The 56,068-nt window shown below is 71.3% G+C and carries 57 protein-coding genes (2 of these 57 only partly in view); 28 read left to right on the top strand and 29 right to left on the bottom strand.

Annotated features, from left to right (window positions below):
- Positions 1-977 carry the 5' portion of a sensor histidine kinase gene (locus ACTMTF_RS01245; RefSeq protein ID WP_441108822.1) on the bottom strand. The gene continues 229 nt to the left of window position 1, outside the view, so only the first 977 of its 1,206 coding nucleotides appear in the window; its start codon is at positions 975-977; the stop codon falls past the left edge of the window.
- A 110-nt stretch (positions 978-1,087) separates the two neighbouring features.
- Here ACTMTF_RS01245 and ACTMTF_RS01240 point away from each other — a divergent pair, with 110 nt between their 5' ends.
- Positions 1,088-1,636: a PH domain-containing protein gene (locus tag ACTMTF_RS01240; RefSeq protein ID WP_441108821.1), complete on the top strand. Its 549-nt coding sequence runs from the start codon at positions 1,088-1,090 to the stop codon at positions 1,634-1,636.
- The gene (locus ACTMTF_RS01235) at positions 1,633-3,156 is read left to right on the top strand and encodes a PH domain-containing protein (RefSeq protein ID WP_441108820.1); all 1,524 of its coding nucleotides are present in this window, start codon (positions 1,633-1,635) and stop codon (positions 3,154-3,156) included. The genes ACTMTF_RS01240 and ACTMTF_RS01235 overlap by 4 nt, the downstream gene beginning before the upstream one ends.
- Before the next feature lie 148 nt (positions 3,157-3,304).
- Here the strand turns inward: ACTMTF_RS01235 and ACTMTF_RS01230 are convergent, their stop codons facing one another.
- The 3 genes from ACTMTF_RS01230 to ACTMTF_RS01220 all read right to left on the bottom strand — a co-directional run bounded on the left by ACTMTF_RS01230 (position 3,305) and on the right by ACTMTF_RS01220 (position 7,853).
- A complete protein-coding gene (locus ACTMTF_RS01230; RefSeq protein ID WP_441108819.1) occupies positions 3,305-4,756 on the bottom strand; it encodes a hypothetical protein in 1,452 nt (483 codons plus the stop codon).
- A 162-nt stretch (positions 4,757-4,918) separates the two neighbouring features.
- The gene (locus tag ACTMTF_RS01225) at positions 4,919-6,358 is read right to left on the bottom strand and encodes a serine/threonine-protein kinase (protein WP_441108818.1); all 1,440 of its coding nucleotides are present in this window, start codon (positions 6,356-6,358) and stop codon (positions 4,919-4,921) included.
- Positions 6,348-7,853: a serine/threonine-protein kinase gene (locus ACTMTF_RS01220; RefSeq protein ID WP_441108817.1), complete on the bottom strand. Its 1,506-nt coding sequence runs from the start codon at positions 7,851-7,853 to the stop codon at positions 6,348-6,350. The genes ACTMTF_RS01225 and ACTMTF_RS01220 overlap by 11 nt, the downstream gene beginning before the upstream one ends.
- An 86-nt stretch (positions 7,854-7,939) precedes the next feature.
- Between ACTMTF_RS01220 and ACTMTF_RS01215 the strand changes: the two genes are divergently transcribed.
- Positions 7,940-9,664 carry a DEDD exonuclease domain-containing protein gene (locus tag ACTMTF_RS01215; RefSeq protein ID WP_441108816.1) on the top strand — a complete coding sequence of 575 codons (1,725 nt, stop codon included), beginning with the start codon at positions 7,940-7,942 and terminating at the stop codon, positions 9,662-9,664.
- A 114-nt stretch (positions 9,665-9,778) separates the two neighbouring features.
- Positions 9,779-10,066: an Lrp/AsnC family transcriptional regulator gene (locus ACTMTF_RS01210; RefSeq protein WP_397001166.1), complete on the top strand. Its 288-nt coding sequence runs from the start codon at positions 9,779-9,781 to the stop codon at positions 10,064-10,066.
- A gap of 577 nt (positions 10,067-10,643) precedes the next feature.
- Here the strand turns inward: ACTMTF_RS01210 and qcrB are convergent.
- From qcrB to ctaE, 4 genes are read right to left on the bottom strand one after another with little or no spacing between them, the layout of a single operon-like run.
- Positions 10,644-12,290 carry a cytochrome bc1 complex cytochrome b subunit gene (gene qcrB / locus ACTMTF_RS01205; RefSeq protein ID WP_441108815.1) on the bottom strand — a complete coding sequence of 549 codons (1,647 nt, stop codon included), beginning with the start codon at positions 12,288-12,290 and terminating at the stop codon, positions 10,644-10,646.
- A complete protein-coding gene (gene qcrA, locus ACTMTF_RS01200; RefSeq protein ID WP_397001170.1) occupies positions 12,287-13,414 on the bottom strand; it encodes a cytochrome bc1 complex Rieske iron-sulfur subunit in 1,128 nt (375 codons plus the stop codon). The genes qcrB and qcrA overlap by 4 nt, the downstream gene beginning before the upstream one ends.
- Positions 13,411-14,220: a cytochrome bc1 complex diheme cytochrome c subunit gene (gene qcrC, locus ACTMTF_RS01195; RefSeq protein WP_397001172.1), complete on the bottom strand. Its 810-nt coding sequence runs from the start codon at positions 14,218-14,220 to the stop codon at positions 13,411-13,413. The genes qcrA and qcrC overlap by 4 nt, the downstream gene beginning before the upstream one ends.
- Before the next feature lie 14 nt (positions 14,221-14,234).
- The gene (gene ctaE, locus ACTMTF_RS01190; protein ID WP_397001174.1) at positions 14,235-14,894 is read right to left on the bottom strand and encodes an aa3-type cytochrome oxidase subunit III; all 660 of its coding nucleotides are present in this window, start codon (positions 14,892-14,894) and stop codon (positions 14,235-14,237) included.
- Between the two features lie 196 nt (positions 14,895-15,090).
- On the opposite strand from ctaE, the gene ACTMTF_RS01185 reads away from it, so the two are divergent.
- Positions 15,091-15,489 (top strand): hypothetical protein, encoded by a 399-nt coding sequence (locus ACTMTF_RS01185; protein WP_441109809.1) that lies wholly within the window; start codon positions 15,091-15,093, stop codon positions 15,487-15,489.
- A 9-nt stretch (positions 15,490-15,498) separates the two neighbouring features.
- Complete coding sequence (trpD, locus tag ACTMTF_RS01180) at positions 15,499-16,545, top strand: anthranilate phosphoribosyltransferase (protein WP_441108814.1); 1,047 nt, start codon at positions 15,499-15,501, stop codon at positions 16,543-16,545.
- Positions 16,546-16,636: 91 nt separating this feature from the next.
- Here trpD and ACTMTF_RS01175 read toward each other — a convergent pair whose 3' ends face one another.
- The 4 genes from ACTMTF_RS01175 to ctaC all read right to left on the bottom strand — a co-directional run bounded on the left by ACTMTF_RS01175 (position 16,637) and on the right by ctaC (position 20,839).
- On the bottom strand, positions 16,637-17,836 hold the full coding sequence (locus ACTMTF_RS01175; protein ID WP_441108813.1) for a L,D-transpeptidase: 1,200 nt from the start codon (positions 17,834-17,836) through the stop codon (positions 16,637-16,639).
- A gap of 137 nt (positions 17,837-17,973) precedes the next feature.
- Positions 17,974-18,387: a cytochrome c oxidase subunit 4 gene (locus ACTMTF_RS01170; protein WP_397001180.1), complete on the bottom strand. Its 414-nt coding sequence runs from the start codon at positions 18,385-18,387 to the stop codon at positions 17,974-17,976.
- Complete coding sequence (gene ctaD / locus ACTMTF_RS01165; RefSeq protein ID WP_397001182.1) at positions 18,387-20,060, bottom strand: aa3-type cytochrome oxidase subunit I; 1,674 nt, start codon at positions 20,058-20,060, stop codon at positions 18,387-18,389. Before ctaD ends, ACTMTF_RS01170 begins: the two co-directional genes overlap by 1 nt.
- On the bottom strand, positions 20,057-20,839 hold the full coding sequence (gene ctaC / locus ACTMTF_RS01160; RefSeq protein ID WP_441108812.1) for an aa3-type cytochrome oxidase subunit II: 783 nt from the start codon (positions 20,837-20,839) through the stop codon (positions 20,057-20,059). Before ctaC ends, ctaD begins: the two co-directional genes overlap by 4 nt.
- Before the next feature lie 200 nt (positions 20,840-21,039).
- On the opposite strand from ctaC, the gene ACTMTF_RS01155 reads away from it, so the two are divergent.
- Genes ACTMTF_RS01155 through ACTMTF_RS01145 form a run of 3 tightly spaced genes read left to right on the top strand, consistent with a single transcriptional unit; the run spans position 21,040 to position 22,897 of the window.
- Positions 21,040-22,173, top strand: coding sequence for a cysteine desulfurase family protein (locus tag ACTMTF_RS01155; RefSeq protein WP_441108811.1), 1,134 nt, complete (start codon positions 21,040-21,042; stop codon positions 22,171-22,173).
- Positions 22,170-22,415, top strand: coding sequence for a sulfurtransferase TusA family protein (locus ACTMTF_RS01150; RefSeq protein ID WP_397001188.1), 246 nt, complete (start codon positions 22,170-22,172; stop codon positions 22,413-22,415). Before ACTMTF_RS01155 ends, ACTMTF_RS01150 begins: the two co-directional genes overlap by 4 nt.
- A gap of 50 nt (positions 22,416-22,465) precedes the next feature.
- Entirely contained in the window at positions 22,466-22,897 is a 432-nt protein-coding gene (locus ACTMTF_RS01145; protein WP_441108810.1) for a CBS domain-containing protein, read from the top strand.
- A 33-nt stretch (positions 22,898-22,930) separates the two neighbouring features.
- Here the strand turns inward: ACTMTF_RS01145 and ACTMTF_RS01140 are convergent, their stop codons facing one another.
- Both ACTMTF_RS01140 and erpA read right to left on the bottom strand, forming a co-directional pair.
- Positions 22,931-23,917: a carbohydrate kinase family protein gene (locus tag ACTMTF_RS01140; RefSeq protein WP_397001192.1), complete on the bottom strand. Its 987-nt coding sequence runs from the start codon at positions 23,915-23,917 to the stop codon at positions 22,931-22,933.
- Positions 23,918-24,042: 125 nt separating this feature from the next.
- Positions 24,043-24,396: an iron-sulfur cluster insertion protein ErpA gene (erpA, locus tag ACTMTF_RS01135; protein WP_189143288.1), complete on the bottom strand. Its 354-nt coding sequence runs from the start codon at positions 24,394-24,396 to the stop codon at positions 24,043-24,045.
- 163 nt (positions 24,397-24,559) lie between these two features.
- On the opposite strand from erpA, the gene nadA reads away from it, so the two are divergent.
- Positions 24,560-25,711, top strand: a complete 1,152-nt coding sequence (gene nadA / locus ACTMTF_RS01130) for a quinolinate synthase NadA (protein WP_441108809.1) — start codon at positions 24,560-24,562, stop codon at positions 25,709-25,711.
- 4 nt (positions 25,712-25,715) lie between these two features.
- Here nadA and ACTMTF_RS01125 read toward each other — a convergent pair whose 3' ends face one another.
- The 7 genes from ACTMTF_RS01125 to ACTMTF_RS01095 form a co-directional block, all read right to left on the bottom strand.
- The gene (locus ACTMTF_RS01125; RefSeq protein WP_441108808.1) at positions 25,716-26,348 is read right to left on the bottom strand and encodes an SIMPL domain-containing protein; all 633 of its coding nucleotides are present in this window, start codon (positions 26,346-26,348) and stop codon (positions 25,716-25,718) included.
- 41 nt (positions 26,349-26,389) lie between these two features.
- A complete protein-coding gene (locus ACTMTF_RS01120) occupies positions 26,390-28,840 on the bottom strand; it encodes a protein kinase domain-containing protein (protein ID WP_441108807.1) in 2,451 nt (816 codons plus the stop codon).
- 72 nt (positions 28,841-28,912) lie between these two features.
- Positions 28,913-30,268, bottom strand: a complete 1,356-nt coding sequence (locus ACTMTF_RS01115; protein WP_441108806.1) for an alpha/beta fold hydrolase — start codon at positions 30,266-30,268, stop codon at positions 28,913-28,915.
- Positions 30,269-30,293: 25 nt separating this feature from the next.
- Positions 30,294-30,851, bottom strand: a complete 558-nt coding sequence (gene pspAB, locus ACTMTF_RS01110) for a PspA-associated protein PspAB (protein WP_441108805.1) — start codon at positions 30,849-30,851, stop codon at positions 30,294-30,296.
- Positions 30,852-30,856: 5 nt separating this feature from the next.
- Positions 30,857-31,756 (bottom strand): zinc metalloprotease HtpX, encoded by a 900-nt coding sequence (htpX, locus tag ACTMTF_RS01105; RefSeq protein WP_397001206.1) that lies wholly within the window; start codon positions 31,754-31,756, stop codon positions 30,857-30,859.
- A gap of 4 nt (positions 31,757-31,760) precedes the next feature.
- Positions 31,761-32,039 (bottom strand): PspA-associated protein PspAA, encoded by a 279-nt coding sequence (gene pspAA, locus ACTMTF_RS01100; protein WP_397001208.1) that lies wholly within the window; start codon positions 32,037-32,039, stop codon positions 31,761-31,763.
- A complete protein-coding gene (locus ACTMTF_RS01095) occupies positions 32,036-32,848 on the bottom strand; it encodes a PspA/IM30 family protein (protein WP_397001210.1) in 813 nt (270 codons plus the stop codon). Before ACTMTF_RS01095 ends, pspAA begins: the two co-directional genes overlap by 4 nt.
- Before the next feature lie 126 nt (positions 32,849-32,974).
- On the opposite strand from ACTMTF_RS01095, the gene ACTMTF_RS01090 reads away from it, so the two are divergent.
- Positions 32,975-33,586, top strand: a complete 612-nt coding sequence (locus ACTMTF_RS01090) for a DUF3043 domain-containing protein (RefSeq protein ID WP_441108804.1) — start codon at positions 32,975-32,977, stop codon at positions 33,584-33,586.
- Positions 33,587-33,796: 210 nt separating this feature from the next.
- On the opposite strand, the gene ACTMTF_RS01085 is transcribed toward ACTMTF_RS01090, so the two are convergent.
- Positions 33,797-34,105, bottom strand: coding sequence for a hypothetical protein (locus tag ACTMTF_RS01085; RefSeq protein ID WP_441108803.1), 309 nt, complete (start codon positions 34,103-34,105; stop codon positions 33,797-33,799).
- A gap of 91 nt (positions 34,106-34,196) precedes the next feature.
- Here ACTMTF_RS01085 and ACTMTF_RS01080 point away from each other — a divergent pair, with 91 nt between their 5' ends.
- A complete protein-coding gene (locus ACTMTF_RS01080) occupies positions 34,197-35,198 on the top strand; it encodes an aldo/keto reductase family protein (RefSeq protein WP_441108802.1) in 1,002 nt (333 codons plus the stop codon).
- A 62-nt stretch (positions 35,199-35,260) separates the two neighbouring features.
- Here the strand turns inward: ACTMTF_RS01080 and ACTMTF_RS01075 are convergent, their stop codons facing one another.
- On the bottom strand, positions 35,261-35,467 hold the full coding sequence (locus tag ACTMTF_RS01075; protein WP_397001218.1) for a hypothetical protein: 207 nt from the start codon (positions 35,465-35,467) through the stop codon (positions 35,261-35,263).
- Between the two features lie 163 nt (positions 35,468-35,630).
- Between ACTMTF_RS01075 and ACTMTF_RS01070 the strand changes: the two genes are divergently transcribed.
- Positions 35,631-36,635 carry a bifunctional adenosylcobinamide kinase/adenosylcobinamide-phosphate guanylyltransferase gene (locus ACTMTF_RS01070; RefSeq protein ID WP_441108801.1) on the top strand — a complete coding sequence of 335 codons (1,005 nt, stop codon included), beginning with the start codon at positions 35,631-35,633 and terminating at the stop codon, positions 36,633-36,635.
- 103 nt (positions 36,636-36,738) lie between these two features.
- Here ACTMTF_RS01070 and ACTMTF_RS01065 read toward each other — a convergent pair whose 3' ends face one another.
- On the bottom strand, positions 36,739-37,539 hold the full coding sequence (locus tag ACTMTF_RS01065; RefSeq protein WP_441108800.1) for an ABC transporter ATP-binding protein: 801 nt from the start codon (positions 37,537-37,539) through the stop codon (positions 36,739-36,741).
- 85 nt (positions 37,540-37,624) lie between these two features.
- Between ACTMTF_RS01065 and ACTMTF_RS01060 the strand changes: the two genes are divergently transcribed.
- Positions 37,625-38,326, top strand: a complete 702-nt coding sequence (locus tag ACTMTF_RS01060; RefSeq protein WP_441108799.1) for an aminoglycoside 3'-phosphotransferase — start codon at positions 37,625-37,627, stop codon at positions 38,324-38,326.
- A 139-nt stretch (positions 38,327-38,465) separates the two neighbouring features.
- On the top strand, positions 38,466-39,263 hold the full coding sequence (locus ACTMTF_RS01055) for an adenosylcobinamide-GDP ribazoletransferase (RefSeq protein WP_441108798.1): 798 nt from the start codon (positions 38,466-38,468) through the stop codon (positions 39,261-39,263).
- A 22-nt stretch (positions 39,264-39,285) separates the two neighbouring features.
- On the opposite strand, the gene ACTMTF_RS01050 is transcribed toward ACTMTF_RS01055, so the two are convergent.
- The 3 genes from ACTMTF_RS01050 to ACTMTF_RS01040 are packed head-to-tail and all read right to left on the bottom strand — an operon-like array spanning position 39,286 to position 41,500.
- Complete coding sequence (locus ACTMTF_RS01050) at positions 39,286-40,170, bottom strand: lysostaphin resistance A-like protein (protein WP_441108797.1); 885 nt, start codon at positions 40,168-40,170, stop codon at positions 39,286-39,288.
- Complete coding sequence (locus tag ACTMTF_RS01045; protein WP_441108796.1) at positions 40,167-41,156, bottom strand: hypothetical protein; 990 nt, start codon at positions 41,154-41,156, stop codon at positions 40,167-40,169. Before ACTMTF_RS01045 ends, ACTMTF_RS01050 begins: the two co-directional genes overlap by 4 nt.
- Positions 41,153-41,500: a GntR family transcriptional regulator gene (locus ACTMTF_RS01040; RefSeq protein WP_397001230.1), complete on the bottom strand. Its 348-nt coding sequence runs from the start codon at positions 41,498-41,500 to the stop codon at positions 41,153-41,155. Before ACTMTF_RS01040 ends, ACTMTF_RS01045 begins: the two co-directional genes overlap by 4 nt.
- Positions 41,501-41,605: 105 nt before the next feature.
- On the opposite strand from ACTMTF_RS01040, the gene ACTMTF_RS01035 reads away from it, so the two are divergent.
- From ACTMTF_RS01035 to ACTMTF_RS00975, 13 genes are all read left to right on the top strand, one after another.
- Positions 41,606-43,087: a leucyl aminopeptidase gene (locus ACTMTF_RS01035; RefSeq protein ID WP_441108795.1), complete on the top strand. Its 1,482-nt coding sequence runs from the start codon at positions 41,606-41,608 to the stop codon at positions 43,085-43,087.
- Positions 43,088-43,138: 51 nt separating this feature from the next.
- The gene (gene lpdA, locus ACTMTF_RS01030; RefSeq protein ID WP_397001234.1) at positions 43,139-44,503 is read left to right on the top strand and encodes a dihydrolipoyl dehydrogenase; all 1,365 of its coding nucleotides are present in this window, start codon (positions 43,139-43,141) and stop codon (positions 44,501-44,503) included.
- Between the two features lie 37 nt (positions 44,504-44,540).
- A complete protein-coding gene (sucB, locus tag ACTMTF_RS01025) occupies positions 44,541-45,983 on the top strand; it encodes a 2-oxoglutarate dehydrogenase, E2 component, dihydrolipoamide succinyltransferase (RefSeq protein ID WP_441108794.1) in 1,443 nt (480 codons plus the stop codon).
- 139 nt (positions 45,984-46,122) lie between these two features.
- Entirely contained in the window at positions 46,123-47,013 is an 891-nt protein-coding gene (locus tag ACTMTF_RS01020; RefSeq protein ID WP_441108793.1) for a TIGR01777 family oxidoreductase, read from the top strand.
- Between the two features lie 46 nt (positions 47,014-47,059).
- Positions 47,060-47,797: a Type 1 glutamine amidotransferase-like domain-containing protein gene (locus ACTMTF_RS01015; protein ID WP_441108792.1), complete on the top strand. Its 738-nt coding sequence runs from the start codon at positions 47,060-47,062 to the stop codon at positions 47,795-47,797.
- Positions 47,798-47,835: 38 nt separating this feature from the next.
- Positions 47,836-48,528 (top strand): lipoyl(octanoyl) transferase LipB, encoded by a 693-nt coding sequence (lipB, locus tag ACTMTF_RS01010; RefSeq protein WP_397001242.1) that lies wholly within the window; start codon positions 47,836-47,838, stop codon positions 48,526-48,528.
- A 47-nt stretch (positions 48,529-48,575) separates the two neighbouring features.
- Positions 48,576-49,553 carry a M48 family metallopeptidase gene (locus tag ACTMTF_RS01005; protein WP_441108791.1) on the top strand — a complete coding sequence of 326 codons (978 nt, stop codon included), beginning with the start codon at positions 48,576-48,578 and terminating at the stop codon, positions 49,551-49,553.
- Between the two features lie 47 nt (positions 49,554-49,600).
- Positions 49,601-50,530, top strand: a complete 930-nt coding sequence (gene lipA / locus ACTMTF_RS01000) for a lipoyl synthase (RefSeq protein WP_441108790.1) — start codon at positions 49,601-49,603, stop codon at positions 50,528-50,530.
- A gap of 163 nt (positions 50,531-50,693) precedes the next feature.
- The gene (locus ACTMTF_RS00995) at positions 50,694-51,650 is read left to right on the top strand and encodes a helix-turn-helix domain-containing protein (protein ID WP_441108789.1); all 957 of its coding nucleotides are present in this window, start codon (positions 50,694-50,696) and stop codon (positions 51,648-51,650) included.
- Between the two features lie 140 nt (positions 51,651-51,790).
- Positions 51,791-52,177: a VOC family protein gene (locus ACTMTF_RS00990; protein WP_397001250.1), complete on the top strand. Its 387-nt coding sequence runs from the start codon at positions 51,791-51,793 to the stop codon at positions 52,175-52,177.
- A complete protein-coding gene (locus ACTMTF_RS00985) occupies positions 52,153-53,025 on the top strand; it encodes an alpha/beta fold hydrolase (RefSeq protein ID WP_441108788.1) in 873 nt (290 codons plus the stop codon). The genes ACTMTF_RS00990 and ACTMTF_RS00985 overlap by 25 nt, the downstream gene beginning before the upstream one ends.
- A gap of 169 nt (positions 53,026-53,194) precedes the next feature.
- Positions 53,195-53,875: a DUF4191 domain-containing protein gene (locus tag ACTMTF_RS00980; protein WP_441108787.1), complete on the top strand. Its 681-nt coding sequence runs from the start codon at positions 53,195-53,197 to the stop codon at positions 53,873-53,875.
- Positions 53,875-54,639 carry a class I SAM-dependent methyltransferase gene (locus ACTMTF_RS00975; protein ID WP_441108786.1) on the top strand — a complete coding sequence of 255 codons (765 nt, stop codon included), beginning with the start codon at positions 53,875-53,877 and terminating at the stop codon, positions 54,637-54,639. Before ACTMTF_RS00980 ends, ACTMTF_RS00975 begins: the two co-directional genes overlap by 1 nt.
- Here ACTMTF_RS00975 and ACTMTF_RS00970 read toward each other — a convergent pair.
- Both ACTMTF_RS00970 and ACTMTF_RS00965 read right to left on the bottom strand, forming a co-directional pair.
- Positions 54,620-55,561, bottom strand: coding sequence for a hypothetical protein (locus tag ACTMTF_RS00970; protein WP_441108785.1), 942 nt, complete (start codon positions 55,559-55,561; stop codon positions 54,620-54,622). The two genes, ACTMTF_RS00975 and ACTMTF_RS00970, sit on opposite strands and share 20 nt — an antisense overlap.
- A protein-coding gene (locus tag ACTMTF_RS00965) for a TetR/AcrR family transcriptional regulator (protein WP_441108784.1) crosses the window boundary here: on the bottom strand, positions 55,558-56,068 show its 3' portion. Its footprint extends 284 nt past the window's final position; 511 of the gene's 795 nt are visible here — the last part of the coding sequence; its start codon lies off the right edge, out of view; the stop codon is at positions 55,558-55,560. The genes ACTMTF_RS00970 and ACTMTF_RS00965 overlap by 4 nt, the downstream gene beginning before the upstream one ends.

Here is a 56,068-nt window from a genome sequence, read left to right as displayed (position 1 = left end):
GTGGCGGGAGCGCCGTCGGCGTGCTTGCGGGCGTTGGTCAGCGCCTCCTGCACGATGCGGTAGAGGGTGCGGCCCAGGCTTTCCGGCGCGTGCCCGACCGCCAGGTCGAGCCGGACGTCCATGCCCGCCTGTTTGCACTCCGCCACCAGGTCGGGCAGGTCGGCCAGGGTGGGCTGCGGCCGCTCGGGCACCGGCTCGTCGCCGGGCGAGCCCGGATGGCGCAGCACGCCGATCACCTCGCGCAGGTCCTGCAACGCCAGGTGGGCGCTGCTCCTGATCGCCCCGGCGGCCCTGGCGATCTCCTCGGCCGGGGCGTCCGGCCTGAACTCCAGCGCGCCCGCGTGCAGGCTCAGCATGGACAGGCGGTGGGCCAGCACGTCGTGCATCTCCCTGGCGATCCGCTCGCGCTCCAGCCGCTTGGCCTCCTCGGCGGCGATGTCGGCCCGCTGCCTGAGCGTCCAGACGAGCTGCCGCCTGGCCCGCACCACCACCCCCCAGGCGAAGACCGTCAGCATGATGGCGAGGCCCAGGACGAACGTGCCCAGCGGGCCGAGCTCGGGGTCCGGCCTGAGGAACACGTACGGCAGCAGGGTGACCACGCTGAGCAGGGCGATGGAGCCGGAGACCTTGAACGGCCGGTGCACGGCCACCGTGAACAGCCCGACGACGGCGGCTCCGCCGACCAGCTCCAGGTAGGTCGACAGGACGCTGGTCACCACGGCAAATCCGACCGGCCACCGGCGGCGCAGCCACACCGACAGGCATCCCAGGACGCCGGCCACCTGCTCCAGCGCGATCACCGGCTCGGGCTCGTCCGCCAGCTCCGGGATGGTCACCAGGGTGAGCACGCAGGCCAGCACGAACATGACGATGTCGACGAACCAGTCACGGGTCGAGCGCCGCACCGGCCGCCCCGCGCCGCCGTCGCCGAGCAGGACGGACGGCAGCGCCCACCGGTATTCATCCGAGCCCGTCACGTTCACCGAGGTTATGCCGTACGAAGGACATGGCGACAGCGACCAAAGTCGATACCGGGCCAGACCTCGGACCGACGCGGCGGGCCGGGCGGGCCGGAGACGCTGGGACCATGCGAGTCCTCCCCGAAACCGAAACCCGAACCGAGAACGAGCCCGGGACAGCCGGGCACGGCGCCACCATGCTGCGCCCGCCGCGTGAGTGGGCCGACCCGAGGGCGGTCGCGTGGTGGACGACCCAGTGGCTGCTCTTCCTGCTGCCGGTGGCGGCCGCCGGCCTGGCGGCCTTCTGGTTCCTCACCGAGCGCCCGCTCTGGCTCGGCGTGGCGGCGGGCGCGTTCGCCGTGGGCTGCGTCGTCCTGGCGCTGGTCGCGCCGCGCGCCTCCTACCGGGTACGCCGCTGGGAGGTGACCGGCGAGGCGGTCTACACCCGCGAAGGCTGGCTGACCCACACCTGGCGGGTGGCGCCGATGTCGCGCATCCAGACGGTCGACACCGCGCGGGGGCCGGTGCAGCGGCTGTTCGGGCTGGCCGACGTCACGGTGACCACCGCCTCGGCCGCCGGCGCCATCAAGATCGAGGCGCTGGACCACGAGCTGGCCGCCGACCTGGCCGCGCGGCTGACCGCGCTCACCCAGACCACGCCGGGTGATGCCACGTGACCGGCGAGACCTGGCGGGAGTTGTCCCGCCGCAACCTGGGGGCCGCGGGGGTCAAGTCACTGGCCGTCGCGGCGCCGGTGGTGATCGTGCTGGCGCGGGTGCTGGCCGGCGCTTCATGGCCGTGGCAGGCGATCGTCGCGGCCGGCGCCGGCGCGGGCGTGCTGGTCGTCGCCGCGGTGCTGGCGTACGAGACCGCGCGGCTGCGCGCGACCCGCTGGCGGCTGACCGCCGAGCGGCTGGAGGTGCGCACGGGAGTGGCCGTACGGCAGCATCGCTCGATCCCGCGCGACCGGGTGCGCAGCGTGGACGTGCGCGCGGACCCGGTACGGCGCGTGTTCGGCCTGACCCTGGTCAAGATCGGCACCGGCGAGCACGCGGACGCCGACTCCGAGCTCGCGCTGGACTCCCTGACCGTACGGGACGCCGAGGAGCTGCGTCGCGCCCTGCTCCCGCACGAGGCCGAGGACACGCGGGCGCCGCTGGCCGAGCTGCGGTGGGCCTGGGCGAGGTACGCGCCGCTGTCGGTGTGGACGTTCGCCGGGGCCGGGCTGGTGCTCGGCGTCCTGTTCAAAGGGGTCGACCTGCTGGGCGTGGACCGGTTCACGGCGGACACCGCGGCCGCCATCTGGGGCTGGGTGACCGGGCGGCCATGGATGGCGGTCCCGGTGATCCTGGCGGCGAACGTGGCCGCCGGCGTGGTGGGCGCGCTGCTGCTGTTCGCCGAGTCGTGGGGCCGCTACCGGCTGGACCGCGAGCCGGGCAGGCTCAGGCTGCGCCGCGGGCTGCTGACGAACCGCTCACTGACCCTGCAGGAGCGCCGGCTGCGCGGGGTGGAGATCAGCGAGCCGCTGCTGCTGAGGCTGGGCGGCGGCGCGCGGGTAAGGACGGTCGCCACGGGGCTCGGTAAGGCGGAGGAGGGCGAGAGCGAGCACGTGGCCGCGCTCACGCCGCCGCTGCCCCGCGAGCTGGCCGGCCAGGTGGCGGCGCGCGTCGCGGGGGCGGCGCCGGCCCCGCCCCGCCGCCATCCCCTGGCTGCAAGGCGCAGGCGGATCGGCTGGGCGCTGTCCACGGTGGTGTTCCTGACCGCGCTCGCGGCGGCGGCGGTCTGGTTCGCCGCCGCCGCAGACTGGCTGGAGCCGCTGGGCGTGCTGCCCGGACAGGCCGGCCGGCTCTGGGCGGTGCCGGCAGGCCTGGCGGCGCTGGCGCTGCCGATCGCGCTCTGGCTGGCCGCCGACGCCTACCGCGCGCTCGGCCACGCGCTGGGCGAACGCCACCTGGTCTCCAGGCGGGGTACGGTCAACCGGCGCACGGTGATGCTGGACCGGGGCGGCATCGTGGGCTGGACGATCACCGAGTCACCGTTCCAGCGGCGGTCGGGCCTGCTGACCGTCACCGCGACCACGGCCGCCGGCGACGGTCACTACGACGTGGCCGACATCGGGCGGGACGACGGGCTGGACCTGGCGGCGCGGGCCGTGCCCGGCCTGCTGGCGCCGTTCCTGGTCCGGGCGCGGCAGTGAGCCGCGCGTATCCCCCTCCGCCCGCCCAGGCCCCTGTACTGGGCGAACCAGACCACGCGGCCCACGTACCACTTGCTGAAAAAACACTATTTGTCCCACTTGCAGGGTGGTTGCAGGATCGTTAACAGCCGTGGTCAAGGTCGCCGGCTCAGCTCCCGATCGGCTTGTCGGCCAACTCCGGCAGGAACGCCCGTGCCACGGTCAGCGCGCCGGCACGGGCCTCCTTCTCGGCCAGCAGCCGGGCCTTGGGCGAGTTGGCGGGCTGGCCCTTGGGCCGCTCGGCGCCGGCGTAGTCGATCTCCACCACCGTGGCGCCCTGCAGCACGATCACCGCGCCGCTGCCCGCGGACACCTCGCCCCGCCTGGTCTTGATGTACTTGCCGTAGGCCTGCTCACCCAGGCCTTCGAGGTCGGCCACCTTGCCGGTCTCCATCCCGCCGAACGAGGACTGCGCCATGTTCCTGTCCCCGCCTCGCCGACCCGAGTAGAAGGACTTGGCGGCCGTCGCGTCGGCCACGCCGGCGCGGTTGGCGAAGGAGTGCACGGTGATCAGCACACTGCGGACCCGGGTCACCGCGTCGCCCGCGGGGGCGTCCAGGTTGAGCCAGCGGCACTCGGTCTGCGTGTCGTCGCCCGCCGCCAGGCCGCGCGCCCTGGTGGCCGGGCCGGGCACCAGCCCGGTGGCCACCTCGGTGATGGCCTGGCAGGCGGGCGGGAAGGCGGCGAGCTGGGTCGGCGTCGGCGTGGGGGCCACGCTCGGCGCGGCGGTGGCCGCCTTGTACGGCTGCGCGACCACGTCAGGGTTCTCGGCCTTCCAGGCGGCCACACCCTTGGCGATGTGCGTGATCACCTTGGTGGCCTCGCGGATCGCGTTGGCCTCGGTGACCGACTGGGTGGTCTCGTTGCTGAGGATCTGGGCGTCCTTGCGCTGCTGGCTCGCCTGGTACTTGACCTCGATGGTCATGTCCTGGACGCGGGCGCGAGCCGTGCCGAAGGAGTACCACAGCGTGGTGCCGGAGCGGCGCCAGGTGTACTGGGCGAAGGCCGCGTCACCGACGCCGGGGATCTCCTTGACCGCCGAGACGTAGTCCTTCTCGCCCTTCTCCTGGGTGGGCTTGGCCGTCTCGCCGAACTTGGCGCCGCCGTAGTCGATGTCGTAGGAGTTCTGGGCCATGGCCCGACCGGTCTTCGCGCCGCTGCCCCGATGCTGGTCCACTTTGACGTCGATCTCCCGGCTGCGCCAGAACTCGCCGAAGGAGATGCGGTGGTTCACCCAGTTGCAGGAGAAGTTGACCGTGTACTCGGAGTCTCTGGCGCCCTTGGCCACCGTGGCCTCGGGCACCAGCCGTTCGGCCTCCAGCTTCGGCAGCATCGCGCACACGTCCGGGCCGGTCACCGCGGCCGCCTTGACGGACTTCGACGGCGACGTCTGGCCCGGCCCGGCGACCGGGGTGCCGAACGTGCGCTGCACCTGGCCGTACAGCAGGTAGGCGCCGGCGCTGCCGCCGATGAGCGCCACGACGCAGACGGCGATCACCGGCAGGAGCCAGGGACGCCGCGCCGGCGGCCGGCCGGGGGGCATGGGGGGCATCGGGGGCATGGGGGGCATGGTCGGTGGCTCGAACTGCCCGCCGTGCGGCACCTGATAGGGCGGACGAGGCGGTGGGTACTCGCTACCGGGATTCACCAGGGACTCCAGGGGATTGCCATGACTTGCGGTGAAACATGCTAGTCATCCGGCTTGCGGGACGCTTGCGGTGACTCATTCCCGCAACGCGGTCGAGACCAGCCGGGCGGCGGACACCGCCGTCCGCTCGTCCGCCGTGCCCGGCTTGACGCTCGCGTTGTGCCAGATGACCTCGGCGAGCAGGTTGCTGGTGCGCAGCAGCACCGTGCTGTCGGAGCGGCCCTCGTCGGTGGCGCCCAGGGCGAACTGGAAGGTGCTCTGCACGAACGCGGCCTCTCCCACCTCCCCCACGTCGGTGACGGCCCCGACGTTCTTACGGAACACCTCGCCCTCGGCGCCGGCGCGCAGCGTGCGCTCGTTGGTGAAGCGCAGCGCCGCGACCTCCGGGCCGCCGAGGTCGCCTGCTGGCCGCTCCGCCCAGGTCCGTACGGTGATCGAGCGGATGCTCCTGGAGCCCTGGAGCAGCTGCCACCGGCACTCGCCCTCCCGGGTCGCCGCCCGCCTCGTGGTGCCCTGGAGCAGCTGGGCGGCCTGGGCGTCGGTCAGCAGCTCGCACGGGGCCGGCGCCGCCGCGAACCTGCCGGGATCCTCCTGGCCCAGCACCGCCAGGCCGTACCAGCCGCCCGTGCCCAGCAGGGCGACGGCGGCGAGCACCGCCGGGACGAGCCACCAGCGGCGGCGCGAGGAGGTGCGGGGCGCGGGAGCGGCGAGCACGGCGTGCAACTCGTCACGCACCTGGGCGGCGGTGGGACGGACGGCCGGGTCCTTGGCCAGCATGGCCGTCAGCAGGCCGCCGAACCGCCGACCGGCTCTGACCGGGGGCGGCGGCTCGTGCAGCAGCACCGCGGCGGCCACCGCGGCGGGCCCCGCCCGCTCGAACGGCGCTCGCCCCTCCACCGCGGTGTACAGGCTGGCGCCCAGTGACCACAGGTCGGAGGCGGGACCGGAGGGGTGCTCGTTGAGCCGCTCGGGCGCCATGTAGCCGGGCGAGCCGGCGCTGCCGTACTTGTCGGCCTTGCCGCCCATCGGGACCGCGATGCCGAAGTCGGTCAGCATGGCCGAGCCGTCGGCGTCGAGCAGGATGTTGGCCGGTTTGACGTCCTGGTGCACGATGCCGTGGGAGTGGGCCACCGACAGCGCCGACAGCACGCGCAGACCGATGCGGGCCACCATGTCCGGCGGGAGCGGGCCGTGCTCCTTGATCACCTTGTCCAGGGAGCTGCCCGCGACCAGATCGAGGATGATCCACGGCTGGCCGTTCTCCAGCACGACGTCATGGACCAGGACGATGGCCGGGTCGCGCAGCCGCCCGGCGGACCTGGCCTCGTGGATGGCCCGGTCGGCGAACTCGGCCCGCTCACGCGGCGTCAGCTCGGGCGGCACGGTGACCTGCTTGACCGCGACCTGCCTGTGCAGGGTCTCGTCGTGCGCCCGCCACACCGTGCCCGCGCCGCCCTGCCCGAGGCGCTCCACGAGACGGTAACGGCCGGCGAGCAGGTATCCGTCAGCCCGCACGGCGCAACGCCCGCTCGCTCGCCTGGGCCACCTTGAGGGCCGTCTGCTTGATGTCGTCGTCGCTGGGCCGGTCGGCGAGCGTGGTGTACTCGACGCTCACCACCAGGTTGGCCAGGCGGTAGAAGACGATGGCGGAGTGCATCCGGCCCGTGGAGCCCTTCAGCTCGAAGGTGAAGGCCTCCTCGCCGACGCCTTTCATGGCCCGGACCGGGGTGCGCGTCACCGACTGGGCCTTCGTGACGCCGATCTCCGGCCAGACCCACTGGATCTTGTCGTTGCCGGCCCAGTAGCGCCGCTGGTTGGCGAAGAGGGTGCGGGCCGACCCGGGGGTCATGGCCCATGGATCGCGGGTGTCGGAGTCCTTCTGCACCTGCACCTCCATGCCTGTGTTCGACATGGTCCAGCCGCACTGGGGGCCGATCTCGTCGGCGCTCGCCTTGCCCGCGGGCGGTTTCTGGGTGCGCAGCAGCAGGCCGACGTCCTCCTGGGCGAGCAGGGAGCACACGTTCATGGGCACAGTGAACGCCGCAGGAACCCCGTTGTCCTGATTTTTCAGGATCAGGACAACGGCGGTGGCCGCCGCGGCCACGACCAGCACCGTCGCCGCGGCGGCGATCCACAGCAGGGGCCTGCCGCGCCGCCTGACCGGGCGGGGCACCGTCGCCACGTGGTGCACCGGCAGCACGGCGGGCAGACCGGCGGCGGCCTGCCGCAGCGGCTGGATCATCGCCGGCGCGGCGGGCCTGGCCGCCGGATGCGCCGCCATCATGGCCGCCAGCAGCGGGCCGAGCGGCCCCGGCGCCACCGGCAGCGGCTGGGTCAGCGTCGCCCTGATCCGCTCGGCAGCGGTGCCGCCGAAGGCCGCCGTGCCCGTCACCGCGAGATAGAGGGTCGCGCCCAGCGACCACACGTCGCTGGCCGGCCCGCCCGCCTCGCCCTCCAGCCGCTCGGGCGCGATGAATCCGGGCGAGCCGATCGTCATGCCCTGCTCGGTCAGCGTCGCCTGGCCCTCCTGCCTGGCGATGCCGAAGTCGGTGAGCACCACCCTGCCGCTGTCGGTGAGGAAGACGTTGCCCGGCTTGACGTCGCGGTGCTGCAGGCCACGGGCGTGCGCGGCGGACAGCGCGTCGAGCATGTCGGCGCCGATCCTGGCGACGTACTCCACCGGCATCGGGCCGTGCGCCGCGACCGCCTCGCCGAGGGTGCGGCCGCGCAGCAACTCCATGACGATCCAGGGCCGGTCCTGCTCCACGACCACGTCGTGCAGCGCCACAATGCCCGGATGACGCAGCTGGGCCATCGCCTGCGCCTCGCGCACGGCCCGGGTGACCAGCTCGGCCCGCTCCTTGGGGGACAGTCCCTGGGGCAGGGTGAGCTCCTTGACCGCCACCTCGCGGTCGAGCATCTCGTCCTTGGCCAGCCAGACCCGCCCCATGCCGCCGCTGCCGAGCGGCTGCATCAGGGAGTAGCGGTTGGCGAGTCTTCCCCCGGACATAAAGGGAAGGGTAACGAAGGTTCAAGCCGAATAGTTATTCGTCCCGGACCCGCAACTGTCGGTCGGCCTGTCTATGGTCTTGGATCGTGGAATCGGTACAGGGCACCCTCGACGAGCTCGGCACTCCGCTGAGCGCGGTCACCTTCGTCGTGTTCGACCTCGAGACGACCGGCGGGTCGCCCGCCGAGCACATGATCACCGAGATCGGCGCGGTCAAGGTGCGGGCGGGCGAGGTCTTAGGGGAGTTCTCCACCCTGGTCGATCCCGGCGGGCCGATCCCGCCGTTCATCTCCGTGCTGACCGGCATCACCGACGCCATGGTGGTGGCCGCGCCGCGGATCGAGTCGGTGCTGCCGAGCTTCCTGGAGTTCATCCGGGGGACCACCCTGGTCGCCCACAACGCCGGCTTCGACACCCGCTTCATCAAGGCCGCCTGCGCGGCGCACGGCTATCCCCCACCGGCCAACCCGGTCGTCGACACCGTCGACCTCGCCCGGCGGGTGCTGACCCGCGACGAGACGCCCAACGCCAAGCTGTCCACCCTCGCCCGGTTCTTCCGCAGCCCCACCGATCCGTGCCACCGCGCGCTCGAGGACGCCAGGGCCACCGTGCACGTGCTCCACGGCCTCATCGAGCGGGCCGGCTCCTTCCAGGTGCACACGCTCGAAGAGCTCAAGTCGTTCGTCCGCGCCCCCACCCCCGAGCAGCAGCGCAAGCGCCACCTCGCCGAGTCGGTGCCGCACTCCCCCGGCGTCTACCTCTTCGAGGACGAGCGCGGCGAGGTCCTCTACATCGGCAAGAGCACCAACCTGCGCAACCGCGTACGCTCCTACTTCACGGCCAGTGAGACCAGGCCGCGCATCCGCGAGATGATCGGCATCGCCGAGCGGGTCCGCCACATCGTCTGCTCGACCGCCCTGGAGGCCGAGGTCAGGGAGCTGCGCCTGATCGGCGGCGCCAAACCCCGCTACAACCGCCGATCCCGCTTCCCCGAGAAGGTCGTCTGGCTCAAGCTCACCGACGAGGCGTTCCCGCGCCTGTCGATCGTGCGCGAGCTCAGGGACGACGGCGCCGCCTATCTCGGCCCGTTCTCCAGCGCCCGGCTCGCCGACGACGCCCGTAACGCCCTGCACGAGGCGCTGCCGCTGCGCCAGTGCACCCAGCCCATCACGACCCGCACCCGCCGCGCCGCCTGCGTGCTGCACGAGATGGGCCGCTGCGGCGCCCCCTGCGAGGGCAAGCAGAGCCAGGCCGACTACTCCGTCCACGTGGAGACCGCCCGCCGCGCGATGCTCCTCGACGCCGCGCCCGTCTTTCAGGCGGTCTCGGCCCGGATGGAGCGGCTGTCGGTCGAGCAGCGCTACGAGGAGGCCTCCGTCGACCGCGACCGGCTGGCGGCGTTCGTCCGCGCCGCCGCACGCATGCAGCGCCTCACCGCCATCACCAGCATTCCGCAGCTCATCGCTGCCAGCCCGGCCTTCGACGGCGGCTGGGAGATCCACGTGATCCGCTACGGCAGGCTCGCCGCGGCCGGCGTCATGCCGCGCGGCGCCCACCCCACCCCCTTCGTCGCCTCCCTCACCGCCACCGCCGAGGCCGTCATCCCCGGCCCCGGCCCGGTCCACGCGGCCAGCGCCGAGGAGACCGAGTGCATCCTGCGCTGGCTGGAGTCCCCCGGCGTGCGACTGGTGGAGGTCGACGGCCAGTGGAGCCTGCCCGCCCGCGGCGCCGCCCGCCACAAGGCCCGCATCGACCTCGCCTACCGCAGCCTCGACCACCCCCGCAACCGCGAGGGCCGCCCCCTGCGATAACCCGCCCGCAACCCCGGGAACCACCCGCTGCGGCAACCCGCCCCACCGACCACGGCTCGACGTGCCATGCAGCCGGAAGGGCGACTTCTGTGGTGATTCGATACAGTTGGTCGCATGGTCACGGCAATCGTTCACATCAACGCCGAGGTGGACCGGATTCCGGAGGTCGCTGAGACGATCGCCGAGATCGACGGCGTCAGCGAGGTCTACTCGATCACCGGCGAATACGACCTGCTGGCCATGGTGCGTGTGGCCGCCTACGAGCAGGTCGCCGAGGTCATCCCCGGTCGCCTCAACAAGGTTCCTGGTGTCCTCCACACCGTGACGCACATCGCCTTCCGCACCTACTCCAAGCACGACCTGGACGCGGCCTTCTCCATCGGCTTCCCCGAGTCCGACTGACCGCCGCTCCCCTTGTGACCCCGCGTCCCGTGACGCGGGGTCACAAGCGTGTCGCAGGCGCTTCGCGGCGGAGACGCCCGCGAACGGCACCGGGCCCGCGGAGAGTAACGGACCTGCGAAGCGGGACCCGCGAAAGCTACGAGCCCCCGGGAAAGGTCGGGCCCGGCACACGCAGGAGCCCCCACACACGAACACGCCTACGCACACGTAGAAGCCCGCACACAGGGACGCGCCTGGGCACCTCTACACGAACACGCCTGAACACACGTAGAAGCCCGCACAGGAACGGCCCTACCTACATGTGGAAGCCCCTACAGGAACGGTCCCCCGGGGGCGGGGCAGGCCCCGCGAAAGGGGTCGGGCCTTGGGAACGGGAAGAAGCCCGCGGACAGGAACAGGCTTGCAGACAGGGCGGCCCTGGGAAGAGGCGGATCCGGGGGCCTGGAAACAGGAGGTGCCTGGAGACAGGAGCGGGCGCAGGAACAGGCGCGGGCCTGAGAACAAGCGCGTGCCCAGGAACAGGCGCGGGCCCGGACGACGGAGAGTCGTCCGGGCCCGGGCCTTCGTGGCAGCCGTCTCAGTGGGTCAGAGACTTGTCCTCGCCGGAAGTGACGGCGGCGTGCTCCTCTTCGTGCGGGTGATCCCCGTCGAGCGGGATCTTCTCCCCGCCGTACGTCTTGGACATCTTGCCGCGCAGCTTGCCGAGCGGGCCGCGCATGCCCTTGGGCGGGATGCCGGAGGCGTCCTCGTCCACGGGCAGCATGAGCACCGCCTCCTTGCCCCGGATGTGCGCCGCGATGTCCTCCGCCGGCGGCGTGTGCACCTCGATGAACTCGCCGTGCGGCAGCCGCTTGATGACGCCGGACTCCACGCCGTGGTGGAGGATGTCGGCGTCGGCGCGCTGCAGGCCGAGGCAGATCCGGTAGGTGATCGCGTAGGCCAGCACCGGGGCGACGAACACCAGCACCCGGCCGACGTAGGTCGTCATGTTCAGGCTGATGCTGAAGAACGCCGAGAACTCGTCGTTCGCCCCCAGCAGCCAGAACACACCGTAGAACGTGACGGCGGCCATGCCGATCGAGGTGCGGTGCGGGTTGTTGCGGGGACGCTCCGCGATGTGGTGCTCGCGGTGGTCGCCGGTGATCCACCGTTCGAGGAACGGGTAGAGCGCCAGGCCGGTCATGATGATGCCGAGTGGCGCCAGCGCCGGGATGATCACGCTCAACGGCAGGGTGCCCGCATGGGACGTGCCGAACAGGTTGATCTCCCAGGCGGGCATGACCCGCAGCGCGCCCTCCAGGAAGCCCATGTACCAGTCAGGCTGGGAGCCCGCCGAGATGTCCGCCGGTGTGTACGGTCCGAACAGCCAGATCGGGTTGATCTGGGTGAACGTCGCGAGCCCGGCCACCACGCCCAGCGTGAACAGGAAGTAGGCGCCGGCCTTGGCCATGAAGGCCGGGTAGAACGGCGCGCCCACCACGTTCGCGTTGTTGCGGCCCTTGCCCGGCATCTGGGTGTGCTTCTGCACCCACATGAGCACCATGTGGGCGCTGATGAGAGCCAGCAGGATGCCGGGGATGAGCAGGATGTGCAGCGAGTAGAACCGGGAGATGACGTCGGTGCCCGGATACTCGCCGCCGAACAGGAAGAACGTGATGTAGGTGCCGACCAGCGGCAGCGAGATGGCCACACCCTCCGTGATCCGCAGACCGGCGCCGGAGAGCAGGTCGTCGGGGAGTGAGTAGCCGGTCAGGCCCTCGGCGAGTGCCAGCGTCAGCAGCAGCACGCCGATGATCCAGTTGATCTCGCGCGGCTTGCGGTAGGCGCCGGTGAAGAACACCCGCAGCATGTGGACCATCATGCCCGCGACGAAAAGCAGCGCCGACCAGTGGTGCATCTGCCGCATGAGCAGTCCACCACGGACGTCGAAGCTGATCTCCAGCGACGACGCGTAGGCCTCGGACATCATGACGCCCTTCAGCGGGGCGTACGAGCCGGCGTAGGCGATCTCGCCCATGCTCGGCTTGAACCAGAACGTCAGGAACGTACCGGTCAGCAGCAGGATGACGAACGAGTAGAGCGCGATCTCACCCAGCAAGAAGGACCAGTGGTCGGGGAAGACCTTGCGCAGGTTGCGCTTGAGGAAGTTGGCCCCGCCCAGGCGTGCGTCGAGGGCGTTGGCCGGTCCCGCGATGCCCTTGGGGACCTCTTTCAGGTCACTCATGCCTGGCCTCCCTTGGCCCTGGCCTCGGCCTCGGCGTCGCCGCGCTCCCAGAAACTGGGACCGACCGGCACCGCGAAGTCGCCCTGCGCGACGAGGTAGCCCTGGTCGTCGACGGAGATCGGCAGCTGCGGCAGTGGCCGGGCGGCCGGCCCGAAGATGACCTTGGCGCCGTCGGCCGCGTCGAACGTCGACTGGTGGCAGGGGCACAGGATGTGGTGGGTGGTCTGCTCGTACAGAGCGGCCGGGCAGCCCACGTGCGTGCAGATCTTCGAGTAGGCGACGATGCCCTCGTGCGTCCAGTTCTTGTTGACGCCCGCCTTGAGCTCCTCGGGGCGGAACTTGATCAGGATCAACGTGGCCTTGGCGAGGACGTTCAGGTCGTGCTCGTAGCCCTCGGGCACGATCGACAGGATGCCGCCGGGCGAGTTGAAGTCGGCCGCGCGGATCGGCTGGCCGGTGCCCTCGACGACGAGGCGCAGCGGCTTGCCCTCCTTGGTCTTCTCACCCCAGACCGTGTGCCGCAGCAGCTTGTTGAAGCTGGCGCCGGTCATCTTGCTGTTGTCGAGGTCGCGCAGCAGCACCAGCGGAACGAGTCCGAGCGGCGCGGCGGCGAGCAGCAGCGTGCGGCGCAGCAGCTTGCGCTTGACGAAGCCGCTCTCGTTGGCGCCCTGCACGAAGGTGTCGGCCACCACGGAGCGCTCGGCCTCGCCGGAGACCATCTCGTGGCGCTCCTGGACCAGCGCGTACTTCGGCATGATCTGGCGGACCCAGATGACGATGCCGACGGCCAGCCCGAGCACCGCCAGCGTCAGCGTGCTGCCGAGCGCCAGGTTGGACGTGCCGGTCGCCTCCGGGCTTCCGACCTGGAAGACCACGTAGGAGATGATGAAGGCGACGGCCGCCAGGAAGGTGATCGTGAAGCAGAGCGCCACGATCTTCTCGGCGCGCCGGGCCTTCTGCTCGTCCTGCAGGATGACACCGGGAGCGGTGTCGTCCTGCGGCGGCTGGGGCTCCGCCTTCGTCTCCACCTCGCCGAGCATCGAGGTGCCGGGGCCGGGGGTGCCGATGACGCGCTTGGGCACGCGGTCATCCGGCTGCTCGATCTCGTGCTCGTTGTCTGTCATGACTTCTGTCGCTTCTTCGCGGTGATCCAGATGGCGGCGAGCACGAGGGCGAAGATGCCCACGATCCACGCTACGAGACCTTCGGTGACCGGGCCGATGCGCCCGAGACCGAAACCTCCGGGATCCTTCTGCTCACGGACCTGGGTGATGTAGGCAATCATGTTGCGCTTCTCTTCGGGCGTGATCGTCGAGTCGTTGAACACCGGCATCGCCTGCGGGCCGGTGACCATCGCCTCGTAGATCTGCGCGGGAGAGGCCTCGTTCAGATTGGGGGCGTACTTGCCCTGCGTGAGGGCGCCGCCCGCGCCCGCCCAGTTGTGACACTGGATGCAGTTGGCGCGGAACAGCTCGCCACCCTTGCCGGCGTCGCCGAGCTTGGGGTCGACCTGCTCGTGGCCGGGCACCTGCGGGCCGCCGCCGAGCGACTGCACATAGGCGCCGATCTGCCTGATGGCGTTCTCGTCGACCCACTCGGGCACCGGCTTGCGGGGCACCTGCGCGCCCGGGTCGGAGGCCGGCATGCGGCCGGTGCTCATCTGAAAGTCGACGGACGCGGCGCCGACGCCGATCAGCGTGGGTCCCGTCGACGTGCCCTGGGCGTTGAGACCGTGGCAGCTGGAGCAGTGCGCCTCGAACAGGCTCCTGCCCTCTGCCACGTCGTCCACCTTGCCGGACGCGAGCGCCGCGTCCGCGGGCTTGCTCACCTGCACAAAGGCGGCGTATACCATCCCGACTAGCGCCAACGCCAAAATCAGGACGGCATATCTCGCGAGGGGATGCCGCCGCCAAGCGGTGATCCTGGTCACAGAGATCCCGTTCCTTACCGAATGATGTAGATGGTCGCGAAAAGACCGATCCAGACGACGTCGACGAAGTGCCAGTAGTAGGACACGACGATCGCGCTGGTGGCCTGCTCATGCGTGAAGCGCTTCGCGGCGTACGTACGTCCCAGCATGAACAGGAACGCGATCAGTCCACCCGTCACGTGCAGGCCGTGGAAGCCTGTCGTGAGGTAGAACACCGAGGTGTAGGGGTTGGCGGACAGGGTCGCGCCCTCACTCGCCAGCTCCATGTACTCGTAGATCTGACCGGCGACGAAGACGGCGCCCATCAGGAAACTGACGATGTACCAGAAGCGAAGCTTGGCGACCTGCCCCTTCTCCGCGGCCCAGACACCGAGCTGGCACGTCACACTCGACAGCACCAGGATGATCGTGTTGACCGTCGCGAACGGGATGTTCAGGTGAGCCAGGCCCTCGGCGCCCTCAGCGGCCCCCACGGGCAAGTAGGCGGGCCCCCATTCGATGCCTTGGCCCTCGCTCACCGACCGGATGGTGAAGTACATCGCGAACAGCGCCGCGAAGAACATGAGCTCAGAGGACAGCCAGACGATCGTCCCGACGCTGACCAGGTTGGGTCTGCGGAACGGCTGTGCTGTCGTCGTCGAAGTTATTGCGGATGCTGTCGCCACGGGCAGCATTATTGCGGCTTCTCAGGTCGGTCCTTCGCACGACCCCCCGTTAGGGGGAAGAAACTTGCAGCAAGCTGGGATAATTAGGGCAAATCACCCCACCAGGGGTGACGGCCTGGGACTGCACCCCGCACCACCGGTACGATCCCAGGTGACCATACCGCTACGACCGATAGTGAGCGCGACCGTGAGCACCGACGACACGATGAGGGTCCTCGTCTACAGCGACGACGCCGCCACCCGTCAGGAGGTCCGCGAGGCGATCGGCCGGCGACCGGCCGCCGACGTCCCCTTCGTGGAGATCGTGGAGTGCGCCACCGAGCCCAAGGTCCACCAGTGGCTCGCCTCCGGCGAGATCGACGTGGCCGTGCTCGACGGCGAGACCCAGCCGGCGGGCGGCATGGGCGTCTCCCGTCAGGCCAAGGACGAGGTCTACGACTGCCCGCCCATCTGCCTGCTCATCGCCAGGCGGGACGACCGCTGGCTGGCCGAGTGGTCCAAGGCCGACGCCGTCGTCCCCCAGCCCCTTGAGCCCATCGTGCTGGCCGACACCGTCGCCGACCTGATGCGCCGCCGTTCCTCCAGCCGACTCAACGCCAAGTAGGTGCCTTCTGTGGACTCGCGGACGACCTGGCCCACCCTGCTCTCGGCTCTCCTGTCCGGGGAGCACCTGTCGGCCGACGAGACGGCCTGGGCGATGCGGGAGATCATGTCCGGCTCGGCCACCTCCGCCCAGATCGCCGCCTTCGCGGTCGCGCTGCGCGCCAAGGGCGAAACTGTGGCCGAGGTGGTGGGCCTGGCCCGCACCATGCTGGACCTGTCCACCCCGCTGCACATCGAGGGCCCGGTCGTCGACGTGGTCGGCACCGGCGGCGACCGCGCCCACACCGTGAACGTCTCGACGATGGCCGCCATCGTGGCCGCCGCCGCGGGCGCCCGCGTGGTCAAGCACGGCAACCGCGCCGCCTCCTCCTCCTGCGGCGCGGCCGACGTCCTGGAGCGCCTCGGCATCCGCCTCGACCTCACCCCCGAGCAGACGGCCCAGGTGGCCGACCGGGCCGGCATCGCCTTCTGCTTCGCCCCCGTCTACCACCCCGCCCTCCGCTTCGCCGGTCCCACCCGCAGGGAGATCGGCGTCCCCACGATCTTCAACTTCCTCGGCCCGCTGACCAACCCGGCGCGCCCCGCCGCCCAGGCCATCGGCGTCTTCGACGCCACCATGCTCCCGGTCCTGGCGGGCGTCTTCGCCGAGCGCGGCGTCTCGGCCCTGGTCTTCCGCGGCGACGACGGCCTCGACGAGCTCACCATCGCCACCACCTCCACGGTCTGGACGGTCCAGCACGGCACCGCCACCCAGACCGCCTTCGACCCGGCGGTCCTCGGCATCCCCCGGGCCGGCGCCGACGCGCTACGCGGCGGCGACGTCGACTTCAACGCCCAGGCGGTGTACGACCTCGTCCGCGGCAAGACCGGCCCGGTCCGCGACGCCGTCCTGCTCAACGCGGCGGCGGCGCTGGTGGCCCTCGACGGCCCCGGCGACGACCTCGACTCTCAGATGATCGACGGCTACGCCCGCGCCGTCCAGGCGGTCGACTCCGGCGGCGCCTCGGCGACCCTCGACCGCTGGATCGAGGTCAGCGGCTCCTTCACCGCCGCCTGACACATCATTCCGTACGACCCGCACGCGGCCCTGTCAGACCATCTCAGGGCCGCGTGGCGGGTCTCAGGAGAACAGCGCCCAGGCGGACGGGTCAGGAGGAGAAGGACAGTGTGGGGCCGCCCTTGAGCGAGCTCCACTTGAGCCACTCCTTCCAGCTCTCCTGCCAGTGCCCCCACCCGTTGGTCGGCTCCAGCTTCCGCGGCGAGCCCGTGATGACGATCGGGTCCCCGATCAGCGTGTTCTTGATGAACCAGGCCGCGTTCTCCGGGCTGATGTTGACGCAGCCGTGGCTGACGTTCGCGTGGCCCTGGGAGCCCACCGACCAGGGCGCGCTGTGCACGTACTCACCGCTGTTGGAGATGCGGACCGTGTTGTAGACGGTGAGCCGGTAGTAGCCGGCCGAGCCGGGGCCGATGCCGGGCGAGGTCATGATCGTCACTGGCTCGCGGGACATGGCCAGGTGGATGCCGGAGGTCGTGTAGTACTTCCACTGCCCGCCCTGGCCGGCGCTCATCGGCATCACCCGGACCTTCTTGCCGTCGCGCCTGACGGTCAGGACGTGCCCGTGCGTGGTGCCCTTGGTGATCTGCGAACGGCCGATCCTGAAGTCGACGGCCAGGTTGCGCTTGCCGTACATCCCCTTGCCCGCGTGCACGCCGGCGAAGTGCGCCTCGACGCGGACCTTGGTGCGGGCCGGCCAGTACTTCTTCGGCCGGAAGTCGAGATGACGGTCGTCGAACCAGTGCCAGGCCCCCTCCACGGGCTTGGAGGTGCGTACGGTGAGGTTGCGTTCGATCGCGACCCGGTCGGTGATGGGCTGGTCGAACGTGATCATGATGGGCATGCCGACGCCGACGGTATCGCCGGTCTCGTCCTTGTTCGGGGTGAGGCGCTCGACGTCGAAGGTGGTGACCGCCTTGGCGGTGGAGAAGGTGGTCGTCTGCTTCGTCTGCTTGCCCTCGGCGTTGGCCGCGACGGAGGTGACCGTGTAGGTGGCGCCGGGACGGGCGGTGCCGGTGCTGCGCCAGCGGGTACGGTCGCCGCTGAGGGTGCCGGGCAGCGCGCCCGCCTTGTCGCCGCGCACGGTGACGCTCTTGAGCGTGCCTCCGCGGACCGCCACGACCACCGGCTGGTCCGTGGGCACCTGAGCCGACTTGTCCACCGGCAGGACCGCCACAGAGGCGTCCGGAGCCTTGAGCGCCATGTTCCCCGCCCTGTCCGTGACGCCGGAGCACGCCGTCAGCACCACCAAGGCCAGCAGGCCGGCTGTTTGATACGCAACACGCCCCACGAGCAGTCCCCCGTCCGAGTCGAGCTAATTCACCTCCCTTATTACCCTCAGTGATCGAATGACCACATCCGCGCCCCGGTAAAGAACACCAAAAAACGGGCGTCCCTCTAGAAGAAGGACGCCCGTTTCGCGGAGTATCAGTGGGAGAAGTGTCCCCGGTAGTACTGGAACACGAACCCGATCATCGCGAGGATGACCAGGAACATCCCGATCAGGAACATCCAGAAGCCGATCACGAACCCGGCGAAGGCGAAGGCCGCCGCCAGGCAGACGAACAGCGGCCACCAACTGCTCGGGCTGAAGAAGCCGATCTCACCGGCTCCGTCGCTGATGTCGGCCTGCTTGTTGTCCTCCGGCTGGGCGCCGATGCGCCGCGCGGTGAACATCAGGTAGTAGCCGATCATGAACGCGAAGCCGACCGAGATGGCCATGGCGGTGGTGCCGACCGGCTCACCCGTGCCGGTGGCCGCCTTGGTCCAGAACCAGTAGGCGACGTCGACCCCGGCGAAGAACAGGCCGCACAGCAGGAACAGCCAACCCTGAACCTTCATCAGGCCTCAACCTCCACGGGGGTCTTGGCGGACACGTGCGGATACTTCATGTCGAATGCGGGACGCTCGGACCGGATCGGCGGCAGCGAGGTGAAGTTGTGCCGCGGCGGCGGGCAGGACGTCGCCCATTCGAGCGAGCCGCCGTAGCCCCAGGGGTCGTCGACGGTGACCTTGGGCGCGGTGCGCCAGGTCTTCCAGACGTTGTAGAAGAACGGCAGCGTGGAGGCGCCGAGCACGAAGGCGCCGACCGACGAGATCATGTTCAGGTCGGTGAAGCCGTCGGCCGGGCTGTAGTCGGCGTAGCGGCGCGGGAAGCCGAGCACGCCGAGCCAGTGCTGGATCAGGAACGTGGCGTGGAAGCCGATGAACAGCAGCCAGAACTGCAGCTTGCCCAGCTTGTCGTCGAGCATCTTGCCGGTGAACTTGGGCCACCAGAAGTAGAACCCGGCGAACATGGCGAACACCACGGTGCCGAAGACGACGTAGTGGAAGTGCGCCACCACGAAATAGGTGTCGCTGATGTGGAAGTCCAGCGGCGGCGAGGCCAGGATGACACCCGTCAGACCGCCGAGCAGGAAGGTCACCAGGAAGCCGATCGAGAACAGCATCGGCGACTCGAAGCTCAGATGGCCTCGCCACATCGTGCCGATCCAGTTGAAGAACTTCACGCCCGTCGGCACCGCGATGAGGAACGTCATGAACGAGAAGAACGGCAGCAGCACCTGCCCGGTCGGGAACATGTGGTGCGCCCAGACCGTGATCGACAGGCCGGCGATCGAGATCGTCGCGGCCACGAGGCTGATGTAGCCGAAGATCGGCTTACGGCTGAAGACCGGCAGGATCTCGGTCACGATGCCGAAGAACGGCAGCGCGATGATGTAGACCTCTGGATGCCCGAAGAACCAGAACAGATGCTGCCAGAGCATCGCTCCGCCGTTCTCGGGGCTGAAGATGTGGGTGCCGAACTTGCGGTCGGCCTCCAGCGCCAGCAGCGCGGCGGCGAGCACCGGGAAGGCCATCAGCACGAGCATGCTGGTGAGCAGGATGTTCCAGGTGAAGATCGGCATCCGGAACATGGTCAGGCCGGGGGCCCGCATGCAGATGATCGTGGTGATGAAGTTGACCGAGCCGAGGATCGTGCCGAGGCCGCTCAGCGCCAGGCCCATGATCCACAGGTCGCCGCCGATCCCTGGCGAGCTGATCGCGTTGGACAGCGGCGTGTAGGCGAACCAGCCGAACGAGGCCGCGCCCTCAGGGGTGAAGAAGCCCGACAGGGCGATGAGGCTGCCGAACAGGAACAGCCAGTAGCTGACCATGTTGAGGCGCGGGAAGGCCACGTCGGGGGCACCGATCTGCAGCGGCATCAGCTCGTTGGCGAACCCGGCGAACAGCGGGGTCGCGAACATCAGCAGCATGATCGTGCCGTGCATGGTGAACAGCTGGTTGAACTGCTCGTTGCTGGTGAACTGCAGCCCCGGCTGCGCCAGCTCGGCCCTCATGATCAGCGCCATGATGCCGCCGATGAGGAAGAAGATGAACGACGTGATCAGGTAGAGGTGTCCGATGATCTTGTGATCGGTGGAGGACAGCCACTTGGTGATCACCCGGCCCTTGGTGGTGGGCCTGGGCCCGGAGCCGGGCGTCGTCGAAATGGGTTCTTGGATGGCGGTCACTGGGCGCTCCCAGCCTGATTGGTCGCGATGTACTGGTCGAACTCAGCCTGCGGGACGAGCTTCACCGAGAAGAGCATGCGGCTGTGGTCGACCCCGCACAGTTCGGCGCACCGGCCGGCGTAGACGCCGGGCTTGTTCAGGGTGTCGACCTCGAAGAAACGGCCGGGGCTGTCTTCCGGGATGCCGGGGATGACGTCGCGCTTGAACAGCATCTCGGGCACCCAGAACGAGTGGATGACGTCATCGCTGTTGAGCTCGAACCGGATCTTCTTGTTCACCGGCAGCACGAGTTGGGGGCCCTGCTTGTAGTCGCTCACCGGCATGCCGGTGACCGGCTTGGTGTCCTTGCCCTGGACGGTGGTGGTGAAGCGCCAGCTCCACTGGAACGCCTCCACCTTCACCGTGACGTCAGGGTTCTTCGAGTCCGCGGTGAGCACCTCGCTGTCGCGGGCGGTGAAGAAGAAGAAGACCGACACCATGACGAGCGGCACGAGGGTGTAGAGCATCTCGATCGGCAGGTTGTAACGCACCTGCGGCGGGAGCTCGGCCTTGGCCTTGCGCTTGGTGTGGAAGAGACACGCCCACACGATCAGGGCGATGACCACGACGCCGGTGGCCAGCGCGGCGATCCACGCCCCGTTCCACAGGCTCTGGACCACGCCACCCTGCGTGGTGATGTGCTCCGGAAGGAGGCCACGGCCCAGATTGGCCTCGGGAACGTCATTAGCACACGCCGTAGCGGAGGCCAGCAGCAACGCCAGAGCGGCGGCGCGTGGCACTCTGCGACGGGCCAACGAACGCCGCGTCGAACGGCGGGTCGGACTCACGGATCGCCTACCCCACAGATGAAGCCCAGGAGTCTTCTCCTGAGCGCTCGTATTTCAAGATGGACAGCTGATTGCAGACACATTAGCGCGCAACGCCCTTGCCCTCCCGCGCGCCCCCTCAGTGGCGCGCCGCGGGTGGGACGATAGGTCTCGTGGCGTACTTTGACGCGGCCTCCACCGAGCCGCTGCACCCCCAGGCACGCGAGGCGCTCCTGGCGGCGATCGACGTCGGCTGGGCCGATCCCGCGAGACTCTACAACCAGGCCCGCCGTGCTCACCTGCTGCTGGAGCAGGCCCGCACGGAGGTCGCCGAGGCGCTCGGCGCCCGGCCCGACGAGGTGTCGTTCACCTCCTCGGGCACGCAAGCGGTGCATCTCGGCGTGCTCGGCACCCTACAGGGCAGACGGCGCGTGGGCCGTCATCTGATCACCAGCGCGGTCGAGCACTCCAGCGTGCTGCACGCGGCCGCCCTGCACGAGCGCGACGGCGGCTCGGCCGAGACCGTGGGCGTCGACCTGCTGGGGCGGGTGGATCCGGCCGTCTTCGCCGAGGCCGTCGCCCGGCCCGGCACGGCCCTGGCCTGCCTGCAGACGGCCAACCACGAGGTCGGCACCCTCCAGCCGGTGGCCGAGGTCGCCGCGGCCTGCCGCCGTGCCGGCGTACCGCTGCTGGTCGACGCGGCGCAGACGGCGGGCCGGATGCCGGTGCCCGCGGGCTGGTCGGTGCTCACCGCCAGCGCGCACAAGTGGGGCGGCCCGCCGGGCGTGGGCGTGCTCGCCGTGCGCAAGGGCACCAGGTTCCGCTCGTTCCTGCCGGAGGACGAGCGCGAGCGCCGGCGGGTGCCGGGCTTCGAGAACGTGCCGGGCATCGTCGCCGCCGCCGCGGCCCTGCGGGCGATGACGGCGGAGGCGGCTCAGGAACGCTCCAGACTCTCCGCCCTCGTCGACAGGATCCGGGAGACCGTGCCCAAGGTCGTCCCCGACGTCGAGGTGATCGGGGATCCCGTCGAGCGAGCCCCGCACATCGTGACGTTCTCCTGCCTGTACGTCGACGGCGAGGCGCTGCTCACCGAGCTGGACAAAGCGGGATTCGCGGTCTCGTCCGGAAGCTCGTGCACCGCTAGTACGCTTCGACCATCGCACGTCCTGGAAGCGATGGGCGTGCTCACACATGGCAATGTCCGGGTGTCACTGCCCAGGGGCGCTTCCGCGGCCGAGGTCGACAGATTCCTCGCCGTGCTGCCCGAGCTGGTGCGCCGAATCCGCCAGGACGCAGGAGTCACATGACAGAGACCACGCAGCCGGCACTGACGGTCGACGCGCTCGGCAAGAAGTGCCCCATCCCGATCATCATGCTCGCCGAGCGGATCAACCACGTCCCGCTCAACGCCGTGGTGTCCGTCCTGGCCGACGATCCCGCGGCCGTCACCGACGTGCCCGCGTGGTGCCGGCTGAAGTCGCACCGGCACGTCGGCTCGTACGAACTCCCCCAGGGAGGCTGGGCGATTCACGTACGGCGCAACTACTGACCCGCTGACTGGGTAGGCCCCCCGGAGACCACCGCTTTCCAGGGGGAGACATGACACACGGACACCCGCACGAGACCGCCCGCGACCTGATGAATCCGGGGGCGGAGTGCATCCAGGCCCACGAGACGCTGGACCGGGCCGCGCAGATGATGCGCGACAGCGGCGTGGGGGCGCTGCCGGTGTGCCACGACGACCGCGTGACGGGCATCATCACCGACCGCGACATCGTGATCAAGTGCGTGGCCGGGGGCAAGGACCCCGCGCGGGTGCGCGCCGGCGACCTGGCAACGGGGCTGGTGTGGGTACGCCCCGACGCCACGGTCGAGGAGGCGCTCTCGCGCATGGAGCAGCACCAGATCAAGCGGCTGCCGGTGCTGGAGGACGAGCACGTCGTGGGCATGATCAGCGAGGCGGACCTCGCCAGGCACCTGCCGGACGACCAGCTGGCCGAGTTCGTGCACCGGGTCTACGCCGGCCCGTGACCCCGCCGTGGCGGGGGCACGGGGGTGCGCCGGTCAGGGGTGGTAGCAGCGGACGTGGTCGGCGATCTGCGCGGCGGCCTCTTTCCCGTAGGCGGCGCTGAAGCGCTCCATGAAGGCCCGCTGGCCGAGCTCGTACTCTTGGCCGCCGACGCGCTCGAGCACGTGCGTGGCGGTCAGGTTGCCGATCTGGCCGCACCGCTCCAGCGGCATGTCCCAGGCCAGACCGGCCAGGAAGCCGGCCCGGAAGGCGTCGCCGACGCCGGTCGGGTCGGCCTTGCCATTCTCGGGGGCGGGGGCCACGTGGATGGACGGCTCGCCCTGGCGGTCGATGACGGCGCCCTTGGGGCCGAGCGTGGTGACCCGGACGCCGACCCGGCTCAGCACCTCCTCGTCGGACCAGCCGGTCTTCTGCTCGATGAGGCCCTTCTCGTAGTCGTTGGAGAACAGGTAGGCGGCCCCGTCGACGAGCTGACGGATCTGCTCGTCCCCCATCCGCGCGAGCTGCTGGGAGATGTCGGCGGCGAACGGGATGCCGCGGTGACGGCACTCGTCGGTGTGCCGGAGCATGCCGTCGGGGTCGTTGGGGCCGATCAGCACCAGGTCGAGGCCGCCCGCCCGGTCGGCGACCGGCTGCAGCTCGATCAGCCGCGCCTCGGCCATCGCGCCGGTGTAGAAGGAGGCGATCTGGTTGTGGTGCTCGTCCGTGGTGCACAGGAAACGGGCGGTGTGCTGGGTCTCGGAGACGTGCACCGAGTCACAGTCGACGCCGTGCCTCTCCAGCCAGGAGCGGTAGTCGGCGAAGTCGTTGCCGACCGCCCCCACCAGAAGCGGCTTCAGCCCCAGGCAGGCCATGCCGAAGGCGATGTTGGCCGCGCAACCTCCGCGACGGATCTGCAGGTCGTCGACCAGGAACGAGAGCGACACCCGGTCCAGTTGCTCGGCGATCAGCTGGTCGCCGAAACTGCCGGGAAAGGTCATCAGGTGGTCTGTCGCGATGGAGCCGGTGACGGCGATGCGCACGGGATTCTTCTTCCTCGTTGTCAGCAAGCCAATGAGCCCCAAGAGAATACGCGAAGGTCCCGCCCGCACAAAGGCGGAACGGGACCTGCGAGGCAACCGCTGCCGGGCGACCCCGGCGACTCCGACTAGTTGAAGGAGTCGCCACAGGCGCACGAGCCGGTGGCGTTCGGGTTGTCGATGGTGAAGCCCTGCTTCTCGATCGTGTCGACGAAGTCGATCGAGGCGCCCATCAGGTAGGGGGCGCTCATCCTGTCGGTGACCACGCCCACGCCGCCGAAGTCCGTCACCACGTCACCGTCCATCGAACGGTCGTCGAAGAAGAGCTGGTAACGCAGCCCGGAGCAGCCGCCAGGCTGCACGGCCACGCGCAGCTGCAGGCTCTCCTCGCCCTGCTGCTCGAGCAGGCTCTTGACCTTCGCGGCGGCCGCTTCGGTCAGGATCAGGCCCTGCGTCGTGGTCTCGCTGCTCTCAACCGTCATCTGCTGACTCCCTAACCCGGCTGTCTGTTTCCGACGTCCTGCTATGACGCTACCAACACCCGGCCGGTGCTACACATTCCTCCCTCCCCCCACCCCCGGAATAAATCCCTGAGGCCATATGTCATCATGAGTATCGTCAGTTAGACGATAAGGGGGTACGGCCATGGCTACCCAGACTGGGCTGCCGCTCTTCGTCCTCGGCCAGGGCGCCGATCCGCACAGCGAGAAAGGCGTGGACTGTCCCGGCGAGCTGCCACCCGCCTCCGACCCGGACCTGGTGGACCGGGCACGCAGGGCCAAGCAGGCGCTCGGCGACCGGCTGTTCGTGCTGGGCCACCACTACCAGCGCGACGAGGTCATCCAGTTCGCCGACGTGACCGGCGACTCCTTCAAGCTCGCCCAGCAGGCCGCCGCCAGGCCGGAGGCCGAGTACATCGTCTTCTGCGGCGTGCACTTCATGGCCGAGTCCGCCGACATCCTGACCACGCCCGCGCAGAAGGTCATCCTCCCGGACCTGGGCGCGGGCTGCTCGATGGCCGACATGGCCACCTTCGACCAGGTCGAGGAGTGCTGGGAGGCCCTGGAGGATGCGGGCCTGGCCGACCAGGTGATCCCGGTCACGTACATGAACTCCAGCGCCGACATCAAGGCCTTCTGCGGCCGGAACGCCGGCGTGGTGTGCACCTCCTCCAACGCCAAGCGCGCCCTGGACTGGGCCTTCGAGCAGGGCCAGAAGGTGCTCTTCCTGCCGGACCAGCACCTGGGCCGCAACACCGCGGTGCTGGACATGGGCATGTCGCTCGACGACTGCGTGGTGTGGAACCCGCACCGCCCCAACGGCGGGCTCACCCAGGAGCAGCTGGAGCGGGCGCGGGTGATCCTGTGGAAGGGCCACTGCTCGGTGCACGGCCGCTTCACCCCCGAGTCCGTGGACGACGTACGCAGCCGTATCCCCGGCGTCAACGTGCTGGTGCACCCCGAGTGCCGGCACGAGGTGGTGCTGAAGGCCGACCACGTGGGCTCCACCGAGCACATCATCAAGACGCTCCAGGCAGCGCCCGCGGGCTCCAGCTGGGCCATCGGCACCGAGCTGAACCTGGTCAAGCGGCTCGCCCAGATGTTCCCCGACAAGAACGTTTCGTTCCTGGACAAGACCGTCTGCTACTGCTCGACCATGAACCGTATCGACCTGCCGCACCTGGTGTGGGCGCTGGAGTCGCTGGCGCTCGGCGAGGTCGTCAACCAGATCACGGTCGACGACGACACCGCCCACTGGGCCAAGGTCGCCCTGGACCGGATGCTCGCCCTCGCCTGACTCCTCAACCGAACCGGTAGCCGACCCGGACGACGACCGTCAGCGTCTGTCGTCCGGGGCTGACCGAGCCCGTGTCCTCCATCGCGGCGGCCACCCGGAGCGGCTGCGGCCCCTGCTCGACCTCCTCGCTCACCGAGACGACGCCGCCGAGCTCCCGCCCGGCCAGCTCGGCGTACTGGGCGGCCTTGGCGGCGGCGTCGGCGAACGCCCGGTCCCTGGCCCGCCTGAGCACCGCGGCCGGGTCGGACACCTCGAACGCCACCCCGTTCAGCCTGGCCTCCTCGCCCACCCCGGCGACCACGTCGATGACCTGGTCGGCCCGCGCCAGGTCGCGGATCACGGCCTCGACGCCCTGGGCCGCGCGGTAGGCGGACACCTTCGGGTAGGCCTCGTACTCGGGGCCGAGCGACAGCTCGGTGGTGCGCAGGTCCTCGCCCGCGATCCCGGCCCCGCGCAACGCCTCGGTCAACCGGGCGGCGGCAGCCCTGACCTCGGCGAACGCCTCGGCGGCGGACCGCCTGCGCACCTCGACGCCCGCGTGCAGCCGCATGACGTCCGGCGGGGCCGCGACCGCGCCCTCGCCGACGACGGTGATGTCCGTGTGGCCGGTGCTGCCGGTACTCCCGGTGCTCTCCACGTCGACTCCTTCGCTGGGCCCTTGGCGGTGCCTGTCCCGATCTAAGGCGTACCTCTGCTGAACCGGAATGCCATCGTGTCGAACTCCGCCCGCTTCGGCGCGGTCGCCAGCACGCGGACGACCTTGCCGGTCAGGTCGATCACGACCGCCTCACGGCCAGTGCCCTTGGCCCGCCAGACGGCCAGGTGCTCCTCGTCCCACCAGCCGATCAGCCGGTCGCTGGCGAACGGCACGGCCCTGGACTCGGAGTCGTCACCCGAGGTGGACCGCAGGCAGATCGTCGCGCGCGTCGTCGTGCAGTGGGTGAGGAACCGGCTGCCGGACGGGGAGACGTCGTCGCCCTCCACCCACACCGGACTGCCCACGTTCGACAGCGTACGCAGTTCCTTGCCGTTCAGGTCGTAGAACTTCATCTTGCCCCCGACCCAGGTGCCGACCGCCTGGCCGTCGGCGTCCCAGAAGAAGCGCCACTCACCCGCGCCCTTCTCCTTGACCCGGAAGGTGCGCGCGGTGCCCGCCTCCACGTCGACGATGCCGAAGCCGTACTCGACGCTCTCGCCCTTGCCTTCGGGGGAGGTGTACAGGGTGACGAGGGCCTGCTCGCCGTCGGGCGACCAGCGCGGCGTGGTGGGGAAGATCGGGGAGGCGCTGACCTTGATGGCGCGCTTGGTGCCCGCCCGGTGGTCGATGACCGACAGCAGGGCGTGCTTGTCCGTGCTGTAGTCCACGTCCGTGCCGAGCGCCTGGGTGCCGTCGTCGTTCAGCGCGTACTCGAAGTAGCGGGTCTCGGCCGTGAAGACGTCCGTGCCAGGCCGCCTGACGTAGAGGTTCTTTCCGCTGTTCATGCTGTACGAGGCCAGCTTGAGCGGGTCGGAGTCCCGTTCCTCGAACCGCACCCCGCTGCCCCGCAGCCTGATCGTGGTGGTGGTCGACGCGGGGGTCGGGGTCGGGGTGGGCGTGGGGCTCGGCGTCGGGGAGGTGGACGAGGACGTGACGGTGGGCGTCGGCGTCGGGGTGGACCCCGAACTGGCGATGATCCGCGTCGTGACGAACGCGCCGGCGACCACCAGCACCAGCACGCCGGCCACGGCGACGGCGGCGATCCACCCGCCGGCGCCCCTGCGTTCCGGCCGGGGCCGCTGGTATAACGGGCGGGCGTGCGCGGGCGGCGGCGGGCCGTGCCCCTGCCACCCGCCAGGACCGGCGGCGGCCGCGCTGCCCTGCTGCAACAGTCCAGCAGGGGTCCCCGTGCCGGGTGCCCCACCCGCCTGGTCGGACCCCCACTGAGTGAACAGCGCCCCGCCACCGGGCACCGTGCCACCCCCACCGGGTGGGTTGCCACCTCCACCGGGCCCCACCCCACCCCACGGCGACGCGTCCCCTCCATGGCCCGACGAGACCGCTCCAGGACCGGACGCCGGCCCTCCCGACGGGTGCCCCATCCTCACCGGACCGGACGCCCCTCCCGGACCGTGCCCCATCCCCACCGGACCCGACCCACCTCCCGGACCGTGCCCAGCCCCTACCGGACCCGGCGCACCCCCGGATGCGTGCCCACCCCCCACAGGGCCGGACGCGCCCGCGGCACCGGCCGGGGCTGAGCCGCCGGGCGGGGCTGGGGCGCCGGCGTCCGGGCCGGGCAAGGGGACGCCCGGTCCGGGGGTGAAGCCGTCCTGTACGGGCGCGTGGCCGAGCAGGCGCATCAGGGCCTGGCTCGCCGACGGCCGCCGGGCGGGGTCCTTGTTCAGGCAGTCCGCCACCAGCGAGCGCAGCCCCAGGTCCTCGACCACCCTGACGTCCGCCTCGCCGTGCAGGATCCGGTTGATCACCGCCGGCAGGCTGTCCTGCCCGAACGGGGTCTGCCCGGAGGCGGCGAACAGCAGCGTGCAGGCCCAGGCGAACATGTCCGACGCCGGGCCGGGGCTCGCCTCGGTGAGCTGCTCGGGCGCCATGAACGAGGGGGTGCCGATCGCGCTGGCGGTCAGCGTGGAGGTCAGGTCGAGCGCTCTGGCGATGCCGAAGTCGATGACCCTAGGCCCGTCCGAGGCGAGCAGCACGTTGGACGGCTTGAAGTCGCGGTGCACGATGCCGGCCTGGTGGATGGCGACCAGCGCGGTGACCGTGCCGATGGCCAGCCGGTGCAGCGACGTGCCCGAGCGCGGCCCCTGCGTCCTGACCACGTCGGTGAGGGTGGGCCCGTCGATGTACTCGCTGATGATGTACGGCCGGCCGTTGAACAGCCCGGTCTCGACGACCTGGGCGGTGCAGAACGGCGCGACCCGCCTGGCCAGCTCCACTTCGCGGACGAACCGGACCGACGCCTCGTGGTCACCCGCGAGGTCGGCGCGCAGCAGCTTCACCGCCACCCTGTGCCCGTTCGGGGCCGAGGCGAGGTAGACGGTGCCTTGCCCGCCCTCCCCCAGGCGATCGGTCAGGGTGTAGGCCCCCACCGAGGCTGGGTCCCCTGGACGCAGGGGCGCGAGGTCCGGCATGTACATCCCCCATATTTCGCTGCTTTTCCCGACATTCTGGTGGCTGGCGCGCGTTCGCGTCATGTCTTCGGCCTACACCGCGTCGGCGATGGCGTCGGCGACGTGGAGCCGCGCCTGGAAGCGCGAGGCAGGCAGCGGAACGAGCCTGGCGTTGAGCTCCTCGGCCAGCCTCTTGAGGCAGCCGCGCCGTACATTCGTGCACAGCACGGTCACCGGCACGTCGGGAAAGGCGTGCTCGGTCCTGATCCGGCGCAGGTCGGCGGCCATGCCGGGGCGCGCCAGCCACTCCCCCACGGTGGCGGCCAGGACGCGGCCCTTGCGGTAGAGGCCGTGGGTGTCGGCACGGCCGCAGAGCAGCCGGTGCAGGGGCGGCCCGGCGATCCGGGCCAGCGCCGTCGCCCCCCACGTACCGCCCAGCGCGGGCAGCCACCCGCCGAACGCGCCGCGGAACGACGTGCCGTCGCGCCCACGCCGGGTGTCGCAACTCGGGTCCACGAGCACGAGCGCGGACACGCGCAGCGGATGCAGCCGGGCGAACGCCTCGGCGTGCCAGGCGGCCATCGCGTGCGCGATGACGGTGACCCGCTCGGGATGGGCGGGAGCCAGCGCGGCGAGCCTGGCCACCTCGCCGTGCAGGGTGGGCGGAACGGGCGAGGCGGGGCTGAGCCCGAGCCCCGGCCGGTCGAACCTGATCACCCGGTGCCCGCTCGCCAGCTCCGCCGCGACGCCGTCCCAGTGGCACCAGGCCGCGGCGGCGCCCGCGGCGATCAGCACGGCGGGCCCCTCTCCCTCCCGCACCACGTGCAGCGGGCCGGGCACCAGCGTGGGAGCGTCGCGGACGAGCAGCCGGAGCGCCACGTACACCAGCCACACCGCGATCAGCGTCACCTGCAGGCGCTGCGCCAGCCCGGCCAGCTGACCGGCGGCCACGGCGGCGACGGACAGGACGGTGAGCAGCCCGGTGAGGCCCGTGACCAGCCAGGCCACCCGTGTCCGCCAGCGTCCGCCCAGCAGCACCATGGCGGTCAGCACGGCGGCGGTGGCCAGCACGCCGGTCACGATGTGGACGTGGTGCGACAGCGACACCGGCCCCAGCGAGCAGGCCGGGGCGCTCAGCGCCGCGCAGTCCAGCGGGAACGCGCCGCCGGCGACGGTGAGCAGGCCGAAGGCCGCCAGCGCCAGCCAGCCCGGCCATTCGCGCTCGATCCTGGGCACCATCGCCACCCCGGCCAGGCACGCCAGGCCGGACAGCACGTCGCTGGCCCTGAACAGGCGCGTCCAGGGCTGATCGCGCGCCGCCAGCTCGCCGACGTATCCGTGCGCCCTGTCGACCGCCGGCGTGGTGAACTGGCCGGTGATCCACGCGCAGTACAGCACGGCCGACGCGATGAACGCGGAAGCCGCGAGCACGTACAATCTTCGCTCCACGTGATGATTACATCACCGTGGGCCATCAGAGTCCGGGAGCGCCCCAGACGGGGAACCAGCGGCTGAGGTCCTCCTCCAGCGGAAGCTCGTCCGCCAGCGCTCCCCGGGCCTGCAGTTCCAGGGCGTTGTCGCGCATCTGCCCGGACAGCGGGGCGAACGGGTAGAACGTGCCCCGCTTGTAGAGGTAGACGATGGCCAGCCGCCTGCCGTCGACGTCGGCGAACGACACCATCGAGCACAGCAGCGACGGCCCGAACCCGGCTCCCTCCAGCGAGGAGTTGACCGCGTGCAGCTCCGTGACCAGGTCCGAGACCTGGTCGGGGGCACGCCGCACCTCCAGCCAGGTGTAGCCGTAGCTGTCGGTGAACTCCTCCACGCGGCCGCCGAGCAACTGTTTCACGTCGCTCTCCAGCGTGGCGAAGGCGCCGCCCTCGGCCGCCCTGAAGGCCACCGAGCCGTTGCCGGTGGGCTGGAGCCCGGTGGCCGCCTGCAACGTCACCGCCGCGGAGGGCAGCGCGAACAGCGCGTCGAGGTTGGGTGGAACCGGTTTGGAGCGGCCGAGGATGGCATCGAGCCAGCCCATGGTGGTCAGCCCCTTCCGAGTTGGTGTGAGATCTGCGTGAGCTGCTCCAGGCGCCGGTCGAGCGGCGGATGCGTGGCGAACAGGTTCGCCAGCGTCTCGCCCTTGGCCAGTGCCGGGGCGAAATAGAAGGCGTTGAAGGGCTCGGCCTCACGCAGGTCGCGGGTCGGGATCCTGGCCATCTCGCCGGAGATCTTGACCAGTGCGCTGGCCAGGGCGGACGGCCGCTGGGTGAGCAGTGCGCCGGCCCGGTCCGCGGCCAGCTCCCGATAGCGCGACAGGGCCCGGGTGAGCAGGAAGCTGATCGCGTACACCAGCACCGAGACCAGCATGACGATCACGCCGATCGGCAGCCCGCCCTGGCCGTTGGAGCGGCGGCCGCCGAGGCCGGTGTAGAGGGCCACCCTGGTCATCAGGCCGGCGACGATGCCGAGGAACGACGCGATCGTCATCACGGCCACGTCGCGGTGCGCGACGTGCGACAGCTCGTGAGCGAGCACGCCCTCGAGCTCGTGCGGCTCCAGGCGGCGCATGAGGCCGGTCGTGACGCAGACGACGGCCTTCTTCTGATTGCGGCCGGTGGCGAAGGCGTTGGGGACGTCGGACCGCGCGATCGCCACCCGCGGCTTGGGCATGTCGGCCAGCGCGCTCAGCCGATCGATCAGGCCGTGCAGCTCGGGGGCCTCCTGCGGCGACACCTCCCGGCCGCCCATCGCGTACAGGGCGATGCGGTCGGACAGGAAGTACTGCGCGAGCAGCAGGACCCCCGCGATCAGCAGCACGGCCACCGCCCGGACGCCCAGGGCGACGAGAGCTCCGACGAACACGACGTACAGCAGTCCGAGCAGGAACATCGTCACGACCATGCGACGGGTCAGACCCCGGTCGGCCGCGAAGCGCGAGCGCACGGGCTCAGCCCGGGATCAGGCCCTGGTCGCCCAGCATCTCCCGGACCTCCTGTATCGAGGCGTCCGCGGGGGGAAGGATCAGCTCTGACGGCTCAAGGCTGTCGTCCGGCAGGGACTTGCCCACGTGGCGAACCTTGTCGAGCAGCGCGTGCAGCTTGACCCGGAAGGCCTTCTCGTCGTCGGACTCGATCGCCGCCTCAAGCTCGGTGTCGAGCTCGTTGAGGACGGAGATGTCGTTGGGCGAGATCTCCACCTGGCCTTCGCCCATGATGCGTATGATCACGCGCCCTCCCCCGGCTGGCGCAGCTGCTGCGTCTGCTGGTTGGGCTGGGCCTGCTGCTGGGGCTGCTGCTGGGGCTGCCCCTGCTCGATGGCGCTCTTGGGCGCGGGGCCCTGGCCGAGCTCGGACTTCATCCGGGCCAGCTCCAGCTCGACGTCCATGCCGCCACCCATGCGGTCGAGCTCGGCCTGGATGTCGTCGGTGCGGCTGCCGCTGTAGTCGTCGAGCGCGCCGCTGGCGAGCAGCTCGTCGATGGCGCCGGCGCGGGCCTGCATGTTGGCCGTCTTGTCCTCGGCGCGCTGGATCGCCAGGCCGACGTCGCCCATCTCCTCGGAGATGCCGGAGAAGGCCTCGTTGATGCGCGTCTGCGCCTCGGCCGCGGTGTAGGTGGCCTTGATCGTCTCCTTCTTGGTCCTGAAGGAGTCCACCTTGGCCTGCAACCGCTGGGAAGCCGTGGTGAGCTTCTCCTCCTCGGCCTGCAGGTTGTCGTGCTGCACCCTCAGGTCGGCGATCTGCGTCTGCAGGTTGGAGCGACGCTGGAGCGCCTCGCGCGCGAGGTCCTCCCGGCCGACGGACAGCGCCTTGCGGCCCTGCTCCTCGTAGCGCTTGCCCTGCTGCTCAAGACCGTTGATCTGCAGCTCTACACGTTTGCGAGAGGTGGCGACGTCCGCCACTCCGCGACGCACCTTCTGCAGCAGCTCAAGCTGCCGCTGGTAGGAGTAGTCGAGGGTCTCGCGTGGATCCTCCATTTTGTCCAGGGCCTTGTTGGCCTTGGACTTGAAGATCATTGAAAGTCTCTTCATCACGCTCATGCGCGTCGGCCGTCCCCTTCTTAGGTCGTGCTGTGTTTCACCCAGTGCAGCCCAGCCGCCTTGGGATTACCCTACGCATAACGCACGTGGGCGTCACTAAGTTGCACTACAGGTAGGGTTGACGTCGTGTTGCGACGCCGTTCCCAAACCTCCGTGGACGACACCCCCGTCCCCATTGACGATCCTAAGCCCCAGGGTAAGGGTCGTCCCACTCCCAAGCGCAGAGACGCCGAGAGCAGGCGGCGCCAGCCCGTCAGCGCTCCCAAGGACCGCAAAGAGGCCTATCGCTCGATGCGCGCCAAGCAGGCCGCCGAGCGGGACCGGGCCCGCAGGGGCATGCTCGCCGGTGACGAGCGTTATTTCCCCGCTCGTGACAAGGGTCCCGCGCGTAAGTTCGCCCGCGACTGGGTCGACTCCCGCCGCCTGCCGAGCCAGTACTTCCTGCCTTTCTCGCTGCTGATCCTGGTGGCCACCTGGGTTCCGTGGCCGCCGGCCATCCGCGTCCAGGTGCTCAACGGCGTGATCGTGTTCGGCTGGCCGGTCATGATGGTCGGCGTGCTGTTCACCTCCATCTACGTCTCCTGGAAGATCAAGAAGGAGGTGGCGGCGAAGATGCCGGCCGAGAGCCTCAAGGGCGTGGGCTTCTACGCCGCGATGCGCGCCCTGCAGATCCGCAAGCTGCGCTTCCCGCCGCCCGCGGTGCTGCCCGGCGGCAAGCCGGTGCCGCCGAAGAAGTAGGCCGGGAGGCCGCCACCGGCCGGGCGACCGCCCGCCGGTGCCTTCGACCTGCCCCAGCGCAGCACACCCGAGCTCGACGGTGGACTCATCCACCGTCGAGCTCTTCGTCATGCTTCGGTCCCAGCGGTCGCCGAAGGCGGATCGGTTCCCTTCAGGGACGGCGGAAGGCCCGACGCCGGCGCTCGTGGGCGCGGCTCGCCTCGGATGCGCTCAGCGGCCAGGCTCGTCGGCGTAGCGGATCTCCAGCGTGCGCTCCCCGGTGCGGACGACGTCGTGGACCGGGGCGTCCAGGATCGTCATCGGGGTTCTGACGGACTGGCCGGGCCAGAACCCGGCCCCGAGGAAGGCCAGCGCCGCCAGGACGGCCACCGTGCCGGCCACGAGCACCCCGCGCGGGCCCAGGCGCGGCGGCGGCGCGGGAGCGGGCCGGGCGCCGGTCAGGCGCGCGCGACGGCGCAGGCGTACGGCGATCGCCAGCAGAACGGCGGCGGTGAGCCCCATCCGGACGAGATTCGGCACGGGCCGACCCTATCGCTCGCCCTATACGGATGATCTCCCGGTGGAGAACCCCGGTCTCCGGAAGACCACAAGGGCCTCTAAGGTCGGATGTATGGAATTCCGTCACCTCGGCCGCAGCGGTCTCATGGTCAGCGAGATCAGCTACGGCAACTGGCTCACTCACGGCTCCCAGGTCGAGGAGGACGCCGCCAAGCAGTGCGTGCGGGCGGCTCTCGACGAGGGCATCACCACCTTCGACACCGCCGATGTCTACGCGGGCACCAAGGCCGAAGAGGTGCTCGGCCGGGCGCTCCAGGGCGTCCGCCGGGAGTCGCTGGAGATCTTCACCAAGGTCTACTGGCCGACCGGCGATGGCCCCAACGACCGCGGCCTGTCGCGCAAGCACATCACCGAGTCCATCAACGGCTCCCTGCGCCGCCTGCGGACCGACTACGTCGACCTCTACCAGGCCCACCGCTACGACAACGAGACGCCGCTGGAGGAGACGCTCAAGACCTTCGACGACCTCGTCCGCCAGGGCAAGGTGCTGTACGTCGGCGTGAGCGAGTGGACGGCCGGTCAGATCGCCCAGGCACTGAAGATCGCCGACGAGATGGGCTTCGACCGCATCGTGTCCAACCAGCCGCAGTACTCGATGCTGTGGCGGGTCATCGAGGGCGAGGTCGTGCCGCTGAGCGAGCGTGAGGGGCTCGGCCAGCTCGTCTTCTCGCCGATCGCGCAGGGAGTGCTCACCGGCAAGTACCTGCCCGGCCAGGCCCCGCCCCAGGGCTCCCGGGCGACCGACGCGGCCGGCGGCGCCGACATGATCGCCCGTTTCATGACCGACGAGGTGCTGTCCCGGGTGCAGGAGCTCAAGCCCATCGCGGCCGACCTCGGCCTGTCGATGGCGCAGCTCGCCGTCGCCTGGGTGCTGCAGAACCCGAACGTCTCCAGCGCCATCGTCGGCGCCTCCCGGCCCGAGCAGGTGCACGACAACGTCAAGGCGGCGGGCGTCAAGCTCGACGCCGAGGTGATGCGCCGCATCGACGAGGCGATCGCCCCGATCGTGGAGCGCGACCCCGCCAAGACCGTGAGCCCGGCCAGGCGCGCCTGACCTTCCCCTTACGGCAGAGAACCCCTTGAGCCACAACGGCGCTCAAGGGGTTCTCGCACATTTCACTCCTGCCGCAATGACAATCCCGTGTATTCGACCCGCTCCTCATCGAGCAGCGCCACCCGTTCAACACCGGATTCGAGCAGCTCACGCCAGTTTTCGCCGATCCAGGACTCCGCGTCGGCCTGGCTCGGGAAAACCTCTCGCGGCAAAGGCGGATCCGTCACCTCACCACCATTTGCATTCTCATAACGCCACCGCCATGTCATGCCATACGCTCCTTTTCCGCGGGCTCACCGGCGCACCCTTTCGGGCCCCTGGAACCGTTCACCATGCCCAAGGATCTCAGTGATTCGCCCCGTGCGGGCGAAGGTCCCGCTCCACGGCCCCCGCCGCACCGCCGCGGCCGGCATTGTTTGTACGCTCGGCGCGGTGAAAGTGCTTCTCACCGGTACGGCAGGCGGCACGGGCTGGCCCGAGCCGGGGTGCCCCTGTGCCTCCTGCGCCGTCCGCGACGGCGAAGGTCCGTGGCGGCGGCCCTTCGGGGCGGTCGTCGACGACACGGTGCCGTTCCCGGCCGGCGACCTGCCGGACGGCTACGCGCCCCATGCCGGCGGCTTGGGGCTGACGACCCCCGACGGGTCCAGGCTGCTGTACGCGCCCGCGGGGCCGGAGCCGCCGGCGGACGGCCCGGCCTACGACGTGGTGCTGATCGACCTGCTGGAGCGGCCCGAGCGGCTCGGGTCACTGCGGCGGGCGGGGCTGGTGAACGGGCGCACCCACGTGGTCGCCGTGGGCCTGGACCACCGGATCAGGTCCGAGAAGGAGCTGGCGAGACGGCTGCGGATGTGGGGCGCGGGGGCCGTACCGGACGGGACCTCGCTCGACACGGGCCGCCCGCCGCCGCCCCCCGCCGCGCAACCGCGGCGGGCGCTGCTGCTCGGCGGGTCCCGCTCCGGCAAGTCCGCCGAGGCCGAGCTGCGCCTGGCGGCCGAGCCGTACGTCACCTACGTCGCCACCGGGCCCGGCAGCGAGGGGGACGCGGAGTGGGCGGCGCGGGTGCGCGCCCACCGGGAGCGCAGGCCCGCGCACTGGGCGACGGCGGAGACCACCGACCTGGCCGAGACGATCCGCAGCGCCACGACGCCGCTGCTGATCGACGGCCTCGGCACCTGGCTGGCGGCGGTGTTCGACGAGCACGGCGCGTGGGAAGGCGACCGCGCCCCCGTCGACAGGCGCTGCGACGCGCTCGTCCAGGCGTGGCGCAGCGCGCCGGGGCGCGTCGTGGCCGTCTCCGACGAGGCCGGCATGGGCGTGGTGCCGGCGACGGCCGCCGGACGGCTGTTCAGGGACGCCCTCGGCAGGCTGAACGAGCGTCTCGCCGCCGAATCGGAGTATGTGGCCCTCGTGGTCGCCGGCCGCCCCACGCGCCTCTGAGCGTACGTCTCAGCCCCGCCACGCCCGCCGGCCGACCACGCGGGACCGGCGAGGTCCGTCAGCGCGCCGCCCACCCGGCCGGCAGGAGAACGGGCTCAGCGGATCAGGGGCGGGCGGCGCGGGCGTACCAGCGGCCTTCCACGCGGTCGACGCGGAGCGGGAGGCCGAAGCACTCGGACAGGTTGTCGGGGGTGAGCACCTCGGCCACCGGACCGGCGGCGAGCACGCGGGCGTCGCCCATGAGCATCGCGTGCGTGGTGGTCGCGGGCACCTCCTCCAGGTGGTGCGTCACCGTCACCGTGGTGAGCACGGGCCTGGTCGCGGCCAGGTTCTCGACGGCGGAGATGAGGTCCTCGCGGGCCGGCAGGTCGAGTCCGGCGAACGGCTCGTCCAGCAGCAGCACGGCCGGATCGGCCATGAGCGCCCTGGCCACCCTGATCCTGGCCCGCTCGCCCTGGGAACACACCCGGAAGGGCCGCTCGGCCAGATCCTTGCAGCCGAGGTCGGCGAGCAGGCGCAGCGCCCGCTCCCGCTCGGTCTCCCCGTACTTCTCCCAGATCGGGGCACTCGTCGCGGTGTGCCCGGTGAGCACCACGGTGTGCGCGCTCGCCCCCTCCTCCTCCATCAGCTCCTCGTCGATCAGGCGCTGGCTGGACGCGACCAGGCCGATGTGCCGCCGCAGCTCACGCAGATCGACCCGGCCGAGCCGGTGGCCGAGCACGGTCACCGCACCCACGGTGGGGTGACGCACCGCGGCGGCCAGCGACAGCAACGTCGTCTTGCCCGCGCCGTTCGGACCGAGAACGGCCCAGTGGTCGCCGTAGCCCACCCGCCAGTCGATCCCGTCCAGCAGCGTCTTGCCGACGACCCGGACCCCTACGCCTTCGAGTTCAAGCACGTGCATCCGGCCACCCTAGCGAGTCCGGGCGGGTGCATCCGGCCACCAGGGCAGGCCCGTAGGATCGACCGTTATGCAGCTTCCTGGGCGCTTGTTCGATCTGTTCGGTGAGCATGCCGTCTGGTCGGACGACCACGAGGGCATGAGCGGCGAGACCCTGCGGGTCACCAGCCACACGGGGGCCTTCTACCTCAAGCGGGGCCCGGTGGCGGTGGCCGAGCACGAGCGGCTGCTGTGGCTCAAGCGCTGGCTGAGCGTGCCCGACATCGCGGCGTTCGAGGGCGACACGCTGGTGCTGGCCGACGCGGGCTGGCGCAGCCTCGAACGCAGGACGCCGACCGACGCCGGGACCGTCATGGGGACCGTGCTGCGCGCGCTGCACGACGTGCCCGCGGCGGAGTGCCCGTTCGACGAGCGGCTGGACGTCAAGCTGGCCAGGGCCGCCGGGCGGGTCCGCGACGGGCTGGTGGACACCGCCGGCTTCGACGACGACCACACCGAGCTCACCCCGGAGGGGATCCACCGGCGGCTGGTCGCCGAGCGGCCCGTCACCGAGGACCTGGTCGTCACGCACGGCGACTTCACCCCCGCCAACGTGCTCGCCTCCCCCGCCGGTGAGCCCGTCCTCCTGGACGTGGGCGCGCTGGGCGTGGCCGACCGCTACGTGGACCTGGCCGTGGCACTGCGCGAGCTGCCGGGCCCCGCCGCCGACGGCTTCCTGACCGCGTACGGCCTGGCCGAGGTCGACCAGCGGAAGCTGGACTACTACCGGCTGCTGGACGAACTGTTCTGATGCGCCCGCACCACCCCACGTCCGGCCCGGCGCGAGTTCCGTTCCCCGGGCCGCTTGCCGCTGCCGTACGCGCCGCGTCCGAACACTCGCGACGTCCGCTCTCTGGAAGGTCTCTGTCCGGTGGCCGAGCCGTTCTGGTGTGGGGGCGGCGTCCGGCGTTCGCGGCGCGCTGATGGACGGGGTGCGGTTGGCGGTCGGCACGCTGAGTGTGTGGCCGGTCCGGGTGGAGCGGGTGGATCGCCGGGTCGCGGGGCGGGCCATGGCGGTGGCGCCCGTGGTGGGGCTGGTGCTCGGCGCGGTGGCGGCGCTCGCGCTGCTGCTGCCCGGCCCGCCGTTGCTGGGCGCCGCCCTGGCCCTCGGCCTGCTGGCCGTGCTGACGCGGGGGCTGCACCTGGACGGCCTGGCGGATCTGGCCGACGGCCTGGGCAGCGGCAAGCCCGCCCCCCAGGCGCTCGACATCATGAAAAAGTCGGACATCGGGCCGTTCGGCGTGATGACCTTGGTGTTCATGCTCCTCGTCCAGGCCGCCGCCGTGTCCGAGACGGGCCCCGCCGCGCTGGTGACGGCGTGCGTGACCGGCCGCCTGTCCCTCGTGTGGGCCTGCCGGCACGGAGTCCCCGCCGCCCGCGACGAGGGCCTGGGCGCGATGGTCGCGGGCACGGTACGGACGCACGTGGCCTGGCTCGTCACCCTGGCCGCCCTGCTGGGCAGCCTGGCCCTGGGCCTGGCGACCTGGCCCGGCTCCCTCACCGCCCCGAGCCCACCCGAGCCCCTGGTTCTGACGCCGACCGTGGCCCTGCTGGCCGGGCTCGGCGCGGCTCTGCTGCTGCTCCGCCACGCCCGGCGGCGGCTCGGCGGGATCACCGGCGACGTCCTGGGCGCGCTGGTGGAGACGGGCACGGCCACCACGCTGGCGGTCTGGGCCGTGCTCGGCTGACGGTGCGCAGGCGCGGGCGCCCTCAGGAGGCCGGTTGCGGAGTCCGTACCGGGAAGATCTTCAGCAGCAGCGCGCCGCACGCCGCGAGCAGGACCCAGCCGACCACGCCGCTCAGCCCCGCCACCACCAGATCGGGTGGCGCCGCGGCGTCGCCGAGCAGCAGGGTGACGGGGGCGACGGCGTTGAGGGAGGCGTGTGCCACGACCGCCGGCCACACGCTGCCCGAGCGCAGCCGCAGCCAGCCGAACACCACGCCGGCCAGGACGCAGAAGCCGGTGAAGTAGAGGGCGGCCCACGGCCCGAGGCTGGGGTAGTTGTAGCCGAGCAGGGTCAGGGGAGCGTGCCACAGGCCCCAGATCGCGCCGGAGAGCAGCAGCCCGGCCACCGTCCCGCGCGTGCCGGCGAGCCTGGGCAGCAGGTAGCCGCGCCAGCCCCACTCCTCGCCCAGCGCCGGGATGGCGTTGAGCACCGGGCCGATCAGCACGGCGACGACGACCTGGGTGACGGCGATCGAGGTCAGGCTCTCCGGGACGGGCAGGCCCTGGGCGCGGAGCTGCGCCTGGAACAGGCTCAGGCCGTCGAGGTCCACCTCCAGCACCCCCACGGCGACGCTGGCCGCCACCGAGAGCGCCACCAGCAGGGGGACGCCCAGCCACGCGGCGAGCACGAGCAGTGCCGTGCGGCCCTTGTGCTCACCGAGGGTCAGCCCGGTCTCGCGCAACCACTGGCGGACCGGCGTCCGGCTGAACGCCCACGCGGCGAGCACGCCCACGGTGGGCGTGAACATCATCAGCGCGGCCAGCACCCCCACCAGCGGTGTGCGCAGCCCGTCGCCGAGCCACAGGGGCAGCGCCACGACCCAGGACAGGCCGAAGGCGGCGACGAGGAAGGCGGCCAGCGGCCTCACGCGGCGGTCCTCTCGGAGACGAGGGCGTTGATGAGCGAGGCGCCGCGCTCGGCGTCGTCGACGCTGATGGCCAGCTGCCCGCCGGAGCGGTAGCCGATGACCAGGCACTCGCCGCCGCGCAGCATGATGGTGGCGGAGCCGGGCAGCCCGCGGACACCCCAGCCGCCCACCTGACTCGGGGCTCTCTCCTCGGTCCAGGCTCTGTCTATCTTGGCGAGCCGGATCCTGCGCTTGGGCCACGCGAGCGGGCCGAAGCCGAGCGCCACGCCGTCGTCGGCGACACGGGCGGTGAGCGACGAGACGAACAGGCCGGCCAGCAGCACCACGCCGAGGGCGGGCAGCAGGCCGGCGACCACCGGGCCGGTGAGGACACCGGTGATCTCGAATGCGCCGAGCGCGAACAGGGCGACCGCCGCCACGACCGCGACGGCCAGGGGCCAGGGGTTGCTGATCCTGCTGACCCAGACCGCGCGCTGGCCGGGCCTGAGCCTGAGCACCGGCGGCTGCCGGTCGGCGGCGTCCCGCTCGTGGGGGGCGCCTCTGCCGAGGTATCCCCCGAGCGCCCCCACGGCCGTCGGCACGCCCACCAGGGCGAGGGGCGCCCAGAGCGGCAGAACCGCTTCGGTCCAGCTGGCCACGTCGAGGTTGGCCAGCAGGGTCATGCCGCTCAGGCCGAGCGCGAAGAGGGCGCCACCGACGAGCCCCGCCCACCAGGCGGCGCGGGCCGACCTGCGGGACAGGCCGCGCACCGCCGCGGTGAACAGCACTGCCCAGAGCACCGCCCACAACACCACCGGCATGCCCACGAAGACCGCGAAGGACGCGGCGCCGTCGGCCGTCGAGCCCGGCCCCCAGTGCACGGCCAGCGGCTCCGGCAGCCGGTCGCGCAGCATCAGGGGCGCCGTGATCAACGCGGCCGTGACGACCACTCCCCAGACTGCGGCGATGACGCTCGCGGGCACTCTGCCGGAATCGCGGGTGGTCATGGGAGCTCCTTCAGAATCGTGATGACGTCCTCGGCGCGGTAGCCGTACCTCTTGGCCTCTTCCAGGAGCTCGCGCGCCCGCTCGCGGATCAGGGCGCGCCCGTCGGCCTGGCGCGCGACGCTGACCCCGCGCCCCCGCCTGAACTCCAGCAGGCCCTCTTCCCGCAGGTCGCGCAGGGCGCGAAGCACGGTGTTGGAGTTGATGCCGAGCGCTTCGGCGAGGTCTCTGGCCGAGGGCAGCCGGTCGCCCGGCGTGTAGGAGCCCTCGCCGATGGCGCGCCGGATCGCGCCCGCGACCTGCTCGTGCAGAGGGCGGGCGTCGTTGAGATCAAGGGTGAGCAACATGGTGCTAATGACACTAGCACCATGTCGTCATGAACGCTTGCCGATTATTGGTGGGATGAACCCCTGTTTGTGAGTACGGAGAAACCGTGGATAGCATCGGTTTACGTGACCACTGTGCGGCTGAACTCAGCAGATCCAGTCTCTCTCGACACCGATGCGCTCGTCGTCGCCTTCCGGCCGGGCGCCGGAGGCCCGAGCCCGGCCGTGAGCGCCGAAGCACTCGACGCCGCCTTCGGCGGCAAGCTCGCCACCTCGCTCACCTCCGTGGGATTCACCGGCAAGGCCGGAGAGCTGGCCAAGCTGCCGACGTTCGGCGCCGTGACCGCGCCCGTGCTGGTCGCGGTGGGCGTGGGCGAGTCAGTGGACGCCGAGGGTCTGCGCCGGGCCGCGGGCGCTGCCGTCCGCTCCCTGGCGGGCACCACGCGCGCCGCGCTCGTGCTGCCGGCCGGTTCCGCCGAGGAGGCCGAGGCCGTGGCGCTGGGCGCGCTGCTGGGCGCCTACTCCTTCGCCCGCTACCGCACCGGTGACGACCAGAAGGCGCCGGTCGCCGAGCTCACCGTGGTCTCCGGCGCGGACGGCAGCGTGACCGACGGCGTGGCCGAGCGCGCGAGCGTGCTGGCCGAGTCCGTCACCCTGGTCCGCGACCTGGTCAACACGCCGCCGTCGGACCTGTGGCCCGCCAAGTTCGCCGAGATCGCCGAGCAGACCGGCGGCAAGGCCGGGCTGACCGTCGAGGTGCTCGACGACCAGCGGCTCAAGGAGGCCGGCTACGGCGGCATCATCGGCGTCGGCCAGGGCTCGGTCAACCCGCCGCGCCTGGTCCGCCTCTCCTACACCCACCCCGACGCCGCCAAGACGCTGGCGTTCGTGGGCAAGGGCATCACGTTCGACTCCGGCGGCCTGTCGCTCAAGCCGTCGGCGTCGATGGACTGGATGAAGTCCGACATGGGCGGCGCGGGAGCCGTTTTCGGGGCACTCGTCGGCATCGCGCGCCTCAGCCTCCCGGTCAACGTCGTCGGCTACCTCTGCCTGGCGGAGAACCTGCCGAGCGGCACCGCCCAGCGCCCCTCCGACGTCATCCACAGCTACAGCGGCAAGACCGTCGAGGTGCTCGACACCGACGCCGAGGGCCGCCTGGTCCTCATGGACGGCATCGCCCGCGCCGCCGAGGACGGCCCCGACCTGATCGTCGACGTGGCCACCCTCACCGGCGCCCAGATCGTCGCGCTCGGCTGGCGCACGGCCGGCGTCATGGCCAACGACGACGCCGTGCGCGACCTGGTCGTCGAGGCGGCCGGCGCCGCCGGTGAGGGCGCCTGGGGCATGCCGCTGCCCGAGGAGCTGCGCAAGGGCCTCGACTCCCCGGTCGCCGACATCGCCAACCTCCAGCCGGAGCGCTGGGGCAGCATGCTGGCCGCGGGCATCTTCCTCAAGGAGTTCGTGCCCGACGGGGTCCGCTGGGCGCACATCGACATGGCCGGACCCGCCTTCAACAAGGGCGAGCCGCACGGCTACACCCCCAAGGGCGGCACCGGCGCCATCACGCGGACCCTGATCGGACTCGCCGAGCGGCACGCGAGCATCTGAAACAAATGAAAAGATGACGGCATCACGAACACCCCGACAAGGAGCCATCCTGTGGCCTACGACATCGTCGTCCTAGGTGGCGGCAGCGGCGGTTACGCCTGCGCGCTCCGGGCGGCCGAGCTCGGCAAGACGGTCGTCCTGATCGAGAAGGACAAGATCGGCGGCACCTGCCTCCACAGGGGATGCATCCCCACCAAGGCCCTGCTGCACTCCGCCGAGATCGCCGACGAGACCCGGGAGAGCGAGTCGTTCGGCGTCAAGGCGCGCTTCGAGGGCATCGACGTCCCCGGCGTCCACGCCTTCAAGGACAAGATCGTCACGCGCGCCTGGAAGGGCGTGCAGGGGCTGCTGAAGTCCGCCGGCGTGACGGTGGTCGAGGGCGAGGGCCGCCTCGCCGGCGCGGGCCGCGTCCAGGTGGGCTCCGAGGTGTACGAAGGCCGCGACGTCGTGCTGGCCACCGGTTCGGCGCCCCGGTCGCTGCCCGGCCTCGACATCGACGGCCGGCGGATCATCACCAGCGAGCACACCCTGACGATGGACCGGGTGCCGTCCTCGGTGATCGTGCTGGGCGGCGGCGTCATCGGCGTCGAGCTGGCCAGCGTCTACCGCTCCTTCGGCGCCGAGGTCACCATCGTCGAGGCGCTGCCGCACCTGCTGCCGGCCGAGGAGGAGTCCAGCTCCAAGCTGCTGGAGCGGGCCTTCCGCCGGCGCGGCATCAAGTACGAGCTCGGCGTCTTCTTCGACGGCGCCAAGACCACCGACACCGGTGTGATCGTCACCCTCGCCAACGGCAAGACGCTGGACGCCGAGCTCCTGCTGGTCGCGGTCGGCCGCGGGGCCGTCACGACGGGCCTGGGCTTCGAGGAGGCCGGCGTGGTGATCGAGCGCGGCGCGGTCAGCGTCGACGAGCACTGCCAGACGGCGGTGCCCGGCGTCTACGCGATCGGCGACGTGATCGCCACGCCGCAGCTCGCGCACGCCGGGTTCGCCGAGGGCATCATGGTGGCCGAGCACATCGCCGGCCTCAACCCGCCGCCCATCGACTACGCCGGCGTCCCGCGGATCACCTACTCCGACCCTGAGGTCGCCTCCGTCGGCATCACGTCCGCACAGGCCGCCGAGCGCGGCATCGAGATCGTCGAGCAGGTCTACGACCTCGCGGGCAACCCGAAGAGCCAGATCCTCGGCACCGCGGGCGCCGTCAAGGTGCTCGCGCGCAAGGACGGGCCGGTCGTCGGCGTCCACATGGTGGGCCGCCGGATCGGTGAGCTCGTCACCGAGGGGCAGCTCATCTACAACTGGGAGGCGCTGCCCGCAGAGGTGGCGCAGCTCATCCATGCACATCCGACCCAATCCGAGGCGGTCGGTGAGGCGATGCTGGCTCTGGCCGGCAAGCCTCTGCACGTACACAACTAGTCCAGCCCTCGAGATCAGAACGCGAGAGAAGATAACGATGCCGGTCTCCGTACAGATGCCCCAGCTCGGCGAGAGCGTCACCGAGGGCACCGTCACCCGTTGGCTGAAGAAGGAGGGCGAGCGCGTCGAGGCTGACGAGCCGCTCCTCGAAGTGTCGACCGACAAGGTCGACACCGAGATTCCGTCGCCGTCCGCGGGTGTCATCACCAAGATCGTCGTGGCTGAGGACGAGACCGTCGAGGTCGGCGCCGAGCTGGCGGTCATCGACGAGAGCGGCCAGGCCGGCGGCGCCGCCCCGGCCGAAGAGGCCGCTCCCGCCGCGCAGCCCGAGCCGGAGCCGGAGCCGGAGCCCGCCCCGGCGCCCGTCTCCTCGATCCCGCAGCCCGCGCCCGCGCAGCCCGCCCCGGCTCCGCAGCCCGCCCCCGCCGCCCCGGCCGCGCAGGCCCCGGCGCCGCAGGCCCCGGCGCCCGCCGCCGCCCCGTCCCCGCTGCCCACCTCCGGTGAAAGCCCGTACGTCACGCCGCTGGTGCGCAAGCTGGCCAACGAGCACGGCGTGGACCTGGAGGCGATCACCGGCACCGGCGTCGGCGGCCGGATCCGCAAGCAGGACGTGCTGGAGGCCGCCAAGAGCCGGCGTGAGCAGGCCGCCCCGGCGCCCGCCCCCGCCGCCGTTCAGGCCGCTCCCGCTCATGCCGCCCCGGCCGCTCAGGCGCAGGCCCCGGCCGCCGAGCCTGAGCCGGTCCAGGTCGACACCACGCTGCGTGGCCGCACCGAGAAGATGACGCGCCTGCGTCAGACGATCGCCAAGCGGATGGTGGAGTCGCTGCAGACGGCGGCCCAGCTCACCTCGGTCGTCGAGGTCGACGTCACCAAGATCGCGCGCCTGCGGGCGAAGGTGAAGGACGACTTCTTCCGCCGCGAGGGCGTCAAGCTGACCTTCACCCCGTTCTTCGCGCTGGCCACCGTCGAGGCGCTCAAGCAGCACCCCAAGCTGAACGCGACGATCAACAACGAGACCAACGAGGTGACCTACTTCGACGTCGAGAACCTCGGCGTCGCGGTCGACACCGAGCGCGGCCTGCTCGCGGCCGTGGTCAAGGACGCCGGTGACCTCAACCTCGCCGGTCTCGCCCGCAAGGTCACGGATCTGGCCGAGCGCACCCGCGCCAACAAGGTGACGCCCGACGAGATCACCGGCGGCACGTTCACGCTGACCAACACCGGCAGCCGCGGCGCCCTGTTCGACACGCCGATCCTCAACCAGCCGCAGGTCGGCATGCTCGGCACGGGCGCCGTCGTCAAGCGTCCCGTGGTGATCGACACCCCCGAGGGCGAGGTCATCGCGGTCCGTTCGATGGTCTACCTCGCGCTGACGTACGACCACCGCCTGGTGGACGGCGCCGACGCGGCCAGGTTCCTGACCACGATCAAGCGCCGCCTGGAGGAGGGCCGCTTCGAGGCTCAGCTGGGTCTCGCGTAGCGAGGTCCCGCTCGGGGGCCGGGCCGGATCGGCCGGATCGCCGGCCGGACCACGGGCGGGACCGGTGAGCCGAGGGGCCGGGGGCGCGGACTGCCGCGCCGCCGGCCCCTCGGCGTCCGGCGGCGTTAGTGTGACCCGTATGACGATCATCGTGACGGGGTCTTCGGGCTTGCTGGGCAGGCCTCTGGTCGCCGCGCTGCGGGGCGCCGGCGAGCGGGTGGTCACCTTGGTGCGGCGCGAGCCACGAGACGGTGACGAGGCGTTCTGGAAGCCTTCTGAGGGGGTGCTGGACCCGGCGGCGCTGGCGGGCGCGCGCGCCGTCGTGCACCTGGCGGGGGCGCCGATCGCCGGGCGGCGCTGGACCGCGGCCTACAAGAGCGAGCTCGTCCGCAGCCGCGTCGAGAGCACCCGGCTGCTGGTCGGCGCGCTGGGGCGGCTGCCGCAGCGGCCCGAGGTGCTGGTGTCCGCGTCCGGCATCGACTTCTACGGCGACACCGGCGACCGGGTGATCGACGAGAGCGCGGGCAAGGGCAGCGGCTTCCTGCCCGATCTGTGCGAGCGGTGGGAGGCGGAGGCCAGAGCGGCAGGCGAGCTCGGGATACGGACCGCTCAGCTGCGGACCGGTCTCGTGGTCAGCGGACGCGGCGGAGCGCTCGGCCGGATGCTGCCCATCTTCAAGATCGGGCTCGGCGCGCCGCTGGGCTCGGGCAGGCAGCACTGGTCGTGGATCTCCGAGCAGGACTGGCTGAACGCGACCCTGCGCGTCCTCGACACGCCCGAGCTCTCCGGGCCGGTCAACCTCACCTCCCCCACCCCGGTCACCAACGCCGAGTTCACCAGGACGCTGGGGGCGGCACTGCGCAGGCCCACCATGCCGGTGCCGGTGCCGGGCTTCGCGCTCAGCCTCGGGCTCGGCGAGTTCGCCCGGGAGCTGCTGACCGGCCACCGGATCCTGCCGGCGAAGTTGACAGCCGCCGGCTTCGGCTTCGCCCATACCAGTCTCGGCGATGCGCTGCGCGCCGTACTCTAGTGTGCTGTTCGTCCTTCGCTCGGGAGATTTACGGGGAGATACCGACATGACCAGGTCAGGGCAGTCGCACATCCTTGCCATCGGGGGCGGATCTTTCCGGCCGACCGGGCGCTACGGCTTCGTCGAGGCCAGTCCGCTGCTGCGCTACGGCCTTGACCTGACCGGTCAGGATCGCCCCAAGCTCGGCCTGCTCGCCACCGCGACCGGCGACAGCTCCGACTGGCTGCTCAAGATGTACGGCGCGTTCGCCGGCTGGGACGTGGAGCTGAGCCACCTGACCGTGTTCCCCATGCCCAACGTCGAGGATCCGCGGGGGTGGATGCTGGAGCAGGACATGATCTACGTCAGCGGCGGCAGCGTCGCCAACCTGATGGCGTTGTGGCGGCTGCACGGCCTCGACGAGGTCTTCGACGAGGCGTGGCGGGCCGGCGTGGTGCTGTCCGGGCAGAGCGCGGGCGCGCTGTGCTGGCACGTCGGCGGCAACACCGACTCCTTCGGCCCCCGGCTGCGGGCCTGGTCCGACGGGCTCGGCCTGCTGCCCTATTCGTGCGGGGTGCACTACAACGCCGACCCGCAGCGCCGGACGCTGCTCCAGCGGTCGATCGCCGACGGCGAGCTGCCCGGTGGTTACGCCGCCGACGAGGGCGTGGCGCTGCACTACGTCGGCACCGAGTTCATCCAGGCGGTGACGTCCGATCCCGACGGTTACGCCTACAAGCTGGAGCACGACGGGGCCGGAGGGACCAAGGAGTTCAGGATCGAACCTCGGTTGCTGACATCCTGAATTACCCTACAAGGGTGAGGGAACGGCACAATGGACACATGCGCCCCACCCATGGGGTCGATCCCCACGCACTCGCCATCGTCCGCCTCGGCGTCGACGTCCCCTACGAGCAGGCCTGGTCGCTGCAGCGCTGGGTGCACGGCAAGCGTGTCGCGGACGAGCTCCCCGACACGCTGCTGGTGCTGGAGCACGCGCCCGTCTACACCGCGGGCAAGCGCGCCGCCCCGCACGAGCGGCCCACGGACGGCACTCCGGTGGTCGACGTGGACCGGGGCGGCCGGGTCACCTGGCACGGTCCCGGCCAGCTCGTCGGCTATCCGATCGTGGCCGTCACCGACGTGGTCGACTACATCTGCCGCCTCGAAGAGATGATGATCCAGGTCTGCGCCGACTTCGGCGTCACGGCGCGGCGCGTCCGCGGCAGGGCCGGGGTATGGGCCGTGGGCGACAGCAGCCTCGGCCTGCCCGACCGGCAGCTCGGCACGGTGGGCATCCGCCTGTCGAAGGGCGTCACGATGCACGGTTTCGCGCTCAACTGCGCGAACGATCCGCGGTGGTTCAACCGGATCGTCCCGTGCGGCCTGCCCGATGTGGGCGTCTCCTCGCTCTCCGCGGAGACCGGCCGCCGGATCGTGGTCGAGGAGGTCATGCCGATCGCCGAGAAGCGGCTGGCCGAGACGCTCGGCAGGGAGCCGTTCGACCTGCACGAAGAGGATCTGCTGCGCCGCTGACCGGATACGCGGTGGTCCTCCCCGTTCACCCGCCTTACGATCGGGCTGTGAAGCGGATCACAGCTCTGGCCATCGCGCTCGTCGTACACGCGCTGACGCTCGCCTTCGTCGTGCTCGGCTCCTGGACCATCGTGGTCAACTCCGAGTTCGTCTTCGGCTGGCTGATCGGCGGCGGGCTGATCGGGATCGGCTGGCTGCTGCGGCCGCGCCTGGGCCGGGTGCCCGCCGACGCCGAGGTGCTCGACCGCTCCGCCGCCCCGGAGCTGTACGGCACCGCCGAGCGGGTCGCCGACCGGATGGGGATCGGGCGGCCCAGGAAGATCGCCGTCGAGGACCTGGTGCCGGCCACCACCTACGAGCGGGTCGGCCCGCTCAGGACGCCGGTGCTGTTGATCGGCCTGCCGCTGTGGCTGGCGCTGCCGCCTCGCCAGCGGGTGGCGCTGCTGGCCCTGGCCTACGCGCGCGGCACCGCCGGAGACGACGTCATCGTGCGGAGCGCCCTGTGGACCCTGGGCGAATGGCGCGGGGCCCTGCTGGGCTCGGCGCCGCTGAAGGCGCGCGAGGAGGCCCAGACCAAGATCACCGCCTCGGTCGGCGCGCTGGAAAGCCCCAGCACCGGCTACGAGGTGGCCGGCATGTTCGGGCGGATGATCGGCCGCGTGCTGGGCATCCCGGTGCTGCTGCTGGAGCGCGGCCTGATCCGGCTGACGCGCTCGGACGACGGCCGGCGGCGCGAGCGGACGCTGGCGCTGGCGCGGCGGGTGGTGCCGGCCGAGGACCTGGCGGAGCTCGAAGCGGTCATGGCGGGCACCAGCTACCTGGCGCCCATGCAGGCGGCCGTGCTGCGCGGGGAGAACGTACCGGCGATCAGGAGGGGCGCGCTGGCCCGCTTCGAGCAGGCCGGGCCGAGTGTCTTCGGCTCCCCCGCCGCGACGCTGCTCGGCTCGGCCGAGTCCGACCGCATCGACGATGAGCTGCTCAGGCACTACACCCGGGCGGTGCGCGGTTTCGGCCTCATCACCTGAGGTCCCCCCTCGGAGCGGTCATGCCGGGCGAGACGTAAGGTGGGATCGTGACCGTTGCTCCTGAAGGCCGTAAGCTCCTCCGCCTGGAGGTGCGTAACGCCGAGACCCCTATCGAGCGCAAGCCCCCGTGGATCAAGACCAAGCTGAAGACGGGCCCCGAGTACACCGAGCTGAAATCGCTCGTGCGCCGGGAGGGCCTGCACACGGTCTGTGAAGAGGCGGGCTGTCCCAATATCTACGAGTGCTGGGAAGACCGCGAGGCCACCTTCCTCATCGGCGGCGACCAGTGCACGCGCCGCTGCGACTTCTGCCAGATCGACACGGGCAAGCCCAAGGAGTACGACCGCGACGAGCCCCGCCGGGTGGCGGAGTCGGTGCGGCAGATGGGCCTGCGCTACGCGACCGTGACCGGGGTGGCGCGCGACGACCTGCCCGACGGCGGCGCCTGGCTCTACGCCGAGACCGCCCGCCAGATCCACACGCTGCTGCCGGGCTGCGGCGTCGAGCTGCTGGTGCCGGACTTCAACGGCGACCGCGACCAGCTGGAGGAGGTCTTCTCCAGCAAGCCCGAGGTGTTCGCGCACAACGTCGAGACGGTGCCGCGCATCTTCAAGCGCATCCGGCCCGCCTTCCGCTACGAACGCTCCCTGGGCGTGATCACGACCGCGCGTGACGCCGGGCTGGTCACCAAGTCCAACCTGATCCTCGGCATGGGCGAGACCCGCGAGGAGGTGGTCGAGGCGATGCGCGACCTGCACGCCGCGGGCACCGACCTCCTGACGATCACCCAGTATCTGCGCCCGACCCCGCGCCACCACCCGGTGGAGCGCTGGGTCAAGCCGGAGGAGTTCGTCGAACTGCAGGCCGAGGCCGAGGCGATCGGCTTCGCCGGGGTGCTGTCCGGCCCGCTCGTCCGCTCCTCCTACCGCGCGGGCAAGCTCTACCAGCAGGCCATCGCGGCCCGCCAGACGGCCTGACCGCGCCGGCGGCCCTGCCCGGCCGCCTGGCTGCCCCCGGCCGCCCCTGGCCGCCCGGCCCGGCGGACGTCCGGCCGGCGGACCACAGGCGCACGGCCCCGGGCGGATGCCCGGGGCCCGCTCATCTGGCTACCATGACAGGCGTCGAAGGAAGGCGACTCGCATGGCCGTCCTGATCCGCACCCGCGACGTGCCCTCCGCGCAGCGGCACGACGCCTGGCGGAGCTTCGTGTGCGACACCCTGGGCCCGCTCGACGTCCGGATCGATCCGGACGCGCCGCTGCGCGGCGAGATCGAGGCCGGCCGGCTCGGCGACGTGGGCGTCGGCCGGGTGCGCACCTCCACGCCGCACAGCGTGCACCGCACGCCCGGCCTGATCCGCCGCGACAGCCCCGAGCTCTACCGCGGGGTGCTGGCCTTATCGGGCAGCCCGCTGCTGGCGCAGGACGGCAGGAGCGCCCGGCTCAACCGTGGCGAGTTCGTCCTCTACGACTTCGCCAGGCCCTACGAGCTGGCCTACGACTCGGCCGTGCAGCTCGCCGTCTTCAGTTTCCCCCACGATCTGCTGGCGCTGCCTCCGGGCGCGGCGGCGGCGATCACGGCGGTGCCGATCACGTCCGACGGCGGCGCGGGCGCCCTGGCCGCGCCGCTGCTGCGGCGGGTGGCGCTCGACCTCGACACCTACCAGCCGGCCAGCGCGGCCCGGCTGTCCGCCGTGGTGATGGATCTGGTGAGCGCCGCCGTGGCCGAGCGCCTCGACCAGCTCCCGGCGCTGTCCCCCGAAGCCCGGCAGCGGACGCTGATGCTGAGCGTGCACTCCTTCATCGAGCGGCATCTGGGCGAGACCGACCTCGATCCCGCCGCCATCGCCGCCGCGCACCACATCTCCGTGCGCTACCTGCACCGGCTGTTCGAGTCACGCGACACGACGGTCTCGGCGTGGATCCGGCACCGCCGCCTCGAACGCTGCCGCCAGGACCTGGCCGATCCGGCGCTGCGGTCCCAGCCGGTGAGCGCCATCGCGGCCAGGTGGGGTCTGCCGGACGCGGCCCACTTCAGCCGCCTGTTCCGCCGGGCGTACGGGCGGCCGCCGATCGAGTACCGCCGCGAGGCCGGCTGAGCCCGGTATGCGCGGCTGATCCGGGTGTGCGCGCATCGTCAAGTCGACCGGCGCCAGGATGCAAGACCGGCGGCGTCCCGATCCGCAGACTGGAGGCAGGTTCGCGACCAGCGGACCACCTGAGTCGGAAGGAACGGGCAATGCAGCTTTTCGTGAATCTGCCGGTCAAGGACCTGAGCCGGTCGAAGACGTTCTTCGGCGAACTGGGCTTCGCCATGTTCGGCGCCGGCGACGACATGGCGTCGGTGATCATCAACGACGGCGCCCAGGTCATGCTGCTGGCGGAGGAGACGTTCGCCGGTTACGCGGCCAAGGAGGTCGGTGACGCGACCAAGAGCACCGAGGCGATCCTCGTCGTCGGCGTCGAGAACGCCGCCCAGGTGGACGAGCTGACGGAGAAGGCGCTGGCGGCCGGCGCCACCCCGCTCGGCCCGCCGAGGCAGGACGCCTTCCGCTACCAGCGCGCCTTCGCCGACCTCGACGGCCACCACTGGGAGGTCCTGTGCCTGGTCCAGCCCGCAGGTTGAGGTCGGCCCGTAAGGCGGGCACGGAGCTCAGGAGCGCTCCCCCGGCGGATCCGGTGACCGGGACGGCGATCTCCGCCGACGGGACACCCATCGTCTTCGACCGGCGCGGCTCGGGGCCGGCGGTCGTCCTGGTGCACGGGGCCTTCACCGGCCGGGGACATCCGACGCTCACCGGGGTGGCGACCGCGCTGGCGCCGTGGTTCACCCTGTTCGACTATGACCGGCGCGGCCGGGGTGACAGCGGCGACACCGCGCCGTACGCGGTGGAGCGCGAGATCGAGGACCTGGCCGCGGTGATGGCGGCCGCGGGCGGCGCCGCCATGGTCTTCGGCGGGTCCTCCGGCGGCGCGCTGGCGCTGGAGGCGGCCGCGCGCCTGCCCGAGGTCGTCAAGCTCGCGGTGTGGGAGCCGCCGTACCACGTCAGCCCGGACGCGCCCGACCTGCCGGACGACTTCGGCGCGCGGCTGGCCGATCTGGTGCGGGAGGGGCGGCGGGGGGCGGCCGTGGAGCTGTTCATGGTGGCGGCGGCGCAGGTGCCCGCCGAGCTGGTCGCGGACATGCGCGCGTCGCCCTCCTGGGCGGACCTGGAGGCGCTGGCGCACACGCTGGCGTACGAGGCCGCCGTGATGGGGCCGGGCAGCGAGCTGCCGGCGCGGCGGATCGCCACCGTCGACCGGCCCACGCTGGTGCTGAACGGCGAGCTCAGCCCGCCGTGGATGGCCGCGGCGGGCCGGGCCGTCGCCGGGGCACTCCCCCAAGCGGCGCATCGCGTCCTGGAGGGCCAGGCGCACGGTGTGGCCCCTGAGGCGCTGGTGCCGGAGTTGCTGGAGTTCTTCGTCGCCGGCTGACCGGGGTGACCGGAGTGACGGTCAAGGTCTGACAAAAGGGCTGGGCGCCGCCGCCGACCGCTGACGCGCGCGGCGCCCGTACCCGAAAAGGGGTTTGAAACGCGTCTCATGTGAAAGATCCGGCCACCGCGTTCTCGCACCTGTCCGGTTCGTTTGTATCCTTCCTTCCATGGCGAAGTCCGAGGATCCAGAGAAGCCGGGGCGCATCAAGCAGCTCCGTATGATCGCGAAGATCATCAAGCAGGCCAATCCCAAGGGAATGCCGATCGTCTTCCTTTCGGCGGTCGGCACGCTGGCTGTGGTCGTCGTGATCGGTCTGGTCACGGACTATCTGTGGTATTCCGTGTTCCTGGGCATCCTGGCGGCCTTCACGGTCGGCCTCGTCGTGTTCGGGCAGCTCGCGCAGCGGGCCCAGTATTCGATCCTGCACGGCCAGACGGGCGCCGCCGCGGCGGTGCTGCAGGGCATGCGCGGCAACTGGCAGGTGACCCCCGCGATGGCGGTCAACCGTGACCAGGACCTGATCCACCTGGTGATCGGCTACCCAGGGGTCGTGCTGGTGTCGGAGGGGCCCGGCACCCGGGTGGCGAAGATGCTGGCGGCCGAGAAGAAGCGGGTCGCGCGGGTGGTGCTGGGCATCGAGATCTACGACATCCAGTGCGGTGACGGCGAGGGCCAGGTGCCGCTGGCCAAGCTGCAGCGGCACATCATGAAACTGCCGCGCAACCTGAAGAAGCCCGCCATCAACGAGGTCAAGGACCGGCTGCGGTCCCTGCCGAAGAACATGCCGATGCCCAAGGGGCCGATGCCCAAGGGCGTGCGCATGCCGCGCGGCCCCAAGATGCGCTAGTGCCCTCGTCCTCTTCGCGGGCCAACCGGGGCTGGTGGGACGGCAACGCCGACGACTACCAGGTGGAGCACGGCGACTTCCTGCGGGACGCCGGCTTCGTCTGGTGCCCGGAGGGCGTGGACGAGGCCGACGCCCGCCTGCTCGGCGAGGTGCGCGGGCGGCGCGTGCTGGAGATCGGCTGCGGGGCGGCCCAGTGTGCGCGCTGGCTGGTCGGCCAGGGTGCCCAGGTCGTGGCCTTCGACCTGTCCCACCGGCAGCTGCTGCACGCCCGGCGGATCGACCTCGACACGGGCGTGCGCATTCCCGTGGCGCAGGCCGACGCCGAGGCGCTGCCGTTCGCCGACGACGGTTTCGACCTGGCCTGCTCGGCGTTCGGCGCGCTGCCGTTCGTGGCCGATCCGCTGGCGGTCCTCCGGGAGGTGCGCCGGGTGCTCAGGCCGGGCGGCCGGTTCGTGTTCTCGGTCAGCCACCCGATCCGGTGGGCGTTCCCCGACGATCCGGGGCCGCGCGGGCTGACCTCCGACCGGTCCTACTTCGACCGCGCCCCGTACGTCGAACGCGACGAGGACGGCACACCCACCTACGTCGAGCACCACCGGACGATGGGCGACTGGGTGAGCCTGATCGTCGCCTCCGGGCTGACCGTCACGGGCCTGCTGGAGCCCGAATGGCCGGAGGGCCACGAACGGCTGTGGGGCGGCTGGAGCCCGCTGCGCGGCAGGCACCTGCCCGGCACCGCCATCTTCAGCTGCTCGAATATCTAGCGGCCATCGCGCCGAAGACGGCCCTGGGCTCCCAGCGGGTCTCGTCGAGCATCCTGACGACCCCGTAGGAGCCGAGGTCGGCGGCGCCGAGGCGGGTGTAGCCGGCGAAGGTGAACCACAGGGCCGTCTCGACGCCCTCCTCCTCGAAGACGTCGATCAGCTCCTCCAGGTAGCGGACCTGCTCGCCCTCGTCGGGGACCGCGTCGCCGGGCACCAGCCAGGCCGACCCGCCCTGGTCGGCCGCGCCCCGGTAGGGGCAGGTGCCGAACTCGGTGACGGCGACGGGCTTGCCGTGCCCGAAGTGGGCGCGCAGCTCCTCGCGGAAGTGGCCGGCGTTGTAGGCGGCGCGGTAGGCGTCCACCCCGACCAGGTCGAACGGGGTCCAGTCGACGAACTCCCAGGGGCCGGCGGCGTAGGTGAGCCTTCCGTGGAAAAGTGGTCTGACGGTCTCGGCCGTCTTCGCCAGGTGGGCGTTGAGGGCGGGCATGATCTGGGGGATGGCGGTCTGCCACCACCCGGCGTCCGCCGTGGTCATGGAGCGCATGCGCGCGCCGTAGGTGTCGCCGGGCAGGAAGCCGTGGCAGAAGGCGCTGGTCTCGCAGCCGGCGACCAGCACCACCTCGGCGCCGCCCGCGCGCAGGGTCTCGGCTCGGCGGGCCGATTCGGCGTACAGGTCGAGCGTGTCCTGGGGGTGGAGGTCGACGGGGAACGGCGCGAACCAGACCTCCAGGCCCGCTTCGGCGGCCTGCTCGGCGGCGACGGACAGGCGGGCGGGGTCGGCGCCGGAGACGCGGACGACCTGGCAGTGCAGGTCGTCGGCGATCACGCGCATCTCGCGGCGGACGGTCTCGGCGTCGAAGACCTTACGGGAGCGGTCCGGCTCGGGGAGGAAGCCGGTGTCGTAGTTGATCCCTTTTTTCACGATTTATCTCCATTTTTCGGCTTAAGGCCGTTTTCGAGGAGGTCGAAGGCGAGTTCGACGTCGGCCGTCCGGCGGCGTCCCGCCTCCTCCAGGGGCATGCCGGCGGCCAGGCGGTGGAAGAACGCCTCCTGGACGGTGGTGAGCGTCGCGGTGATCTGCCCGGCCATGATCCGCGCCGCCAACTCCCGCGCCTCACCGCCCTCATGGCCCTCTTGACCCTCTCGACGTTCGCGGCCCCCAACGCACTCACCGCCCTGGCTGCCCTCGCGGCCTTCGCCGGCTTCCGCGTCGGCGCGCGCGGGGTCGACGCCCTCGGCGGCGGCCTCCGTGACGGCGATCTCGGCGGCAGCGCCCTCTGCGGCCGTCACGAAGGCGGCCTGCAGCACGGCGGCCAGTTCGTAGCGCTGGCCCATGTGGGCCTGGTAGACGCCCGCCATGAGGGCCGGGGTCCGGGAGACCACCCGGACCTGGGTCAGCAGCCGCTCGACGTCGACGCCGTCGACGCCC

The organism is Nonomuraea sp. ZG12 (assembly GCF_052068115.1).
Classification (GTDB): Bacteria; Actinomycetota; Actinomycetes; order Streptosporangiales; family Streptosporangiaceae; genus Nonomuraea.
This window is presented reverse-complemented; position numbering and strand designations above follow the sequence as displayed.

Coding starts and splice junctions, on each gene's coding strand:
- ACTMTF_RS01240 (WP_441108821.1), top strand. CDS start 1,088: ATGCGAGTCCTCCCCGAAACCGAAACCCGAACCGAGAACGAGCCCGGG.
- ACTMTF_RS01230 (WP_441108819.1), bottom strand. CDS start 4,756: ATGCCCCCGATGCCCCCCATGCCCCCCGGCCGGCCGCCGGCGCGGCGT.
- ACTMTF_RS01220 (WP_441108817.1), bottom strand. CDS start 7,853: ATGTCCGGGGGAAGACTCGCCAACCGCTACTCCCTGATGCAGCCGCTC.
- ACTMTF_RS01210 (WP_397001166.1), top strand. CDS start 9,779: ATGGTCACGGCAATCGTTCACATCAACGCCGAGGTGGACCGGATTCCG.
- qcrB (WP_441108815.1), bottom strand. CDS start 12,290: ATGAGTGACCTGAAAGAGGTCCCCAAGGGCATCGCGGGACCGGCCAAC.
- qcrA (WP_397001170.1), bottom strand. CDS start 13,414: ATGACAGACAACGAGCACGAGATCGAGCAGCCGGATGACCGCGTGCCC.
- ctaE (WP_397001174.1), bottom strand. CDS start 14,894: ATGCTGCCCGTGGCGACAGCATCCGCAATAACTTCGACGACGACAGCA.
- ACTMTF_RS01185 (WP_441109809.1), top strand. CDS start 15,091: ATGAGGGTCCTCGTCTACAGCGACGACGCCGCCACCCGTCAGGAGGTC.
- ACTMTF_RS01170 (WP_397001180.1), bottom strand. CDS start 18,387: ATGAAGGTTCAGGGTTGGCTGTTCCTGCTGTGCGGCCTGTTCTTCGCC.
- ACTMTF_RS01150 (WP_397001188.1), top strand. CDS start 22,170: ATGACAGAGACCACGCAGCCGGCACTGACGGTCGACGCGCTCGGCAAG.
- ACTMTF_RS01145 (WP_441108810.1), top strand. CDS start 22,466: ATGACACACGGACACCCGCACGAGACCGCCCGCGACCTGATGAATCCG.
- erpA (WP_189143288.1), bottom strand. CDS start 24,396: ATGACGGTTGAGAGCAGCGAGACCACGACGCAGGGCCTGATCCTGACC.
- nadA (WP_441108809.1), top strand. CDS start 24,560: ATGGCTACCCAGACTGGGCTGCCGCTCTTCGTCCTCGGCCAGGGCGCC.
- ACTMTF_RS01120 (WP_441108807.1), bottom strand. CDS start 28,840: ATGCCGGACCTCGCGCCCCTGCGTCCAGGGGACCCAGCCTCGGTGGGG.
- pspAB (WP_441108805.1), bottom strand. CDS start 30,851: ATGGGCTGGCTCGATGCCATCCTCGGCCGCTCCAAACCGGTTCCACCC.
- ACTMTF_RS01095 (WP_397001210.1), bottom strand. CDS start 32,848: ATGAGCGTGATGAAGAGACTTTCAATGATCTTCAAGTCCAAGGCCAAC.
- ACTMTF_RS01080 (WP_441108802.1), top strand. CDS start 34,197: ATGGAATTCCGTCACCTCGGCCGCAGCGGTCTCATGGTCAGCGAGATC.
- ACTMTF_RS01075 (WP_397001218.1), bottom strand. CDS start 35,467: ATGACATGGCGGTGGCGTTATGAGAATGCAAATGGTGGTGAGGTGACG.
- ACTMTF_RS01065 (WP_441108800.1), bottom strand. CDS start 37,539: ATGCACGTGCTTGAACTCGAAGGCGTAGGGGTCCGGGTCGTCGGCAAG.
- ACTMTF_RS01045 (WP_441108796.1), bottom strand. CDS start 41,156: ATGACCACCCGCGATTCCGGCAGAGTGCCCGCGAGCGTCATCGCCGCA.
- ACTMTF_RS01040 (WP_397001230.1), bottom strand. CDS start 41,500: ATGTTGCTCACCCTTGATCTCAACGACGCCCGCCCTCTGCACGAGCAG.
- sucB (WP_441108794.1), top strand. CDS start 44,541: ATGCCGGTCTCCGTACAGATGCCCCAGCTCGGCGAGAGCGTCACCGAG.
- ACTMTF_RS01020 (WP_441108793.1), top strand. CDS start 46,123: ATGACGATCATCGTGACGGGGTCTTCGGGCTTGCTGGGCAGGCCTCTG.
- ACTMTF_RS01015 (WP_441108792.1), top strand. CDS start 47,060: ATGACCAGGTCAGGGCAGTCGCACATCCTTGCCATCGGGGGCGGATCT.
- lipB (WP_397001242.1), top strand. CDS start 47,836: ATGCGCCCCACCCATGGGGTCGATCCCCACGCACTCGCCATCGTCCGC.
- ACTMTF_RS00995 (WP_441108789.1), top strand. CDS start 50,694: ATGGCCGTCCTGATCCGCACCCGCGACGTGCCCTCCGCGCAGCGGCAC.
- ACTMTF_RS00990 (WP_397001250.1), top strand. CDS start 51,791: ATGCAGCTTTTCGTGAATCTGCCGGTCAAGGACCTGAGCCGGTCGAAG.
- ACTMTF_RS00980 (WP_441108787.1), top strand. CDS start 53,195: ATGGCGAAGTCCGAGGATCCAGAGAAGCCGGGGCGCATCAAGCAGCTC.